Source organism: Sphingobium sp. LB126, from assembly GCF_002795205.1.
GTDB lineage: Bacteria > Pseudomonadota > Alphaproteobacteria > Sphingomonadales > Sphingomonadaceae > Sphingobium > Sphingobium chungbukense.
Genome location: NZ_NETV01000001.1, coordinates 397954 through 453564 on the forward strand (window position 1 = coordinate 397954; position 55611 = coordinate 453564).

57 protein-coding genes and 1 pseudogene are annotated in these 55611 nt (G+C 63.4%); 30 read left to right on the forward strand and 28 right to left on the reverse strand.

Features of this window, described 5'->3' with window-relative positions; genetic code table 11:
* Positions 1 to 87 precede the first annotated feature (87 nt).
* The gene (locus CAF53_RS01845; protein ID WP_197707331.1) at positions 88 to 1476 is read right to left on the reverse strand and encodes a pyridoxal-dependent decarboxylase; all 1389 of its coding nucleotides are present in this window, start codon (positions 1474 to 1476) and stop codon (positions 88 to 90) included.
* A gap of 214 nt (positions 1477 to 1690) precedes the next feature.
* On the opposite strand from CAF53_RS01845, the gene CAF53_RS01850 reads away from it, so the two are divergent.
* On the forward strand, positions 1691 to 1915 hold the full coding sequence (locus tag CAF53_RS01850; protein WP_157801171.1) for a hypothetical protein: 225 nt from the start codon (positions 1691 to 1693) through the stop codon (positions 1913 to 1915).
* A gap of 22 nt (positions 1916 to 1937) precedes the next feature.
* On the opposite strand, the gene CAF53_RS01855 is transcribed toward CAF53_RS01850, so the two are convergent.
* Positions 1938 to 2870, reverse strand: coding sequence for a LysR family transcriptional regulator (locus CAF53_RS01855; protein WP_100237116.1), 933 nt, complete (start codon positions 2868 to 2870; stop codon positions 1938 to 1940).
* 231 nt (positions 2871 to 3101) lie between these two features.
* Here CAF53_RS01855 and CAF53_RS01860 point away from each other — a divergent pair, with 231 nt between their 5' ends.
* The 3 genes from CAF53_RS01860 to CAF53_RS01870 all read left to right on the forward strand — a co-directional run bounded on the left by CAF53_RS01860 (position 3102) and on the right by CAF53_RS01870 (position 5400).
* On the forward strand, positions 3102 to 4115 hold the full coding sequence (locus CAF53_RS01860) for a nitrilase-related carbon-nitrogen hydrolase (RefSeq protein ID WP_100237117.1): 1014 nt from the start codon (positions 3102 to 3104) through the stop codon (positions 4113 to 4115).
* A 112-nt stretch (positions 4116 to 4227) separates the two neighbouring features.
* A complete protein-coding gene (locus CAF53_RS01865; RefSeq protein ID WP_100237118.1) occupies positions 4228 to 5019 on the forward strand; it encodes an alpha/beta hydrolase in 792 nt (263 codons plus the stop codon).
* Positions 5020 to 5052: 33 nt separating this feature from the next.
* Positions 5053 to 5400 (forward strand): RidA family protein, encoded by a 348-nt coding sequence (locus tag CAF53_RS01870; protein ID WP_100237119.1) that lies wholly within the window; start codon positions 5053 to 5055, stop codon positions 5398 to 5400.
* A 24-nt stretch (positions 5401 to 5424) separates the two neighbouring features.
* Here CAF53_RS01870 and CAF53_RS01875 read toward each other — a convergent pair whose 3' ends face one another.
* Positions 5425 to 6438, reverse strand: a complete 1014-nt coding sequence (locus CAF53_RS01875) for a hypothetical protein (RefSeq protein ID WP_100237120.1) — start codon at positions 6436 to 6438, stop codon at positions 5425 to 5427.
* Between the two features lie 130 nt (positions 6439 to 6568).
* Between CAF53_RS01875 and CAF53_RS01880 the strand changes: the two genes are divergently transcribed.
* The 4 genes from CAF53_RS01880 to CAF53_RS01895 all read left to right on the forward strand — a co-directional run bounded on the left by CAF53_RS01880 (position 6569) and on the right by CAF53_RS01895 (position 10453).
* On the forward strand, positions 6569 to 7846 hold the full coding sequence (locus tag CAF53_RS01880; RefSeq protein WP_100237121.1) for an FAD/NAD(P)-binding protein: 1278 nt from the start codon (positions 6569 to 6571) through the stop codon (positions 7844 to 7846).
* A gap of 92 nt (positions 7847 to 7938) precedes the next feature.
* Complete coding sequence (locus tag CAF53_RS01885; RefSeq protein WP_100237122.1) at positions 7939 to 8271, forward strand: hypothetical protein; 333 nt, start codon at positions 7939 to 7941, stop codon at positions 8269 to 8271.
* Between the two features lie 23 nt (positions 8272 to 8294).
* On the forward strand, positions 8295 to 9269 hold the full coding sequence (locus CAF53_RS01890) for a hypothetical protein (RefSeq protein WP_157801172.1): 975 nt from the start codon (positions 8295 to 8297) through the stop codon (positions 9267 to 9269).
* An 8-nt stretch (positions 9270 to 9277) separates the two neighbouring features.
* Positions 9278 to 10453, forward strand: a complete 1176-nt coding sequence (locus CAF53_RS01895) for a benzoate/H(+) symporter BenE family transporter (RefSeq protein ID WP_100237124.1) — start codon at positions 9278 to 9280, stop codon at positions 10451 to 10453.
* Positions 10454 to 10484: 31 nt separating this feature from the next.
* Here the strand turns inward: CAF53_RS01895 and CAF53_RS01900 are convergent, their stop codons facing one another.
* On the reverse strand, positions 10485 to 10904 hold the full coding sequence (locus CAF53_RS01900) for a pyridoxal-dependent decarboxylase (RefSeq protein WP_100237125.1): 420 nt from the start codon (positions 10902 to 10904) through the stop codon (positions 10485 to 10487).
* 88 nt (positions 10905 to 10992) lie between these two features.
* Entirely contained in the window at positions 10993 to 11628 is a 636-nt protein-coding gene (locus CAF53_RS01905) for a TetR/AcrR family transcriptional regulator (RefSeq protein ID WP_157801173.1), read from the reverse strand.
* Between the two features lie 140 nt (positions 11629 to 11768).
* Here CAF53_RS01905 and CAF53_RS01910 point away from each other — a divergent pair, with 140 nt between their 5' ends.
* Positions 11769 to 13037 (forward strand): NADH:flavin oxidoreductase/NADH oxidase family protein, encoded by a 1269-nt coding sequence (locus CAF53_RS01910; RefSeq protein WP_100237127.1) that lies wholly within the window; start codon positions 11769 to 11771, stop codon positions 13035 to 13037.
* 55 nt (positions 13038 to 13092) lie between these two features.
* Here CAF53_RS01910 and CAF53_RS01915 read toward each other — a convergent pair whose 3' ends face one another.
* Positions 13093 to 13593 (reverse strand): SRPBCC domain-containing protein, encoded by a 501-nt coding sequence (locus tag CAF53_RS01915; RefSeq protein ID WP_242443360.1) that lies wholly within the window; start codon positions 13591 to 13593, stop codon positions 13093 to 13095.
* 110 nt (positions 13594 to 13703) lie between these two features.
* On the opposite strand from CAF53_RS01915, the gene CAF53_RS01920 reads away from it, so the two are divergent.
* The 5 genes from CAF53_RS01920 (at position 13704) to CAF53_RS01940 (ending at position 18250) form a co-directional block, all read left to right on the forward strand.
* The gene (locus tag CAF53_RS01920) at positions 13704 to 15032 is read left to right on the forward strand and encodes an FAD-dependent oxidoreductase (protein WP_100237129.1); all 1329 of its coding nucleotides are present in this window, start codon (positions 13704 to 13706) and stop codon (positions 15030 to 15032) included.
* A 2-nt stretch (positions 15033 to 15034) separates the two neighbouring features.
* Positions 15035 to 15334 (forward strand): hypothetical protein, encoded by a 300-nt coding sequence (locus CAF53_RS01925; RefSeq protein WP_100237130.1) that lies wholly within the window; start codon positions 15035 to 15037, stop codon positions 15332 to 15334.
* 56 nt (positions 15335 to 15390) lie between these two features.
* Entirely contained in the window at positions 15391 to 15879 is a 489-nt protein-coding gene (locus CAF53_RS01930; protein WP_100237131.1) for an MSMEG_0572/Sll0783 family nitrogen starvation response protein, read from the forward strand.
* Positions 15880 to 16015: 136 nt separating this feature from the next.
* Positions 16016 to 17431 (forward strand): DUF1116 domain-containing protein, encoded by a 1416-nt coding sequence (locus tag CAF53_RS01935; protein ID WP_100237132.1) that lies wholly within the window; start codon positions 16016 to 16018, stop codon positions 17429 to 17431.
* Complete coding sequence (locus tag CAF53_RS01940) at positions 17432 to 18250, forward strand: DUF2877 domain-containing protein (RefSeq protein ID WP_100237133.1); 819 nt, start codon at positions 17432 to 17434, stop codon at positions 18248 to 18250. It abuts the gene before it with no gap.
* Between the two features lie 35 nt (positions 18251 to 18285).
* On the opposite strand, the gene CAF53_RS01945 is transcribed toward CAF53_RS01940, so the two are convergent.
* Both CAF53_RS01945 and CAF53_RS01950 read right to left on the reverse strand, forming a co-directional pair.
* Positions 18286 to 19458, reverse strand: coding sequence for an MSMEG_0565 family glycosyltransferase (locus CAF53_RS01945; RefSeq protein WP_157801174.1), 1173 nt, complete (start codon positions 19456 to 19458; stop codon positions 18286 to 18288).
* Positions 19459 to 19519: 61 nt separating this feature from the next.
* Positions 19520 to 21067, reverse strand: coding sequence for a hypothetical protein (locus CAF53_RS01950; protein ID WP_197707333.1), 1548 nt, complete (start codon positions 21065 to 21067; stop codon positions 19520 to 19522).
* Positions 21068 to 21290: 223 nt separating this feature from the next.
* Here CAF53_RS01950 and CAF53_RS01955 point away from each other — a divergent pair, with 223 nt between their 5' ends.
* Both CAF53_RS01955 and CAF53_RS01960 read left to right on the forward strand, forming a co-directional pair.
* Entirely contained in the window at positions 21291 to 21941 is a 651-nt protein-coding gene (locus tag CAF53_RS01955) for a hypothetical protein (protein ID WP_197707334.1), read from the forward strand.
* 110 nt (positions 21942 to 22051) lie between these two features.
* Entirely contained in the window at positions 22052 to 22711 is a 660-nt protein-coding gene (locus CAF53_RS01960) for a cupin domain-containing protein (RefSeq protein WP_157801175.1), read from the forward strand.
* A gap of 61 nt (positions 22712 to 22772) precedes the next feature.
* Here CAF53_RS01960 and CAF53_RS01965 read toward each other — a convergent pair whose 3' ends face one another.
* From CAF53_RS01965 to CAF53_RS01995, 7 genes are all read right to left on the reverse strand, one after another.
* Complete coding sequence (locus tag CAF53_RS01965) at positions 22773 to 24293, reverse strand: lyase family protein (RefSeq protein WP_197707335.1); 1521 nt, start codon at positions 24291 to 24293, stop codon at positions 22773 to 22775.
* A complete protein-coding gene (locus CAF53_RS01970) occupies positions 24290 to 25306 on the reverse strand; it encodes a pyridoxal-phosphate dependent enzyme (RefSeq protein ID WP_100237137.1) in 1017 nt (338 codons plus the stop codon). The genes CAF53_RS01965 and CAF53_RS01970 overlap by 4 nt, the downstream gene beginning before the upstream one ends.
* A complete protein-coding gene (locus tag CAF53_RS01975; RefSeq protein WP_100237138.1) occupies positions 25303 to 26646 on the reverse strand; it encodes an adenylosuccinate lyase family protein in 1344 nt (447 codons plus the stop codon). The genes CAF53_RS01970 and CAF53_RS01975 overlap by 4 nt, the downstream gene beginning before the upstream one ends.
* Entirely contained in the window at positions 26631 to 27545 is a 915-nt protein-coding gene (locus tag CAF53_RS01980; RefSeq protein WP_157801176.1) for a hypothetical protein, read from the reverse strand. The genes CAF53_RS01975 and CAF53_RS01980 overlap by 16 nt, the downstream gene beginning before the upstream one ends.
* On the reverse strand, positions 27532 to 28338 hold the full coding sequence (locus CAF53_RS01985; protein WP_100237140.1) for a phosphosulfolactate synthase: 807 nt from the start codon (positions 28336 to 28338) through the stop codon (positions 27532 to 27534). Before CAF53_RS01985 ends, CAF53_RS01980 begins: the two co-directional genes overlap by 14 nt.
* A gap of 325 nt (positions 28339 to 28663) precedes the next feature.
* Positions 28664 to 29074 (reverse strand): OsmC family protein, encoded by a 411-nt coding sequence (locus CAF53_RS01990; protein ID WP_100237141.1) that lies wholly within the window; start codon positions 29072 to 29074, stop codon positions 28664 to 28666.
* A 71-nt stretch (positions 29075 to 29145) separates the two neighbouring features.
* The gene (locus CAF53_RS01995) at positions 29146 to 30543 is read right to left on the reverse strand and encodes a PLP-dependent aminotransferase family protein (RefSeq protein ID WP_100237142.1); all 1398 of its coding nucleotides are present in this window, start codon (positions 30541 to 30543) and stop codon (positions 29146 to 29148) included.
* 354 nt (positions 30544 to 30897) lie between these two features.
* On the opposite strand from CAF53_RS01995, the gene CAF53_RS02000 reads away from it, so the two are divergent.
* From CAF53_RS02000 to CAF53_RS02020, 5 genes are read left to right on the forward strand one after another with little or no spacing between them, the layout of a single operon-like run.
* Complete coding sequence (locus tag CAF53_RS02000) at positions 30898 to 31905, forward strand: Nit6803 family nitrilase (RefSeq protein ID WP_100237143.1); 1008 nt, start codon at positions 30898 to 30900, stop codon at positions 31903 to 31905.
* On the forward strand, positions 31895 to 32992 hold the full coding sequence (locus tag CAF53_RS02005; RefSeq protein ID WP_100237144.1) for an MSMEG_0568 family radical SAM protein: 1098 nt from the start codon (positions 31895 to 31897) through the stop codon (positions 32990 to 32992). The genes CAF53_RS02000 and CAF53_RS02005 overlap by 11 nt, the downstream gene beginning before the upstream one ends.
* Positions 32989 to 33537 (forward strand): MSMEG_0567/Sll0786 family nitrogen starvation N-acetyltransferase, encoded by a 549-nt coding sequence (locus CAF53_RS02010; RefSeq protein ID WP_100237145.1) that lies wholly within the window; start codon positions 32989 to 32991, stop codon positions 33535 to 33537. Before CAF53_RS02005 ends, CAF53_RS02010 begins: the two co-directional genes overlap by 4 nt.
* 5 nt (positions 33538 to 33542) lie before the next feature.
* Entirely contained in the window at positions 33543 to 34532 is a 990-nt protein-coding gene (locus tag CAF53_RS02015) for a sll0787 family AIR synthase-like protein (RefSeq protein ID WP_242443361.1), read from the forward strand.
* 5 nt (positions 34533 to 34537) lie between these two features.
* Positions 34538 to 35581 (forward strand): Pnap_2097 family protein, encoded by a 1044-nt coding sequence (locus tag CAF53_RS02020; protein ID WP_197707336.1) that lies wholly within the window; start codon positions 34538 to 34540, stop codon positions 35579 to 35581.
* Positions 35582 to 35784: 203 nt separating this feature from the next.
* Here the strand turns inward: CAF53_RS02020 and CAF53_RS02025 are convergent, their stop codons facing one another.
* The 5 genes and pseudogenes from CAF53_RS02025 to hemC all read right to left on the reverse strand — a co-directional run bounded on the left by CAF53_RS02025 (position 35785) and on the right by hemC (position 40130).
* Positions 35785 to 36279, reverse strand: a complete 495-nt coding sequence (locus CAF53_RS02025) for an ankyrin repeat domain-containing protein (protein ID WP_242443362.1) — start codon at positions 36277 to 36279, stop codon at positions 35785 to 35787.
* 145 nt (positions 36280 to 36424) lie between these two features.
* Positions 36425 to 37321 (reverse strand): catalase, encoded by an 897-nt coding sequence (locus CAF53_RS02030; RefSeq protein WP_277949193.1) that lies wholly within the window; start codon positions 37319 to 37321, stop codon positions 36425 to 36427.
* Positions 37296 to 38117 carry an IS5 family transposase gene (locus CAF53_RS02035; protein WP_100237067.1) on the reverse strand — a complete coding sequence of 274 codons (822 nt, stop codon included), beginning with the start codon at positions 38115 to 38117 and terminating at the stop codon, positions 37296 to 37298. Before CAF53_RS02035 ends, CAF53_RS02030 begins: the two co-directional genes overlap by 26 nt.
* Positions 38118 to 38218: 101 nt before the next feature.
* Positions 38219 to 38917: pseudogene (locus CAF53_RS02040) on the reverse strand (catalase); the annotation flags it as partial.
* Between the two features lie 259 nt (positions 38918 to 39176).
* Positions 39177 to 40130, reverse strand: coding sequence for a hydroxymethylbilane synthase (gene hemC / locus CAF53_RS02045; RefSeq protein WP_197707337.1), 954 nt, complete (start codon positions 40128 to 40130; stop codon positions 39177 to 39179).
* A gap of 161 nt (positions 40131 to 40291) precedes the next feature.
* Here hemC and hemA point away from each other — a divergent pair, with 161 nt between their 5' ends.
* Positions 40292 to 41512 (forward strand): 5-aminolevulinate synthase, encoded by a 1221-nt coding sequence (gene hemA / locus CAF53_RS02050; RefSeq protein WP_100237149.1) that lies wholly within the window; start codon positions 40292 to 40294, stop codon positions 41510 to 41512.
* Positions 41513 to 41544: 32 nt separating this feature from the next.
* Positions 41545 to 42405 carry an oxygen-dependent coproporphyrinogen oxidase gene (gene hemF, locus CAF53_RS02055; protein ID WP_100237150.1) on the forward strand — a complete coding sequence of 287 codons (861 nt, stop codon included), beginning with the start codon at positions 41545 to 41547 and terminating at the stop codon, positions 42403 to 42405.
* Between the two features lie 33 nt (positions 42406 to 42438).
* Here the strand turns inward: hemF and hemE are convergent, their stop codons facing one another.
* Complete coding sequence (gene hemE, locus CAF53_RS02060) at positions 42439 to 43479, reverse strand: uroporphyrinogen decarboxylase (protein WP_100237151.1); 1041 nt, start codon at positions 43477 to 43479, stop codon at positions 42439 to 42441.
* 393 nt (positions 43480 to 43872) lie between these two features.
* Between hemE and hemH the strand changes: the two genes are divergently transcribed.
* Positions 43873 to 44916 carry a ferrochelatase gene (gene hemH / locus CAF53_RS02065; protein ID WP_100237152.1) on the forward strand — a complete coding sequence of 348 codons (1044 nt, stop codon included), beginning with the start codon at positions 43873 to 43875 and terminating at the stop codon, positions 44914 to 44916.
* A 506-nt stretch (positions 44917 to 45422) separates the two neighbouring features.
* Here hemH and istB read toward each other — a convergent pair.
* The 4 genes from istB to CAF53_RS02090 all read right to left on the reverse strand — a co-directional run bounded on the left by istB (position 45423) and on the right by CAF53_RS02090 (position 48995).
* Complete coding sequence (gene istB / locus CAF53_RS02075; protein ID WP_007686496.1) at positions 45423 to 46232, reverse strand: IS21-like element helper ATPase IstB; 810 nt, start codon at positions 46230 to 46232, stop codon at positions 45423 to 45425.
* On the reverse strand, positions 46232 to 47695 hold the full coding sequence (istA, locus tag CAF53_RS02080; protein WP_167369509.1) for an IS21 family transposase: 1464 nt from the start codon (positions 47693 to 47695) through the stop codon (positions 46232 to 46234). Before istA ends, istB begins: the two co-directional genes overlap by 1 nt.
* Before the next feature lie 227 nt (positions 47696 to 47922).
* Positions 47923 to 48447 (reverse strand): SCO family protein, encoded by a 525-nt coding sequence (locus tag CAF53_RS02085; protein WP_100237153.1) that lies wholly within the window; start codon positions 48445 to 48447, stop codon positions 47923 to 47925.
* Positions 48444 to 48995 carry a copper chaperone PCu(A)C gene (locus CAF53_RS02090; protein ID WP_197707338.1) on the reverse strand — a complete coding sequence of 184 codons (552 nt, stop codon included), beginning with the start codon at positions 48993 to 48995 and terminating at the stop codon, positions 48444 to 48446. The genes CAF53_RS02085 and CAF53_RS02090 overlap by 4 nt, the downstream gene beginning before the upstream one ends.
* Positions 48996 to 49298: 303 nt before the next feature.
* On the opposite strand from CAF53_RS02090, the gene CAF53_RS26950 reads away from it, so the two are divergent.
* A complete protein-coding gene (locus CAF53_RS26950) occupies positions 49299 to 49439 on the forward strand; it encodes a hypothetical protein (protein ID WP_157801177.1) in 141 nt (46 codons plus the stop codon).
* A 140-nt stretch (positions 49440 to 49579) separates the two neighbouring features.
* Here CAF53_RS26950 and glyA read toward each other — a convergent pair whose 3' ends face one another.
* Positions 49580 to 50893 carry a serine hydroxymethyltransferase gene (glyA, locus tag CAF53_RS02100; RefSeq protein ID WP_100237156.1) on the reverse strand — a complete coding sequence of 438 codons (1314 nt, stop codon included), beginning with the start codon at positions 50891 to 50893 and terminating at the stop codon, positions 49580 to 49582.
* A gap of 370 nt (positions 50894 to 51263) precedes the next feature.
* Here glyA and CAF53_RS26955 point away from each other — a divergent pair, with 370 nt between their 5' ends.
* The 5 genes from CAF53_RS26955 (at position 51264) to CAF53_RS02120 (ending at position 54609) form a co-directional block, all read left to right on the forward strand.
* A complete protein-coding gene (locus CAF53_RS26955) occupies positions 51264 to 51416 on the forward strand; it encodes a hypothetical protein (protein WP_157801178.1) in 153 nt (50 codons plus the stop codon).
* Between the two features lie 32 nt (positions 51417 to 51448).
* Complete coding sequence (locus CAF53_RS02105; protein ID WP_100237157.1) at positions 51449 to 52144, forward strand: SURF1 family protein; 696 nt, start codon at positions 51449 to 51451, stop codon at positions 52142 to 52144.
* Positions 52145 to 52624: 480 nt separating this feature from the next.
* A complete protein-coding gene (locus tag CAF53_RS02110) occupies positions 52625 to 53194 on the forward strand; it encodes a sigma-70 family RNA polymerase sigma factor (protein ID WP_100237158.1) in 570 nt (189 codons plus the stop codon).
* A complete protein-coding gene (locus CAF53_RS02115) occupies positions 53187 to 54185 on the forward strand; it encodes a FecR domain-containing protein (protein ID WP_100237159.1) in 999 nt (332 codons plus the stop codon). The genes CAF53_RS02110 and CAF53_RS02115 overlap by 8 nt, the downstream gene beginning before the upstream one ends.
* Positions 54186 to 54225: 40 nt before the next feature.
* Positions 54226 to 54609 (forward strand): STN domain-containing protein, encoded by a 384-nt coding sequence (locus CAF53_RS02120; RefSeq protein ID WP_100237160.1) that lies wholly within the window; start codon positions 54226 to 54228, stop codon positions 54607 to 54609.
* An 8-nt stretch (positions 54610 to 54617) separates the two neighbouring features.
* On the opposite strand, the gene CAF53_RS02125 is transcribed toward CAF53_RS02120, so the two are convergent.
* Positions 54618 to 55064 (reverse strand): helix-turn-helix transcriptional regulator, encoded by a 447-nt coding sequence (locus CAF53_RS02125; protein WP_157801179.1) that lies wholly within the window; start codon positions 55062 to 55064, stop codon positions 54618 to 54620.
* Positions 55065 to 55195: 131 nt separating this feature from the next.
* The gene (locus CAF53_RS02130) at positions 55196 to 55591 is read right to left on the reverse strand and encodes a hypothetical protein (protein ID WP_100237161.1); all 396 of its coding nucleotides are present in this window, start codon (positions 55589 to 55591) and stop codon (positions 55196 to 55198) included.
* Positions 55592 to 55611 lie beyond the last annotated feature (20 nt).

Below are 55611 nucleotides of genomic sequence, written 5' to 3' on the forward strand. Positions count from 1 at the left end.
GCACGTACCCACCCACTCGAAACCGATCGGCATCTGCCTCGATCGAATCCGCGGCGGCCCAACCGCCGCGGACATCCGTATCGCGCTTCAGTTTTTCACGTCACGCAACAGTCCAACCAATAGCGCGACGAGCTTGTCGAGATTTTCCTGGTTCGTGCGCCAGCTTGAGAAACTCAGCCTGAACGCCGGGCGTCCTTCCCATCGGGTCATACCGAACCAAGCAACACCGGAAGCCTGAGCGGCCCGGCAAATGCGCTGGGTGCGCTCGTCGTCGTCCGCGCGCACCAGCACCTGGTTCAGCACCACATCATTCAGAATCTCATAGCCTTCGGCTCGGAGACGTTCAGCGACATGCTGCGCCTGCGAAATGTTGCGGTCCACGAGTTGACGAAGGCCATCTCGGCCTAGCGTCCGCAATGCCGCCCAGATCGGGATGCCGCGAGCGCGACGCGAGAACTCGAGTGTCAGGTTCTGCTGCGCGGAGGCGGAGGTCGGCGCGTATACCGCCTCGGAGGACATCGCGGTCGCCATGTCGTTCGCTTCCCGGCAAATAGCGAAGGCACCGTCATAGGGCGTGTTCAACCATTTGTGGCCGTCCGCCGTCCAACTGTCCGCCCACTCCACGCCATCGCACAGCGCCCGAGAGGACGAAGCGCGCGCCCAAAGGCCGAACGCCCCATCGACATGCACCCACGCCCCACGCGCCTGCGCCATGGGGATGAGCTTGGCGAAATCATCGAAGCTACCGGTGTTCACCTCGCCCGCCTGAAGGCATAGGATTGTCAGATCGTCCGCATCGGGTACTTGCTCGACGATCGCACGGCCCGATCCGTCGACCGGCAGTCGCACGAGATTGTCGAGACCGAAGCCCAGAATGCGAAGCGCCTTGATGACGGCCACATGCGCCGTCTCCGGCAGCATGACCCTCACCACCGGCGCGCCTTGTGCGCCGTGGCGGTCCCAATTCCAGCCAGCACGCGCGAGCAGCGCCCGGCGGGCTGCTGCGAGACAGGCGATGGTGCAGGCAGTGGCACTCGTGCCGAAGCCCACCCCGGCGGACCGGGGAAGGTCTAGGGCTTCCAAAATCCAGCGAGCCGCCTGTGTCTCGATCACGTCGGAGACCGGCGAGCTGTCGAACGTCGATGCGCGCTGGTCCCAAGCGAGCACTAGCCGCTCGGCGGCAGCGGCGGCCGGGAGAACGCCACCGATTACATAGCCGAAATAGTTGGGGCCCGTGCTCGCGGATGTCGCGGGAGAGCCGATATCGTCGAGAAGCCGCAGTGTGTCCGTAGCCGTCGTCCCGTGTTCGGGGAAATCCTCCTGAAACGCTGAGAGTGCTCCGAGGGCCTCGGGTGCCGGCCAGGCGCGGCGGTTGCCGATCGTAGCTGTGTAGGAACGCGCGCGTTCGTCAGCAGCTTGCAACAGGTTGATTTCGTCGCCATCAGCCGTACCTGCGACGCCATTCAATTGTTCCAACACATACTCCATGGGTGAGTGATTCCGGGTCGCCTGAGGCAACCCTTTCTGCGCGTCCCCTTCCATCGATTTAGAGAGAGGAGCGCCTGCGTCAATGTCCCATCGACCGTCTCAAAGCCGTCCAGAACATCGAAGTGATTCTTGCCCGGGATCTCCAGCGGAATACCTTATGCTTCCCCTCGCGGCCCATGCATCGAGGAAATCGTTGGATCGATTGCCGAAGGCCGTAGTCTCCGCGTCGCCCCAGGCGTCGATCAGCGGTGTGACGCATGCCCTCACGACGCGGATCGGGCTGATGTTGAGGATCTCGAAGCGCTGGCTGAAGCCAGCTATGGGCGAACTGCGCCATGTCGAACAACCCGAGATCGAATGGCGGATCTTCGAGATGTCGACAACGCTGCCCTCTGCCTCGCGTATCGTTGCCCTGCCAGCCTCGTGATGATGACTTCTATCGAGTCGCATTAAGTCACGGTTTCCGGTTCAAGCTCGTAGCGAACCAGTATCTCGAGTTTTGCGCGCAGCCCGTCGGTCAGATGATCGACCAAACCGCGGACGCGCGCGGAGATGCGATCTCCTTCGCGGTGGAGGATATGGACTGGCAAGGGTGGAGCTTCCCAGTCGGTGAGGATCGCCTTGAGCGAACCCGCGCGCAGTTGGTGGGCGATTTGATCTGAGCAGGCCTGGGTCAGTCCGAAACCAGCCTCAGCCGCAGTAATGCCGCTCTCGTGGGAGTTCACGAAGAACCTTGGACGGACCCTCTTGGTGAACGCCTCTCCCCCCCTTCCGAACTGCCAATTCAACCCAGCTCCGAGTGCCGTGATGCCGATGGTCTCGTGCGCGTCCAGATCTTCCGGCCGCTGCGGGATACCGTGAACCTCGAGATAGGAAGGCGCGCCGCAGACGATCCGCCGAACCGCGCCGACGCGGACCGCGCGAAGGCTGGAATCGGCGAGCGCTCCGACCCGGACCGCGATGTCCTGGTTCTCGTCCGAAAGCTGAACCACCCGATCGACATAGAGCGTCGCGATCTCCATGCCGGGATGGAGGCGGAGGAATTCGACAAGCAGATCCGACACGAAAAGACGCCCGAAGAGAATGGACGCGGTGACATTGACGCGACCGCGCAATTCCCCATGGATTCCGCGGGCGGCGTCGCCGGCGTCATCCACCGCCGAGAGAATGCGGCGCGCATCGTCGACATAGCGCTGTCCGGCCTCGGTAAGCCGGACGCTGCGGGTGGTCCGTGCGACGAGCTTCACATTGAGTTGGGTCTCGAGTTCGGTGACGATGCGGGTGATGGCCGGAGCCGAGAGGCCGAGTTGACGTCCGGCGGTCGCGAACCCGCCTTGCTCGGCGATGGCGACGATGACCTGCATGGCGCGCAATGTGTCCATTATTCACGATTCCGGAAAAATCATTTCAGCAAAGTCTATATTCCCTATTCTTCTGGAATTCACCAAAATCCAACACGAACCCGAGGTCATCGGTGTGGATCGTGCGGCTGAAGCTGCCCTGAGTGGGAAAATCGGAGCAATCTCCTCGCGCCGACACTCGCTGGTCCGATTGCCCGAAGGTTTGCGCGATCGGTCGATCTCGCATGCTCCGTTCGTAAGGAAAGGCCACCAATGACAGATTCCCGTACCGTCCGCGCTGCGGCCGTTCAGATCGCTCCGGCGCTGGATACACTGGCGAACACCGTCGATCGCGTACTCGCCGCGGTCTCGGAAGCGGCCTCGAAGGGCGCTGAGCTCGTCGTCTTCCCCGAGACGTTCCTCCCTTGGTATCCCTATTTCTCAATCGTGCACGGTCCGGCGCTGATCGGCGACGAGCACCTCCGCCTCTACAAGAATGGCGTCGTTGCGCCCGGCCCGGTCACGGAGGCACTGTCTGCTGCCGCGCGCCAGCACCACGTCGTTATCTCGATCGGCATCAACGAGCGCGATCACGGCACGCTTTACAATAGCCTGCTGATTTTCGACGCCGATGGCACGCTTCGCCTCAAGCATCGCAAGCTCTCGCCTGCCTATCACGAGCGCATGATCTGGGGCGTGGGCGACGGCTCGACGTTGAAGGTGATCGACACCGCGGTCGGCCGCGTGGGCGGTCTTATCTGCTGGGAGCATTACAATCCACTCGCTCGCTACGCGCTGATGGCGCAGCATGAAGACATCCACGTCTCGATGTTCCCTGGCGCGCTGTTCGGCCCTACCTTCGCGGACCAGACCGAAGTGCAGATCCGGAACCATGCGCTGGAGAGCGGCTGCTTCGTCGTCAACGCGACAGGGTGGCTCACCGAGGCGCAGATTGCGGAGATCTCAGGCGAGCACGGTGCGGCGGACATGATCCGCGGCGGCAGCATCACCGCGATCATCGATCCCGAAGGCCGACATGTCGTGCCGCCGCTGACCTCGGGCGAGGGTATCCTGATCGCCGACCTCAACATGGACCTGAACCTCGGCCGCAAGCGTCTGATGGACTCGGTCGGCCACTTCTCGCGCCCCGAGCTGCTGCGGCTGCTGATGACCAACCCGGCGACGTCCCCCGCCGTGACCGCCCAGGACCTGACGCCGGACCAGATATCCAAGGCGCTCAACGTGGCGGGCACCGACGCCGTCTCCCCCGCGCAGGCGGAAGCCTGACCTAGCGGGTTCGCGCGCACCATGCCATCCCCCTGGCATGGTGCGCGCGACTTGTCGTTGTCGCACCGCATAGGTCTATGCGACTATCGCACGCGGCCGGACAGTCTGGACCATGATCGAAAGCTTCTCACATCAGGGACACACGCTGTCCTGCACGATCGAAGGGAGGGGCCCGCTCCTTCTCTTTCTTCATGGCCTTGGCGGCAATGCCGAGAACTGGGTGCTCCAGCGAAAGGCGTTTGCGTCTTCGTACCGTGTCGTCGCGCTGGATCTGCCCGGCCATGGCCGGTCGGGCGGGCGCGACGTCCCATTCACGCGCTATTGGGAGGCGATCGAGGCGTTGTGCGCGCATCTCGGCGCCGACAGGATTGCGATATGCGGTCTGTCCAAGGGAGCCCGCGCTGGACTGATGTTCGCTGCACGGTTTCCGAGCTGCGTTGAGCGTATCGCGGTTGTCAATGCCTTCGTTCATCTGACTCCAGCAGACCGGCGGGCGCGGCTCGCGCTCTACGATCTGCTCCTCCAGCCGGATGGTGGTCGCGCTTGGGCCGAACAACTGCTCGCCGCCATGGGCGTGACCGGGCACCGGGCGATCGTCCGGGGGTTCCTGAAATCGCTCGACAGTATCGATCCGCGGCATATCCGCGCACGGTTCCAGGAACTGATTGATTTCGACCAGCGTCCGGAGCTCGCGGACGTCCGCTGCCCGGCGTTGCTCGTGCGTGGCGAGCGGGATGGTTTCGTGCCGCCCTATTGCGTGGAAGAGCTGCACGGGTTCCTCAAGGATTCCTCGATCGTCCGACTGCCCGATTGCGGGCACCTGCCCTATCTCGAGGATCCGACGGCCTTCAACGCGCTGCTCGCGGGCTTTCTTTCCGGAGCGGACATCGAAGCCAGCGCCTAGCTAGCCCCACCCGGAGCAAGAGGAGATTTTCCGATGGAGATTGAGCGTCTGAAGTCCGGCCGTCGCATGAGCCAAGCGGTCATCCATAAAGGCATCGTTTATCTCGCCGGTCAGGTTGGCGCTCCGGGCGAGGATGTGGCGACCCAGACACGTGCCGTCCTCGAGAAGATCGACGAGCTTCTTGGCGAAGCGGGCGCGGATCGATCGCGCCTTCTCCAGGCGACGATCTGGCTCGCCGACATTGCTGATTATGGCGCGATGAACCAGGCTTGGGAAGCTTGGCTCGATGGCGCTCCAGCACCTGCGCGCGCGACAGCACAGGCACAGCTTGCCCGTGCGGACTGGAAGGTCGAGATCATCGTCACCGCGGCGGTCCAGTAGGCCGGCGGCCAGCGCCGGGCGATCCTATGGATCGGCATCGGCGCCGGGCGTTGCCGCCGGCTCGCTGCTCCGGCGCACGGTCGACGCACCGGCGGGCGGATGGCCGAATGCGAGGCGGCGCGACGTCACGCCATCCGGCCGTGCAACGAGTTCGATCACCGCGTTATTTGGCGTGTCGACGAACAAGCGGTGAAACACCGGCACGAATTTGCGGTGGGTGAACATCATCTGCGGGAGCTTCATGTCGGCCAACGTCCCCGCGAGCAGATCGGGCAATCGGATGAACTCGGCATATTCGTTGATGCCGTCCATGCCGGGCGTACCAAAGGCGATCTCCGGTCGCCTTTGGTCGATTACTCCGCCTTTATGGCGACGCATCGCCTGGAAGAATATCCAGGCGAGATCGAAGGCGATACCGCCGTGCCGATCGAACATCGCGTCGCGATCGCTTATCCAACGCACTCCCAGGGGCGATTTCGCATCATTGACGATCCCGAGCACGACTGAGGCGAAGGCGGCGACGAGGAATATCTGGCGGAGCAGGTTGAGCGACGGCTGGCGGCGCGCGAGTTCGACCTCGAGCCGCCTGAGGCGGCCATCGAGCGCTTCATAGAAGGCCGCGTTGGGCGGCTCGGCTTCCCCCCACTCTCGTACCAGACCGCGCAGGGCGCCAGTCAGCCCATGCATCATGCTCTGGGTGACCAGGTTGCGCAGATAGACGCTGTCGCGCTCGACCACGAAATTGACGCTGAAGGCGACCGGGCAGCTCAGATAATCGAGCAGCCCTTCGGAGGGTGTGCGAGTCGATTTGATGTCGGACGGGGCAGCGGCCGCGACGTAGGATGCGATATTCGCATATGTGTCATGATTGAGCAGGACGACGAAGGAGAACGCATCGTTCTGCTTCGCGCCGTCGCCCACGCTGTAATCGGACAGGATGTTCCAAACCGCTGCCGCTGGAATGGCTTCGAACCAACGCTGAAAATCGGCATGAATTGTCGCGCCGGATCGTTCGACTAGTTGGATGAGGTCGAACATGGCTCTCCCCTATGCCGATGTTTTTGGGCGACGCAATTCGCCGACCTTGAACATTGGTCGTTCGCTGGTCAAACCTTCTTGTCCGATGCCATAGGGAAAGATAGCGCCTTGGGGGGGGGGGGGGGGAAGAATGCCGAAGAAGCTGGCGATCGTCGGAGGTGGTCCCAAAGCGGCCGCGATCGTTGCGCGCGCTGCGGTGCTGCGCGATCTGCTCGGCGATAACAAAGTCCCCGAAATCGATGTCTACGAGAAGAACGGCGTAGGCTCCGCCTGGAGTGGCGATGATGGTTTCTCCAGTGGCCATCTCACCCTTTGCTCGCCGGCCGAGAAGGATGTCGGCTTTCCCTATGCCGACGTGTTGCCTCGCCACGACGGCAAGGCTATCGCGCCGATACTCTACGGGCGCTTCTCCTGGTCGAGCTTCCTGGTGGCGGATGGGCAATATGCAGAGTGGGTTGATCGCGGGCGCGATTACCCTGCTCATCGGCTCTGGGCGGAGTATCTCGCCTGGGTCTTCCTTCAGGCCGGTCAAGGCGTGGTCGAGGCGCAGGTCCTCGACGTGGCGCCCCAAGCAAAAGGTGGCTGGCACATCCGGTATCGGGATGGACCCGCCACTCGCACAAGCTATGCCGATGCCGTCGTGCTGACGGGTACCGGTCAGGCGCGCCCACTCCGCTCGGCCGTGGGCATTCCGGATGGGCGGATCTTCGACGCTGAGACCTTCTGGGACGCGCGGGAAGACGTCTTGGAGTTCGGCGAGATCGCGGTCGTCGGCGCCGGTGGCGCGGCGGGGGCGATCATCGCGTGGTTGAGCCATGCGTTGAGCGAGCGCAGCGATGCCACGATCCGCAGCATCAGCCCGATGGGCACGCTATTTGCCCGTGGCGACGGCTATGCCGAGCGGCGATGGTTCTCCGATCCTACAGACTGGCGGGAGCTCAGCCTCGCGGATCGAAAGAAGCTTGCGGAGCGAACCGAAAACGGCGTGATATCCCAGCGAAACAAGTCGATCATCGACAACGCGCGGAACATCGCGTTCGTCCACGGCCATGCCACGAATATATCCTGGGACGGGTCGGAGCTGAAAGTCGATCTTGAGTATGATCGACGCCCTACCCACCCCGTGAAAGCGGACTGCGTGATCAATGCCATTGGCTTTGACTCGTGGTCGCTGCTGAATCTTGTCGACGAGCCCGCTCGAGCCGGGCTGCTCGCTCCCGCGCAGGCGGCGTTACGGGAGACAGCCGCGGAAAATATGCTTCCCAATCTTTCCTTTGGACCGGGTGCCAATCTCGGCGAAGGCCTGCATGTGCCGGTGCTCGCGAGCCTAGCACATGGGCCGGGGATGGGCACGCTCGGCTGCCTGGGCCTCGTCGCCAAGTCCGTGCTCGACGGTTATCTGGAATAAACACGCAAGACGGCTTGTGATAGCCACACCATCACATATATACGTATATACGCCACAATGGCGAGCGATGCTAACATGCGAGGAGATTGGCCATGGCCGAGGATCTGGTGATGCGGTCGGTATATGTCCGGGCCGGCGAGGATGCACAGCTTCGGCAGCTCGCGCATGAGCTCAACGTCACGAAGAGCGACTTGATCCGCTCGGCGATCAGCCGGAAGCTTGCGGAATGGATCGCCGATAATAGCGGCGAGAAGCTGCGCGCCGATATCGCCTCGGGGCTACGCGAGGTCAGCCTGCAACGCGAGGTCAGACGAGTGAAGCCAGTGCCGATCGGGCGCAAGAAGGTGGCTGCGGCCAAGCCCGCGACATCGAAGAAGGCGGCTGTGAAGGCCACGAAGAAAAAGGAATTGGCGCCGGCTGAGTAAGTCCGCGGCGCCGGAGGCGAATGATGGCGGTGCGGAAGAACGAAGCTGGCATCTGCGAAGCGGTGATCCGCCTCCTCGAAGAGGACACCGGCGGCATTCGGGACGATGTCCGGTTTCCCGAGGTCGATGGGATCGGGCCACCGGTGGAATGCCGCTTCGGGCTCGACGGTCGCCGCTTCGCGATGGAGCATACCCTGGTCGAGCCCTTCACCGACCAGATCCGCACCGGATCCGAGTTCCACGCCTTCGCCGCACCGATCGAGGCGGCTCTTAACGGCAGCATGCCCTCGCCCGGCACCTATACGTTGCAGTTCCCGGTCCATCCGACCGCCGGCCGTCATCGGCGGACCCACGCGGCGCTGCGCGAACGGATCATCGCCTGGGCACGCGAGATGGGAACGGAGCTCCACGGGGCGGCCCCCCACCGCGAGGATCGCACTCGTCATCCGCATGGCTATGAGGGCGAGCGATCGACCGAAATCGACGGCCTCGAGCTGACGCTGCGCCGGCGAGTCCATTGGTCGGAGACCGGCCGCCATGACAGCGCCTTGTTTCTCGTTCGCTCGGTCGGAACAGACCTTGAAGATTTGCGGCTGGAGCGCATCACGACCGCGCTCGATCGCAAGCTGCCGAAGCTATCGGCATGCCGCGCCGAGGGTGACAGGACGATTCTGGTCCTCGAATTTGCCGATATCGCGCTCACCAACCATGTCTTGATCGCTCAGGCGCTCGAAAAGGCGCTCCAGGGACGCGATTTCCCGGACTTCGTCGTCATCGTCGATGCTGTGTTCGAAGACCGTTGGAACGTCTTCTTCCCGGTCATGAATCGTGTATTCTCGATCGATATGGAGTGGATCGAGGTCGAGCCCCCTATCGCGAGGCCGCCGCAGCCTGAGATCGTGCTGCCGGTCCACGCTGATCCACTCCAGCGGCGGTTTTCACATCATGCGCCGCTTGAAATTGCAATGCGGGTGGTGAGGTGGCGCCCGCGACGTTAGGGGACCGGATGCCTCGGTTCCTTCCTCCGCTTCACGCTTGGTCTTCCGCCTTTATCGCCGCCCTCATTGGCTTTGGCGGGACCGTCGCGTTGGTGGTGCAAGCGATGCGGACGCTGGGCGCGTCCGTCGAGCAGACCGGCTCGGCCGTCACCGCGCTCTGCCTTGGCATCGCGATCGGGAGCGCTGCGCTTTCCATTCGATTGCGCATGCCCATCGTACTCGCATGGTCGACGCCAGGCGCGGCATTGCTCGCGGCTTCGACGCCCGGCCAGGCCTGGCCCGTTGCGATCGGGGCGTTCCTGGCCAGTGGCGCGATGATGGTCTGCCTCGGTGCCGTGCCGGCGCTCGGCCGGCTCGCCGAGCGGATTCCGGCGTCGGTGGCATCCGCCATGCTGGGCGGCGTCCTCCTCCCCTTCTGCCTGGGGCTATTCAAGATCGGCGGCACCGACCCGCTGCTGGTGACGGTCATCGTGGTCGTCTTTCTGGCCGCCCGCCAGCGGGTGCCGCTTTATGCGTTGCTGCTGGTGTTGGCGGCGGGCGCTCTCCTATCGGCCCTGAGAGGCGATATTGGGCCGCTGCCCGCTGGAGCCACGGTTGGGACCTTGTCGCTGACGGTGCCCCACTTCGATGTCCGGGCGATCATCAGCATCGCGCTTCCCCTCTTTCTCGTGACGCTTGTCTCGCAGAACCTGCCAGGTCTGGTCGTGCTCCGAACGGCGGACTACCGTCCGAAGCCAGGGGTGCTGCTGGCCGGGACGGGCCTCGCCTCCCTCGCGGCGGCACCTTTCGGCGCTCATGCCGTCAATCTCGCGGCGATCACGGCGGCGATCTGCACCAGCGAGGAAGCGCATCCCGATCAGGCACGGCGGTGGACGGTCGGTGTCCTATATGCCGGCTGCTATCTCGTCCTGGCGCTGTTAGCGCCGCTGCTCGTCCGCTTCTTCCTCGCTCTCCCGCATGACGTGATCGCGGCCCTGACCGGAATTGCCCTGATTCCGGCGCTGGTTGGCGTGCTTGAGACTGCCGTTGCCGCGAAGGACGAGCGCGACGCGGCGATCGTCACCTTCCTCGCGACAGGATCCGGCATCGCGCTTTTTGGGCTCGGAGCGGCGTTCTGGGGACTGCTTTCCGGTTTTGCGGCCCTTGGCGCGCGGGCACTGTTGCGGCGCAGGGCAGTGGCTTGACCCTGCCCGGCGCCGTAATCCCGGGAGCCGCTTAGTCCCTCGCGTCCCGAAGCAGGCCGGCAAGAAGCTCAACGAGCCGGTCGAGATTCTCCTGGCCGGTGCGCCAGCTCGAAAGGCGCCAGCGGGTGAGGCCGAACCAGACGACGCCGGACGCGTGGGCGGCGCTGCAAATCTGCTGGGTACGCTCGTCGTCGCCGGCTCGCACTAGCACTTGGTTCAGCACCACGGCGTTCAATATCTCGTAGCCTTCGGCCTCGAGGCGCGCCGCGACATGCTGGGCTTGGGCAATGTTGCGGTCGACCAGTTCGCGAAGGCCATCGCGACCGAGTGCGCGCAGCGCCGCCCAGATAGAAATCCCACGCGCGCGGCGCGAGAATTCAAGGGTGATATCCTGCTGGGCGGACGCGGATGCCGGCGCATAGACGACCTCGGACGATATCGCGGACGCCATGTCGGACGGTTCGTCGCCCGCGAGGCGGGCGTGGTCGGTCCTCCTCAGCGCGTTCCTTCGTCACCGCGCATGCAAGGACGAGAAGAAGCTACAGGCGACCCGCCTCGAAGAGCAGGAACATGACGAAGGAGGAATGGCGCGCGCGTTCCACGATCTCTTCGTCCAGCGGCGCGCGAAGACCCAGCATCACGTCATCGAAACCAGCTTTCAGCAATTGGATGAAGGTTTGGGCCGCAAGCCGCTGATCCCGGATGAACCAGGAATGCCGGTCCTTCCACCGATCAAGATAACCAGAGAGGCGCGCCTCGGCGAAGCCGATTGTCTGCTCGTGATAGCGCCGCCCAATCTCGGGAAAGCGGTGCGCGTCGCGTACGACGACACGGAAGAGCGCGAGTTGCGCCGGCGATAACGCGTGGCGCAAATAGAGTTCGCCCGAGACCGGGAGCGCGGTCTCCGGCGGCTCGCTATACCAGGCCGGTTCAGCGGGCGCATCCTGCGGATCGCCGCACGCGGCTTCCATGACCGCGGTGAACAGTTCGGCCTTGCTTTCGAAATGGCGATAGAGCGTCTTGATCGACACCCCGGCGGCGTCCGCGATGTGATTGACCGACGCCTCGGCGTAGCCGGATTCCAGGAACGCCTTGAGCGCGGCATCGACGATCTGCGTCCGCTTGCGCTCCATCAGCCGTGCTTTCGGATTGTCGTCCGACCAGGTCTTGACCATCCACGTCCCAACTTCTTGACAACCCATACGACAGCGTTCACTGTCGTATTAACGACAGCAGGTGCTGTCGTTAATAACTAGGGCTGGCGTGAGGTTCCCGCAAGGGCGTCTTCGTCGGCTGAACGGAGAACAGTGTGTCGATGCTCGAACCACTTACCCGCCCGCTTTCGCTTCCTTGTGGGGCGACCATCGAGAACCGCATAGCCAAGACGGCGATGAGCGAAGGCATGGCCGATCTCGATCATCATTCGACACCGCGTTTGGAGGCCCTCTATCAACGCTGGGCGCAATCCGGCGCGGGCCTGTTGTTCAGTGGGAATATCCAGGTCGATCGCGACCATCTTGAGCGCCCGCTCAATATCGTGATCGAGGACGACGGCGGAAGCGAGCAGCTCGCACGGCTGGCGGCAGCGGGGAAATCCGGCGGCGCGCATTTCTGGGCGCAGCTCAGCCATCCGGGCAGGCAGGTCGATGCCGCCATCAATCCCGCTCCGCTCGCGCCCTCTGCTGTCGAGGTCGACGTGATCCGCGGCGCCGGCTTCAACTTCGCCCCTCCGCGCGCGATGGACGAGGCCGAAATCGGCCGGACGATCGAGCAATTCGCCTATGCCGCCGCGCAGGTTCGCGATGCAGGCTTCACCGGCGTCACGTTGCATGCCGCGCATGGATATCTGATCTCCCAGTTCCTCAGTCCGCTCAGCAACCGTCGCGAAGATCGTTGGGGCGGCTCGCTGGAGAACCGTTCGCGCTTTCTTATCGAGGCGATCCGGGCGGTGCGCGAGGCGGTCGGATCGGATTTCCCGATCGGCATCAAGCTCAATTCGTCCGACTTTCAGAAGGGCGGTTTCACGAGCGCCGAATGCGTCGCCCTGGTCAAGGTGCTGAACGGCACAAGCTTGGACCTGCTCGAAGTGTCGGGAGGTTCGCTGGAGCAGCCCAAGGTGATGGGGATCACCCTCAAGGAGGAGGGCGAGGACGGCCCCCGTCAGAGCACGATCGCGCGCGAGGCATATTTCGTGAACTTCACGAAGGAGATTCGGGATGTCGCCACGATGCCGGTGATGGTCGATGGCGGCTTCCGCTCTGCCGCCGCGATGATCGAGTCCCTCGAAAAGGAGGAACTTGATCTCATCGGTATCGGCCGGCCGATGATCGCCGACCCACAGGGTCCGAAGCGCTTGCTATCGGGAGAGATCGACCGTCTACCGAGCTACGAGACGCGATTTCAGATCTTTCATTTCCTGCCCTGGAACAACATGCAGCTCGAGCGGATGGGCGACGGTCTCGCCCCCGACCTCTCTCTTGACGGCGAGGCGGCATTCAATGCCTTCGTGGAGCTAGAGGCTAATAATCTCGCGGCGCTCCTCATGCACCGCGGGATGGCCGGCAGTGCCGGTTCGCGGAAATAGCTTGATCCGAGGCGAACACGTTATTGGACCTCGGCAGCCCTGAGCGGCGAAAAGCCTATTCGAGCAGGTTGGCAAGGTTGCGAAGCGTCGAGTCCATGCCCTTGAGGTGATCCGCCTCGGCGATTCCAACGGGCACGTTCTCGGCAAGGAAGGTCACCTTAGTGCCGCCCGTCACCGGTCGCATGGTGGTGGTCAGCGTCATCGTGCCCGAAAATGCCGGATCCTTCGTCTCGAACGAAATCGACTCGACGATTCGTTCCTCAGGATAGATCTCGATGAAGCGCGAGAGGACGACATCGCGCTCGGCGGCCGACTTTCCGGTGCCGATGCTCGCATCCTCATAGGTCAGCGTCATGCGATATCCGCCGCCTGGCCGAGGATCGAATCCATGGATTTCGGCGGTCATGCCCGATGGTGGTCGCCAGTTCACGATCACTTCGGGATCGAGAAAAGCCCGGAAAATCGCGCGTTGGGTCGCGAGGATAATTCGAGAGGTGGTGTGCGTCGAGAAGTTCATGGTCGCTGTGCTCCTAACCTGCACGGCGTCGCACGCCAACGACGTTCCGATGCCCGCATTCCTCTTGACGGAATTTGACCCTATATCTACTTTCGGAAAAAATCATTCCCTATACGATACAAGGGCAAGCGCGAGGCGAGGATCGCATTATGAAGATTGTTGTAATTGGTGGTGGTGCTGCTGGTCTAGGTGCTGCGGGTGCGGCACTGGGTACCGATCCTTCTGCCGAGATGGTTGTCTACACGCAGTTCGAAGACGTCGCCTACAGCCCCTGCGGCATTCCCTTCGTCCATGGCAAGGAGATCGAGTCGTTCGATCGTCTGTTCCTCGCGACGAAGCAGCAATATCAGGAGCAGGGCATCGATGTGCATTACGAGACCACGGTCGAGAGCATCGATACCAAGCGCCGCACCATCAAGGTGCAGGGCGAAGGCGAGGTTCGCTACGACAAGCTGGTCCTAGCCACCGGCTGGAACTATCGCGATCCCGAGCTGCCCGGCGGGGAGCTCAAGGGCATCTACCGGGTCAAGAACATCCAGCGCGCCAGGGAGTGGGATTCCTTCCTTGATACGGTGAAGTCCGCCGTGGTGGTCGAGTGCGGCCTGATCGCGGTCGAGATGGTGACTGCCCTGGTTCACCGCGGCATCAAGGTAACGGTGGTCGATCCCGGCCCCTGGCCGATGGCCGAAGTGGTGGATCCCGATATCGTCGATCCGGTCCGCGCCGGCTGGGCGGAAGCGGGCGTGACCACGCTCTGGGGCGAGCAGGTGACCGCGTTCGGTGGTGACGGCACCCTTTCCTACGTCGAGACCACCGCCGGTCGCGTCGAGGCGCAACTGGCGATCATCGGCACCCGCAAGGTTCCCAATAGCGATCTGGCGCGCGCCGCCGGGATCGAGCTGGGCGGCACCGGCGGCATCATCGTCGATGCCCGCATGCAGACTTCGGCTCCGGACGTTTACGCGGCGGGCGACTGCACTGAGATTCCGCATGGGGTTTCCGGCGTGCCGCTGCAGGGCCTCTCGGGAAGCCACGCTTACGCGCAGGGCAAGACCGCTGGCATCAACGCCGGCGGCGGCGTTCGCGAATATCAGCCGGTCTATGTGCCTTGGGCGATGCTCGCCGGCGAATGGATGATCGGTGGCGTGTCGTTCGGCGAAACGACGGCCAGCGCGGTCGGCATGAACTTCGTCAGTGGTGTCGCCAAGGGGATCACCCGCGCGCGTTACTATCCGGGCGTCAAGCCGATCACGGTGAAGCTTCTGGCGGACCCGGGCACGCGCTGCCTGATCGGCGCGCAGATCGTCGGCGGCGAAGGCGTGAAGGAGCGCGCCGACTTCCTGGCGGTCGCTGTTCGCGCCGGCATCACGATCGACGATCTCGCGACGATGGAGAATGTCTACTCGCCCGCGATCGGCGCGCTCAACGAGCCGATCCAGATGGCCGCGTTGGCCGTCCAGCAGAATATGGGGAAGTGAGCATGTCGTTCTCGCAATGGCTGCGCACCAACTCGCAGCAATATCTCCTTGCCGACGCGCAGCAGCGCATCGGCCGGAAGAACGGCATTACGGTCTACGGCAAGCCGCGCTCCATCAAGGATCGGTTCTGGCGCTACATTTTCGTGCCGACCTACAAGGTGCTGCCCGACGGGCTGCGTCAGTATCTGATCCACGCCATGCCGGGTAGCCATCGCCGGACCTGGCCAAAGCCGAGCCCCCGTCCCCGTCCGCCCCACCCGTTCGTGCGGATCAACGGGGTCGACCGCCCGCCCACGAAATGAACCGCTGAACCACCACCCTCGGGCGACGCCCGAACGATTTTCGTAAGGAGAGAACTATGCCGAAGACAGTGACAATCCCTGCTGCGAAGGAAGGCGATATCCTCTTCAATGTGGAAGAGAAGGTCTTCCCGGATCTCAAGGCCAATGAAGGCGACAAGGCCTTGATCCTCATGCACACCGTCCCGTTCGAGGGTTCGGTGGGCTTCGTGAACATGCTGACTGCGACGCGACTGCAGCGCAAGGGCTTCGAGCTGTCGTTCGTGCTCTATGGTCCGGGCGTCCTGATGGCTGCGGCGACGCGCGGCTATCCGGCGGTGGGCCAGGAAGCCTTCGCCGGCAATCTCCAGTATAATCGTCAGCTCAAGACTCTGATGGACGAGGGCGCCAAGATCTATGCCTGCCGCTTCGCCATGGGCGCGCTGTACGGCATGCGCGAGGACGATCTGATCCCCGGTGTCATCCCGATCAACCCGCTCGACGTGCTCGATATCAATATCCAGGCATGGCGCGACCGCGCCCTGATCTTCTCGACCTGGACCGTCTGAGCCCGGTCTCCAATCCATGGAAAGCAGCAAGCCGGGTCAGGCTTGCTGCTTTTTCTTTGTCGATCGTACGTTATCCTCCGCCGAAGATCTCGAGATTTCGCATCGGTTTCCTCACAGTGCACAAGACGCCCGAACGATGAAACGAGCCGAACAGCCCCCTGCGCCTCGCTTGCCCCGCGAGGTACGCGTTATCAATGTTGGGCTGCCGCTCTTCGCGGACGCGCTGCGGGATCAGGGCGCTTCGGTCGTGGGTGTCGACTGGCGCGTTCCCGCCGGTGGCGACAGCCGATTGGTGGCTGCGCTCGAGCGGCTGCTCGGTCCCAAGGCGGCCAGGATCGACGCGGCGAACGCGCAGGCGCTCGCCCATCTGCGCGCCAGCCCGATCGTGCGGTCGGTCGAGCGCGCGGGCTCGGTGATCGAGGGTCTTGGCGAGCGGACCCTGTTGCACTGTGGCCCGCCGATCAGTTGGGACGACATGATCGATCCACTGCGCCGGTCGGCGACCGCAGCGATCGTGGCCGAAGGCTGGGCCGACGATATTGCTGCGGCTATGGCGCTCGTACGGGCCGGCGAGATCGAGTTCCAGCCCGCGAACGATCACCGGGCCGTCGTACCGATGGCCACCGTGATCGGCCCCTCCGCGCCGGTCTATGTCGTGGAGAACGCGCACGGCGGCACCACGGCCTTTTCCAGCATCAATCAGGGCGCCGGCGACGCTCCATGGTTCGGGGTCAACAGCGACGCGGCGATTGAGCGGCTGAAGCTGGTGCGCGATGTGGTCGGGCCGGTCCTGGCGGAGGCGTTGAAGCGCCACGGCGGTATCGAGATCCTGGATCTCGCCGCGCAGGGAATCGCCATGGCCGATGACGTGCATATGCGCATCCAGGCCACGACCAACCTGTTGCTGCGCGACCTGCTGCCCGCATTGGTCCGATCGAGCCATCCGCTGGTGGCGGTGGCGGCCGATTTCCTCTCGGGCAATCCCCTGACAACGCTCAACATGGCTATGGCGGCGGCGAAGTCGCTGGTCGATGCGGCCGCCGGGGTCGATGGCGCCAGTCTCGTGACGACCATGGCGCGCAACGGCGCCTCCTTCGGGGTCCGGCTGGGCAATCGTCCCTGGATCGTGACGGAGGCCCCGCCGGTCAGGAGCGCATTGTTCCGGCCAGGATTCGGTCCTGAAAACGCGGCGCCTGACATCGGCGACAGTGCGGTTCTGGAACTCATCGGGCTCGGGGCATCGATTGCCGGCAACACGCCAGCAGCCGCGACCTTCCTCGGCGGCCAGGCGGAGGCGCTCGCACTCACCCAGGCCATGGAGACGATCAGCGCGGGCGAGAGCGATCGGTTCAGGATGCCCTATCTATCGAACAAGGGCTCGCCCCTGGGCCTTGATGTCCGCAGGATGGCCGAATTGTCGATCACCCCGGGGATCAGCACAGGCATCGTTCATGCGACAGATGGCCTGGGCCAGATCGGTGCCGGGATTGCTCGCGCGCCGCTTGCCTGCTTCGTGCAAGCCGCGCTCGAGCTCGACGAGAGGATCGCCTGAGTGGCGTCTCCGGTGCGCGCGATCCATCAAGGAGAAGCGATCACCGAACTATGCGCTGAAGCCGGCCAGAGCGGCCCGTTGCCGGGCAAGATTCTGGGATGCTTCACCGGCGGTTTCTACGTCCGAGTGGAAGACAGCATCTTCGCCGTCGCCGGGCCGAGGGTCTCGCCGGGGCCGATCCACCTGATTCTGGATCACGATCCCCCGGCTGTCGCGGGCGGTACCAAGGTCCAGCTGGAACCGGCTCGCCTGACGTTTCCGGGAGGAAACATCGATCTCACTTCGGCGGAGGCCTATGCGCCGCGCAGGCCATCGGTCACGGAGCTCGCGAACCTGGCCCCGTGGATGGCGTTCTGGGCGTCGCCCGAGCAGCATCCCGATGATCTTGCCTCGATCTGGGGCAGCGTGTGCGCCGCGGTTGCGGAAGGAGATCTCGAGACTGCCGCCGCGGTGCTTGAAGGCCGAGGCACTGGGCTCACGCCATCGGGCGACGACGCGCTGTCGGGGCTCCTGCTATTTTGCAACTGGTCGGGGACACCGCTCACGCGGCTGGTCGCGATCGCCTCACGGGCTCGGACCACGGATTTGAGCTGGAATTTCCTACGCTGGGCCGCGCGTGGACAGAGTATCGAACCAGTCCATATTCTGTTTTCCGGCAGCGGCGACTCCCTCTGCCCGTCCTCGCAAGCGCGCCGCGCCGCGTTTGAACAGACGGCCGATATTGTGCGCGGGATTGGCCACCGGTCCGGGACGGCCCTGCTCGCTGGCCTGGGTCTTGCTGCCGCGGTTTGGAAAGGCCGGAACGGCGCCCCGCTCTGAACGTGGATCGCCGCCCCGGCCGGTACGCCGGGCCGTCAGGCGGGAAGGCTGACCGGGTTGGACGCGTTCATATCGCGCCAGACGCGCTCATATTCCGCGATATGCTGGCGCGCGGTTCGATCCCAACCATAGTCTGCGACCAGCGCGGTCCCCGCTGCGGCCAATCGCCTGCGCGTGTCCGGCTCGTCCATGAGCCGTGCCATCCCCAGCGCGAGCGATGCGCTGTCGCCGGCGCCGGTCAGGATGGCGTTCTTGTCATCGTCGAGGAACTCGCGGAAGACATCGATATCCGACGCCACGACCGGCAATCCGGCGCTGGCTGCTTCCATGACGACGAGCCCCCACCCCTCATTGATCGAGGGGAACACAAAGCCGTCGGCGACCGCGAGCCATTCGACAAGCTCGGATTGAGCGACCGTCCGCAAGAGCACGACATCGCGTTCCAGTTCCAACCCGAGCCCGGGCAAGGAGGCGAGCACCTCCTCGCTATAGGCGGAATAATCCTGGAAGCTATGGCCGCCGATGATGGCCAGGACTGGCGCGATGGCGCGGTCCGCCTTGAGCTGCGAGAGGGCTTCGACTAGGAATCGGCTCCCCTTTCGAGGCTCGATCCCGCCGATCGTCAGATAGAGGAAGCGATCCTCGGCGCCGACCCTGCGACGCAGTTCCTTGCGACGGGAATCTTCGAGGCTGCAGCGGAAATTCTCCGGCCAGACTCCATTCGTGACGATCCCGGCCTCCACGCCATATTCGGCGCGCAGACGGTCCTGCCAGACCTTGCTCACCACCAGGACGTCATCCGGCTCGAGGATCGCCTGGCGCTGGCATTCGATCAGCGCTTCGGTCGTGAAGTCGTCGACATGATGCACGGTTCGCACGAGCCGGAAGGGAGCGCCGGCGTCACGAATCCGGGCGGCCGCGCGCGCCGAGATGCAGTCCTGGCTGTGCACGATGTCGAAGCGGTCGCGCAACGGCTCCAGCCCCTTGATCAGGGTGTCGATCCAACTGAACACGCGGGCCTCGAGCGTATCCTTGACCTCAGGCGGCTGGATATATTCGACCGGCACGCTGACCTCGCGGAAGAGCGATCCCCGCTCCCCCATCGCTACCACCGTGACGTCGATCCCCTGCGCCTGCAGCGCTTCGGCCAACTCCAGCGTGTGGACGACCCCGCCGCGCGGCTTGGTTGAATAAGTGGTGAGGGCCACGCGCGGGCCACGCGAGGGGGGAGAGGCAAGAGACGACATTACGTGTTGGTCCGTTCGCATATCAGGGTCGAGAAGGTCGGATTTCGGTCGCGTTCGCGATCGCAGGTTGGCGAATCGCGATCGCGACCGCGGCATAGGCCGCGCGCGCCGTGGTCGGAGCGAGGATGCAGCCCGCACGCTCGAACTGCTCGCGCTGCCGCCGGAGATCTTGCGGGTCCGCCGGGGCGCCAACCACGCAGACCAGCACGACAGCACCGGCGTCGACGACCTTGGCCGCGGCCGGTGCCAGCACGCTGGCCGGATCAGGATGGGATCCCTCGCCGATCACGAGGTCGAGCAGAACGACGGCGACCGTGGGATCCGAGGCCTGCGCGAGCAACTGCTCGCACCGCGCGGCGGCATCGATCATCGGATGGGGTTTGCCCCGTGTGTGGTCCTCGTCACCAAGGTCGAGAAGGAGGTGCGCGGCCTCCCCGGCCGGTTCGGACGGATGCGGCGCGGTGCGTTCGATCGGCGCGACATACCGTGCCGCGATCGCCGCGGCCTCTTCGCAGAGCGTGCCTCCGCTGAACAAGCCGACCAGGCGGGTTCGCTCCGGCGGCAATTGTGCGGCTGCCGCCGCGACCTGCGCCTCAAGCTTTTGATCCGCCTCCAGCGGCGAATATCCCAGCAATCGTGCCGCCGCGAATGTTCCCTGTTCCAGGGTCGAATAGACCTCCTCTCGACCAAGCACACGGTCGTCGCTCGTACCGAGCAGAACGGCAACGATCGGCTTGGTCGCACGATCAAGCAGATCGGCCGCAACGATGGCGTCAGCCTGCTTCGAGACGAGGATGATAATCCTGACCCCTTCATCCGCCTCGAAGGCTTCCAACGCCATCCGCGCGGATAGTCCGCCGATGTCGGCTGTGAGGTCATGGGCGCCGACGCCGATCGCATGCGCTGTGCCTATCCCGAGGTGATCGAGCAAGCACATGACCGCCTGTGCGCCTGTTCCCGACGCCGCGATGAGGCCGACCGGACCGGACCGGACGCGATTGGCAAATCCGAAGCCGGTCCCGCTGATCCATGATGTGCCGGCACCAGGCCCCATGACGAACCGGCCGAGCGTCCGCGCACGCTGCTTGAGTGCAAGCTCATCGGCCAGTTCGACGGCATCGCTGAACAGCATGACATGAAGCCCTTCGGACAACGCCTTCTGGGCTTCGAGCGTGGCATAGGGTCCGGGTACCGAAATCATGGCGATATTGGCGGCGCGATCTTCGCGCAGTGCCGCCCGCAGATCGACGGGCAGCGCTTCCTGGGCGCCACTCGACTGCGCTCCGGTGGTGAACAAGCTGGCTTCGGCTCGCGCCAATGCATGCTGCGCCGAAGCGGCATCTTCGGCACGAACGGCCAGGACAAGGTCATTGGCCTGGGCGTCGACCTCGGTGTTCGCGAACCCCTCGGCGTGGAGTTGCTGAAGGTTGGCAGGGGTTGCCATGAAGGCGCCTGCCCACTCGACCCCGCCCGCCTCCAGCATCGCGCGCGTCGCGGCCATCTGGCGGACGCTGTCCTTGTAGGCGCCGCGATGCACGGTGAGGAGAAGCGTCATGGCTGGCGTCGTCATGACCGCCTGACCGAGATTTTGCGGGTATTCACGGAAAACAAGCGCCTCGCCTTTCGTCCAACCGGGAATCTCGTCGCGTCGGCGCTTCTCTTCCTGCGCTGCGCGCTCCGAAGACCCGGAGCGTATCTTATAGTGATTTCATTTTTCCTATGCGATATTAGAATGCCGTGTCAAACGCGGTTGCGGTCACGCGTGATGGCCGAACCACCAGGAAATCCAGTTCATGCAAGGTACTTCGCCGACAATGTCCAGTCCGGTTCAAGACGAATGGATGGAATGCGAACGCGAATTGCATGCGACCGCGATGCCCGATGTGGAACGCTATGAAAATGATCTGAGAACGCTGCGCGCGCAGGTCGACGGTTTGAAGGATCTGGAGACGCTCGAACAGTTGGTCGAGGCCTGGAGAGGTCCGGCGGCGGCCGATTCCGATCGACGATCGAGGTTGGCGCGCGGCGCGGCGTTCGCGCTTCGCGCCCGCGAAATCGACGCCCTGGCGCGTGGCAGGTTGATCGAAGAACGCATCGTCCATGCGCGCGCCGCAGGCGAGCAATGGGTCGTGCTCCAACAGACCGGCGACGGCGAGGCCGCTGTCGCGACGCCGTTCAACATCGCTACCATGCACCTCGACAGTGGTCTCGCGACGCTGGCGATGGCGCAATATGGAGCTATGACGAATAGCCTCGTCTATTCCCTGACGGTGATTCGTCTCCACAGCGAGTCTGGCGTGCTGATCGATGCGACGCCCGGGCTCGAGGATTGGATGGAGACAAAGGACCGTGGCGAGCTAGACGCCGCGGTCGCGTTGTGGCGCCAGCGGATCGAGACTGGAAATATTGCGATCCCTGGAGTTGGCGCGGACGGCTGCCGTTAGGCGTCTTCGTCATAGGCTGTTGGCGTTTCAGGTACCGCCTCTTGCTTCACCGCGTTGCATGACGCACGTCTGCAACGTTCACCGATCGTTGGATTGCCTTGGAGAATATATTGGCGACGCGCGCAAAGAAGGAAGGCGGCACAAAGCCGCGAGCCAAAGCTCCTGAAAAGGTGCCGGCGCCCGCGACCAGCGAGGATGTCGACGTCATCGTCAGCAAGGTTGGCGAGAAGATCGCGGCGCTGCGCCGGCAGAAGCGACTCTCGCTCCAGGGCCTCGCCGATGTCAGCGATGTGGCGCCCGCGACGATCCACAAGATCGAGCGCAGCGGGATGGTACCCACGATCACGACGTTGCTGAAGCTCGCGACCGCGCTTGGCGTCACCGTCGGCTATTTCGTCGAAGAGGACGAGAATGCGTCGGCCCCCTTCCAGTTCACGCCGGCCGATCATCGTCAGCCTGTCTACACGCCCCACAAGGGATTGAGCCTTGGCAACATTTCCGGATCCTATCGCCAGTTCGTGACCGCCGCCGCGGTCGCTACCATGGCGCCGGGCGCGTCAAGCGGTGACCGGATCCTGCATCACACCGGCGAGGAACTGATCTTCGTGCTGTCCGGCGAGGTCGTGTTCCGGATGGACGAGGAAGATTATGTCCTGAAAGCCGGTGACTCGCTCCATTTTCAGGGCGGCGTTCCGCATCATTGGGAGAACCGGAGCAAGGAGCCGGCCCAGCTCATCTGGTATGTCTTCCGCAACCGCGAGAATGCCTGAGCTTCAAGGCAATGCCGCCGATCGTTCGCCGAGGTGCGAACGGCCGGCGGCTTGATGCCTTCTACCCGTTGACGAGGGCTTCGACGCGCTGGAGCAACTGCTCTTCGATTTCATCGAAATGCGCGAGCTGCGCGCTCGCTTCTCGTCCCAGTTCGAAGGCGCTCCGCGCAAATCGTGCAGCCATGTCGGCAACGACCGCAGGAGCCGCGCCGCCTTGGGCGGAGCGGCTTGCGACAATCTGGCGGGGGTCTAGCGCCGCGGCGAGTTTGGCGGCGTCAAGCGAGATATCCAGCCCAGCCACTTGCCGGGCGGCCTCTCGGAGCCCCTCGACATCGATATCGACGCCGCGCTTCCCGCTCGCGCTTGCGGCGCGAACTGCCTGGCCAACGATCTTGTAGGCGCTGCGGTAATCGATGCCGCACTCGACCATCACATATTCAGCAAGATCGGTCGCCTGGCTGAAACCCGCCTCGAGGGCTTTCCACAGCCGGTCCTCGTTGACCGTCAGGGTTTCGACGACGCCGCGACTGAGGTTGCTAATCTTGACCGCATAATCGAGTGCGCGGGGCAGCTCACCATAGGCGAAGATCAGATTGTCGCTGCGCGCCGACGGGGTTTTTACGACCGCAAGGAATCCCGAAAGGCGACCGATCAGCATGCCGCTACCCCCGCGGATGATGGTGAGCGCATAGGGGTTGCGCTTTTGCGGCATCAGCACCGACGAACGGGTATAGGGACCGGCCAGGTCCACATAATTGAATTCCTGGCTCGACCAGATCTCAAGATCTTCGGCGAGCTTGGACTGGTTCGACAGCAGGCTGACCCCGGTCGACAGGATGTCGATGAAGGTGTCGACCTGCCACATGGCGTCGCGGGTGTGCTCGATGACAGCCTCGAAGCCCAGCAACGACGCGAGATAACCCCGATCGGCGAGCAGATGGCTGCCATTGACGCAGCCGGCGCCGCCCGGGCTGCGATTGACCGCGTGAAGGGCCGACAGCAACCGCTCGCCGTCGCGAAGCGCCGGCGGGACGAAGCCGAGCAGATAATGTCCGAAGGTCGACGGCTGGGCCTGCTGGAGATAGGTTTGGTCCGCCATGAAGCTTTCCCGATGGCGGTCCGCCACCAGGCAGGCAGCTTCGGCAAAGGCGGCGCCCGACTTCAGCAATTCGGCCGTCAACCGGCGCAGAACGAGGCGAAAGGCGACGCGCGCCGCCTCTCTGCGCGGCCGGCCCGCATGAAGCCAGCCCGCGCAGTCGCCGATCCGTTCGGCAAAGAAGCGCTCGCGGGAATTATAGGCCTCGCCGAAATGCGGATCGTAGGGGAAATTCGCCGGATCCGTGCGATGCGCCTCAAGCAGAACCGACAGGAGCTTGCGTGCGACATCGTCGGAGATGATCGCGCGGTGATGCAAGTCCAGGACATGGGCGAAATCGGCGATGTTCAGACCATGATGCAGGACGCCGGCATCGGCGATTTCCCATCCGAAACCGGCCTCGATCAGCTCGGGCGCCGGCCCAGCGGAAGAAGGGCCTTCAACGCGGGGAGCAACCCGTTCTTCTCCGGCGGCGAGCATGGTCATTTGGTCTCCTGATGATGAGGCGAAGCGTGGTCTGAGGTCGCCAACCGATCGGCGACCGCGAGCGCACCGCCGGTATGCCAATAGAGGATCGGCCGGTCGGTCTGCGGCAGCATATCGCGAAGCCAGCGCAGCGCCTTGCCGTTATAGGTCATGTCGATGAGCAGGCCCGACTGGCGCATCATCTGATCGACGAACGCGGCATCCTCCGCATCATATCGATTGAAGCCCACGCCGCGTCCGTCCACAAGCTGCCAGGCGCAGCGCACATTCCCGAGACGCGAACGCCCCTCTCCGCACGCGCGCGCCTTCGCGTCGATTTCGTCGCGCAACGCTTCGGGCGGACGAGAGACGCTGACGCCGATCAAGTCGAGGTCGAGCGGTCCTTCTTTGCCGTCTCCTTCGAAATCGAACAGGAAACCGGCGAGCAAGCCAGCAATGCTCCCTCCCGATCCCACCGGGATGACAAGCGTAAGGGCCTGGATGCCTGCCTGTCGCAGCTGACGGCGGACTTCACCTGCCGCCTGGGCATATCCGAGCGCGCCGATGACCGTCGCCCCGCCGCGCGGCACGGGATAGGGACGTCGGCCCTGCGCGCGCAGGACATCCGCTATCGCATCTGCCGCGTCCTCCATGGTCGAGCGATCGAGGGATCCTGTATAGCGAACCGTCGCACCTGCCCCCTCGCCGGCAGCAAGCGCCGCCGGCTTCGGGCTTGGTTCGGTGCCGTAGCTGACCTGAACGGTATCCAGGCCGTGCGCCGCGCATGCGGCCGCCATCAGCGCCGCGAAATTCGATGTCGGGCCACCGCAGAGCACGATGATGTCGCAGCCCTGTGCCTTGGCATCGCCGAGCAGATATTCGATCGTGCGGACCTTGTTCCCACCCCAGGAATAACCGGTGAGATCGTCCCGCTTGACCCAGAGCGCGTTGCGCCCCAGCGCCCTCCCGAGATCGGGGCGATGCTGGATCGGGGTCGGCAGGGCCGCGAGCGACAGACGTGGCGGCTCGATCATCGCCAATGTTCCGGTTCGCTCTCGCGGCGCTGCCGGGAGGCAGCGACCACCCGATCGACCATTTCCGGTCCCGCGCCCAGATCTACATCGGCGATTGCCGCGAGTTCCGTGGGCGTAGCCACGCCGTCCAGCGCGTCCGCAAGCGAGAGCCGTTCAGCACGAGCGCGCCGATAGGCTTGTTGCAGCGTATGCTGCGCGGCGTGCTTGCCCAGGCGGATCGCCATAAGGCTGAGCAGATGCTCCGATGGCGACACGAGCGCGAGATTGCGCGCCATGGCCTGCGCATCGACCTCAAGCCCATCGAGCAACGCGCGCGTAAGCGAGCAGGCCGCCAGAACCGAATGGGCGAGCGTGGGAAAGACCGACCATTCGAGCTTCCAGACGCGACCGTCGCGCTCATGCTCATGCACCATGGCATCCGCGAGAAGCGCGCTCTGTGCCCTGGCGAGTTGGGCAAGCGTGACGATCTGCTCACTGTTCTCCGGATTGCGCTTATGCGGCATGGTGATACTGCCGACCGTGCCGGCGGCCGGGCGCTCACCGAGTTCGCCTATTTCGCGGCGTTGGAGGCCGTAGACCTCGTTTGCGATCCGCGCGAGCGTGTTGGCCGCCATCGCTGACACGTTCGCGAACTCGACGAAGCGGTCCCTGGCCGACAGCCACGAAATGGAAGGCTCGGCGAGCGCTACATGCCGGCAAAAGGCCGCGCGCAACGCCAGCCCCTCGGGTTGGAAGAAGCCGATCGTCCCGACCGCACCCGCGAACTGACCTGTCAGCCATCGGTCGCGGCCGTCCCGCAGCCGTGACAGGTCCCGACCGATCTGGTCGGCCCAGCTTGCGATCTTGAAGCCGAGTGGAATGGGCGAGCCGAGCTGGCCGTGGGTGCGGCCAGCCATCGGGGTGTTCTGGTGTGTCACGGCGAGGTCGAGAAGCCTGTCCTCGATGGCCCGAAGGTCTCGCCAGAGCAACAGCCCAGTCTCGGCGAGCTCAAGCACTTGCGACGTGTCGGTGATGTCCTGAACGGTGGCGCCGTAATAGACGAACGGCGCCGCGGACGCTGGCAGCAGCTCCTGCAGGACCTGGATCATCCCCAGGGTCGAGTGGCCTGTCGCGCGCGTGGCCTCGGCGATGCGGTCGATCGGGAGGCCACAATCCTGCAGCGCGGATATATCACGCGCGGCAGCGGCCGGAATCAGGCCCAGTTCGGCTTGTGCCTGGGCCAAGGCGATGATGACGCCGAGCCAGCGGCGTACCCTGGCCGGTTCGTCAAAGATGGCGTGGCTTTCCGACGTCGACCAGAGATGGCCGAAAATCTGGGAGTCGATCAGGTGCGCGTCCACGGCACGTCCACCTTGGAGAGGATCTGGACGAGCGCCTTGCGCACCTCATCCAGGGACGAACCCCAAGGGACATAGGTCGCGAGGTCTCTGGCCTCGACGCCCTCCTGAATGAGGCAGCAACGGGTGATGGTTCGCACCGGATCGAGATGCTTGCCGAGGAACTTGGTCGGGCAGATATCGACCACCGGCGCGTTCTCGCCGTAGAACCAGCGATGGATCTGCTGGGAACGGTCGCAGCCGAGCAGTATCCAGTCCACCTTGCGCGGACGCTCGTCGAGATAGACGACCTTCGTCTCTGCGAAGTCGAGCCCCGAACCCCGGCAGGGCACCAGTACATCGGCGGGCAACGGGTTGACGTGCGCCGCGAGTTCCTCGCGGCTGTCGACCAGCACCGGCACCGGCACGATCGGCGGCAGGTCCTCGGCAACCGCCAGAACCCGTTCGACCTGGTCCAGCAGCTTCGAGGGAAAGGGGGGCACGATGTCGAAAACATTGAGCAGCAGGGGCGCGGCATTGAGGATGAAGCTCACATGGCCGTACTCGCCCTCCACGATCACGCACGGCACGTCCGGGTTCTTGACCGCCACAAGCGCCAGCTGGGAGGGAATGGCCGTGTCGATCTCGGGTTCGTAGAAATATTTGCAGCTGGCCGCGGGGGCGACGACCCTGACCGCTTCGATCACCGAGAACAGTGCCTTGCTCTCGGGTCGGTCCACTTCGATCAACGCGCACTCCTCGCCGAGCCTGGCGACGATGAAGCGTGTTCGCATATAGGCCTCGAGCCCGAGGAAATGCTGTTCGAGCCATGCAGGATCGAGACTCTCGACATCGCTGCTGATCGCCACCTGCCGGTAGCGTGTCGGCATGATGTTCTGGGCTGAGGGATCAAGCGTGAACAAGGCGAGCCCCTACCCCGTCAGCGTCGGTCAGCAATTGGAGCGTGTCGGCGCGCAGCCCAAGCCGGAGGGTCTCAAGACTGATCACATCGCCTAGAAGGATGTTCCCAAGATTGACCTCGGGGCCGAACTCCCGGATCAGAAAGGCCTGCTGCGCGCGCTGCGGCGCCTCGAAGATCAGCTTGTTGGCGAACCTGCTGCGCGTGATCGCGTGGAGGATGTCGTTCCGGATCTTGCCATATTCATCATAGAGCCCGACCGTCCCGCTCTCGCGGCCCTCGATCACGATCCATCGCGCCCCGGCCTGGGCATCCGTCTCGAGCTGGCTGACCCATTCGGCGGAGCTCAGCCGCTTGGTCGGATCCTTGCTCCCGATCTCGGAGAGAACCTCGAAGCCCAGGGCATTCGCGCGCTCTATGAGCGCGAGCTTGTCGTGGAAGGGAATATCGGTCGCCCCATCGGACACCTCGACACAGTCGAAGCCCCGCTCAGCCGCGAACTCGAAAAAGCCGTCAACACGCCCGCGCAGCCACGCGATTTCGAGCAACGTGCCCCCGGTACAGGTCTTGATGCCAGCGGCCTTCAGCAGCGCGATCTTCGCTGGCACCGCCGGATCGACATAGGAGGTGCCAAAGCCGAATTTCCAGATGTCGATATAGCGCGCGGCTGACGTCAGGATTGCCCGGATATCGGCCGTGGTGCTGCCTTTATCGAGGATATGGGTGATACCGGTCGTGCGCGGTTGCGTCGATCTTGCCGGGAGGTCGAGGAAGGTGGGAAGCTGGTCGGCGGACATGAGCGCCGCTCTCCTTACACGATATTTGATACTATAGTGAATGAGATAATTCTCATACGACATATCGTCAATGGCGGGACTCGGTGCCGCCCACCAAAACTCCGTCTCGCGGCAGCGCGCCGATTAGCTGCCGCTCCCATCAAGCCATTGCTGTTTCCGCGGATTCCCAAGTCCGACGCGCGCCAAGGCGCACGCATTCGTCAGACGAACATCACTATAGGAAAAATACGATGACTGTCATCGGAGCGATTGTACGCGCCGGAATCCCACACGCTTGCCGCCGGAGCGATACCCGTGGCCACGACTTGCGCCGCTTTGACTGGGCTCAAGCCGTGATCAGTTGCGGCGCGATTATCAGGTCGAGATCGGATTTCAGCGTATTGGTGATATAGCAGACGCGCTCGGCCTGCCGGATAAGACCATCGAGCGCGGCAGGGTCGCACGCGACCCGCGCATCGATCCGCACGGCACGGAAACGAGGTCCATCATAGACGCCGGTGGCCGTCACTTTGATCGCGTCCACCGTGATCGACCGATTGCGGGCACTAAAGGCCAGTGCCAGCGTGAAGCAGGAAGCAATCGAGGACAGGAATAATTCTGTCGGCTGAGGCCCCAGGTCCGTGCCGCCGACGCTTTCAGGCTCGTCGACCAACAGGGTGAAACGTCCGGCCTGGACTTCGCACGACAGGCCGCCTCGCCATTCGCTGACAACCGACCGCTCATGGTTCGCGGACATATTCTCTCCTGTTTCTGATTTTCAGTGGGACACAGAGCACTCGGCTCATGCCTGCTCATCGGCTCCGCGCGTCATAAGAAGGACGTCACCGTGGCCGGCATCGCCTCCAGCGCATGCGCAGCGCATTCGAGGGCTCGTTCCACTGTGGCCCGAGGTGCCGGCCCGCCCAGACAGATGCGCACCGCTTCCGGCGGGGTGCCGGAGACGGTGAAGGCATCGCTCGGGACTATCCCTACCCCCGTCGAGCGCATGTGGCCGACAAAGGCCGAGCGAGTCCAGCCGGCGGGAAGCGACAGCCAGATGTTGAAGCTGTCCGGATCGCCTTCGAGGCGCTGGTCGGCAAGGATCCTATGCGCGAGCTTCTGCCGCTCCTCGGTCTCAACGCGGACGGCGCGCAAGATGGCGTCGGCGGTTCCGTCCTCGATCCATTGCGTCGCGAGTGCCAGGGTGATGGGCGAGGCAATGACAGCAGCGGAGCGCACGGCCGAGGCGAACCCCCAGGCCGATCGCTTTTCGGGAACCACGACATAGGCGGTACGCAGGCCCGCCCCAATGCATTTCGCGAGCGAGGCGACATACCAGGTGAGGTCGGGTGCGAGCGAGGCGATGGTTGGCGGCGTCCCCTGCGCGATGAAGCCATAGGCATCATCTTCGATGATTGCGACGTCGAAACGCCGCGCTATCTCGACGATCTGCCGCCGGCGCTCGAACGAGATCGTAAGGTTGGTCGGGTTCTGCAGCGTCGGATTCAGATAAAGCGCCTTTGGCGCGAGGCGCTCGCAGGCCTCGGCGAATGCCTCGGGATCGATGCCTTCATGGTCCATGGGAAGACCATGGAGATCGACCCCCACCAGCGCGGCAACCGCCCTGATGCCCGGATAGGTCAGGTTCTCGCTGAGCAGGACGTCACCAGGTTTGGTCAGCGCGCTCAATATCCCCAGCAAGGCGGCATGCGCGCCAGGGGTGACGTAAATCCGCTCGATCGCTGGCGCGAGATCGCGGCGCGCCAGCCAATGAAGCGCCGCCTCCTTGTCGCGCGCGCCGCCGCCGAACGACTGGTATCGTAGCATCGGTAGAATATCGCGACCGACCGCGTCCCAGCCTGCGCGCATCCGCTCGATCAGCTCAGGCGTGTGAGGCTCCGGCGGCAGGTTCATCGAAAGATCGGTATCGTCGGCATGCGTGCGCGTTGGCGCGACCACATCGGCGCGCGTGGCGGTGCGCTGAGTCGGCAGGACGAAAGTCCCTTGCCCTTGCCTTGCCTCGACCAGGCCACGCTTCTGCGCCTCGCCATAGCCCCGGGCTACCGTGGTGAAGTCGATTCCAAGGCGCTCCGCGAGCAAGCGCTGTGCCGGCAAGCGATCGCCGGCGACCAGTCGCCCCGCCTGCATGTCGAATGCGATGCGATCAGCGAGAGCGAGATAGCGCGGCTTGGCTGAGGTGGAAAGATCGGGCGTCCAGTCGTGCATGTGCTCAGTATTTCGAAACCTAAGATGGATTGACCGTACAATGTTGCACGCGTGGAGGCCAGCCCGATGACTGCCCTCAATGCCAGATTATTGCCTGCTCCGTGAAGGGATTGTGCAGCGCGGAATGATAAGAAACGCAGGGAGTTGTGTTGACGCCTTTCCGCAAGGGGTTTACGCCCATTGATTGGAGAATGAACGGACGTAAAGACGGCGTTATGAGTCGACGACACAGCCTCTATGATGCGTTGATTGACTGCATCATATCCAATCAATTTCCAGTCGCCGGATCGCGGGCTGGTCGCGCCGGCCCCTGCCAAAAGAGCGAAATTGTCCCCGAAACATGAGAGGAAAGTCATGTCTGAAAAACGTGTGATCCGCGCCGCAGCGGTACAGATTGCCCCCGATCTCGAGACGCCGTTGGGCACGCTCGACCGAGTCCTCGCAGCGATCTCGGATGCCGCTGACAAGGGCGTCCAGTTCATCGTCTTCCCCGAGACCTTCGTCCCCTATTATCCCTATTTCTCGTTCGTCCGCCCTCCGATGACCAGCGGCGGCGATCATATGCGCTTCTACGAGAATGCGGTCGTGGTGCCCGGTCCGGTTACCGAGGCCGTCAGCCAGGCGGCTCGGCGTCACAAGATGGTGATTGTGCTCGGCGTCAACGAGCTGGACTATGGCACGATCTACAATGCTCAGCTGATCTTCAACACCGACGGCGAACTCCTGCTGAAGCGCCGCAAGCTCACCGCGACCTTCCATGAGCGGATGATCTGGGGCGGTGGCGACGGTGCCGGTCTCAAGGTCGTCGACACCACGGTCGGCCGCGTCGGCGCGCTCGCCTGCTGGGAGCACTACAACCCGCTGGCCCGCTATGCGCTGATGGCGCAGCACGAAGAAATCCACGCCGGGCAGTTCCCGGGCTCGCTGGTGGGCGACATCTTCGGCGATCAGACCGAAGTCACCATCCGGCATCATGCGCTCGAGAGCGGCTGCTTCGTCGTCAATTCGACGGGCTGGCTGACCGAGGAGCAGATTGCGTCGATCACGACGGACGAAGGGCTGCAGCGCGGCCTGCGCGGCGGCTGCATGACCGCGATCGTCTCGCCGGAGGGCAAGCATCTCGTCGAGCCGATGCGGTCGGGCGAAGGCCTGCTGATCGCCGATCTGGACATGAGCCTCATCACCAAGCGCAAGCGGATGATGGACTCGGTCGGCCACTATGCCCGTCCGGAGCTTCTCTCGCTCCTCATCAACGACCAGCCGGCCGTCCCGATGCGCCGGGCAGATTCCATCCGCACTGTCCCCCATACGACCCACACGGAGGCAAGCGAAGACCGGGAGGCGATCGAGAATGTCGACTGAGGCCTTGATCAACGAGCTGCAATCTTTCGGGATTCGGCTCGTCGATCCCAAGAGCTCGGGGGTTAGCCGGCGCGGTGGCGCCGGCCCTTCCGACCATATGCCGGTGACGATCGACGGCACCACCGTCATGGTGCCGGTCCACAATGCGCCAGCGTTCGAGAGCCCTTATCAGGCAGCGAGCCCCGATGCGGCGGGCTTGAGCCGATTGAGCCGGGACGGCGTGGAACTCGCTGCGATTTCCTTCCCCACGAAGCCGAAATTCTACGAGCTTTCGACAGCGGATGGGATTCCCTATTCGCATATCGCGACCCTGCACGGCCGCGACGTCCTGGCCACGACGATCCTGCAGACCTGCATCCGCTATCAGAGCCGGACCAAAGCCTGTCAGTTCTGCGCGATCGGCCAATCGCTCGCGGCGGGCCGCACCATCGAACGCAAGACGCCCGCGCAGTTGGCGGAGGTCGCCAAGGCTGCCGTCGAACTGGACGGCGTGCGCCACATGGTCATGACCACGGGCACGCCGCCCGGGTCCGATCGCGGCGCCGCGATCCTCGCGGAAAGCGCAGCGGGCGTGAAAACGGCGGTCGACATTCCGATCCAGGCACAGTGCGAGCCGCCGGATGACGACCTCTGGTTCACACGTCTGAAGGACGCTGGAGTCGACTCGCTGGGCATGCATCTCGAGGTGGTGACGCCGGAAGTTCGCAAGCGCATCATGCCCGGCAAGGCTCAGGTGTCGCTCGAACGCTATTTCGACGCCTTCGAGGCGGCGATCGAGGTGTTCGGAAAAGGGCAGGTTTCGACCTTCATCCTGGCGGGTCTCGGCGATAGCCGTGAGGAATTGCTCTCTGTCTGCGAGCGGCTCGTCGCGATTGGCGTCTACCCCTTCGTGGTGCCCTTCGTTCCGATCGCGGGAACCCCGCTCGAGAGCCATCCGTCGCCGAAGCCGACTTTCATGCACAGCGTTCTCCAGCCGCTCGGAGCGATGCTGCGCGAAGCCGGAATGCAGTCGAGCGACATCAAGGCCGGCTGTGGCCGATGCGGCGCATGCTCGGCCCTCTCGACCTATGAGCGGCGCGCATCATGAATGCCGTGGCCGAACAGGCTGCGCTGGCACCGTCCCTGCGCATAAAATGGGCGACCGCGGAGTGGGAGCGTTCCGCGGCGTTCGCGCTGCGGCGTGAGATCTTTTGCGAGGAGCAAGGTGTCTTCGAGGCGGATGACCGCGACGACATCGACAGGTTCGCCATCGCGCTGGTCGCGGTCATGCAGGACGGGGACGGAGCATGCCGGGTCGTCGGCACGGTGCGGATTCATGAGGATCCGGGCGCGCCCAAGACCTGGTGGGGATCGCGTCTGGCCGTCGATCAGGCCTATCGCGGTCGCGCTGGCGGCCGGATTGGATCAGACCTGATCCGCTTGGCCGTCTCCTCGGCGCATGCCCATGGATGCACGCGCTTCCTGGCCAATGTGCAGAGCCAGAACGCCCTTCTCTTTCAACGGCTGCATTGGCGCTCGCTGGAGGAGTTCGACCTGTTCGGCAGACCACACCACCGGATGGAAGCCGATCTGGAATATTACCCCCCCTTCGACACGCCTCAGGTGGGTTTCCTGTCGCGTGGGCGTGGATGAGCGGCGTGGGTATCGATCTGGCCTCGCTCGCCCGATCGCTGCGTGAGAGCCGCAGCTTCGCCGCAAAGGCCGATATCGCCGACGTGGTGAAGGCCTTGGGCATCGACCAAAGCGCGATCGTGGTCGGTGACGATTGCGCCGCCATCCCTGACGGGGACGGCTATTTGCTGTTCGCCATCGAAGGCTTCATCAACGAGTTCGTCGCCAGCGATCCCTGGTTCGCGGGCTGGTGCGGCGTGATGGTCAACGTTTCGGACATCGCCGCGATGGGCGGTCGGCCTTTGGCGACGGTGAACGCCCTTTGGTCGGACGGACACGACGGCGCCGTGCCGATGCTCGAAGGCCTGCGAGATGCGTCACGCGCCTTCGAGGTGCCCATGGTTGGCGGGCACAGCAATCTACGGACGCAAAACAGCCAGCTTGCACTCGCGATCCTGGGACGCGCCAAGAAACTGCTGACCAGTTTCGATGCGGCGCCAGGCGATCATCTTGTAGCTGTCATCGACCTGCGCGGCCGGTATCGCGATCCTTATCCGAACTGGGATGCGGCCACCTCCGCTCCACCCATGCGTCTGCGCGGCGACCTTGAGCTGTTGCCTGAGATCGCCGAAGCGGGGCTTGCAAGAGCGGGTAAGGACATCAGCCAGGGTGGCATCATCGGCACCGCGACGATGCTCGCGGAATGCTCAGGCGTCGGCGCGATCATCGACATCGATGCGATACCAATTCCGCCGGATATCGCTATCGAGCGCTGGCTCCAGACATTCCCGAGCTTCGGCTATCTGCTCGCGGTTGGTACGGCCGAACTGGACGACGTCCTGGCACGGTTTCATGCGAGGGACATCGCGGCGGCGGCGATCGGCACGATCACCGGGGATCAGCGCGTCCGGATTGAAAGCGAGGGACGACGGGAAACCGTCTGGGATTTGTCGGATCGACCACTGATCGGATGCGCGCCAGCGATGGCTGCAATCCACGGTGAGGTTCACGCATGAGCGGCGTGGCTCTGACCGCCGCCAAGGCGCATCATGATACCTTGCGTGAGCCGTGCCCGGCGTGCGGGCAGAAGTGGTTGCTGAGCGCCTTTGGTCGGCTGCAGGATCGCTGCGAGCATTGCGGCTATGATCCGGTGGCGACGCCCGCCACGTCGCCCGCGCCTGTCGCGGATGCGTCAGCGCGTGTCTCGCCATGGTTGCGCAACCGAAGCGAGACGATCCTCATGGGTATGCCCCAGCTGAGCTTGCATGGTCTTTCGGAGACCTGGCTGCTGAAACAGCTCGGGCATCAACATTGGATGATGCTCGCGAGCCTTGCCGGCCAGAAGGTACCGAACTTCATCGATGAACGCGGGAGCCCGGTCTATGCGGCCTTCTCCTCGATTTCGATTCAGGACGGGGACTTCGCTTCTGTCCGCGAGAATGATGAGCTGGTGGTGCGGTCGCGGCTGCGGCGGGTGACGCAGACGCAGATGCTGAGCCGCCACCGCCTGGTGGTGGGCGGGCGCTACATCGGACAGGTGGAGATGGTATCCGTCTTCGTGCGCCGCGGTCAGGATGGTGGCAATCGCAGCGTTTCACGCTTCGTCGTGCCTGGTCTGCCGAAACCGGAGCCGTTCCGAAGCCGCGAAGATCTCCCGGGCCGGGCGGCCGCTGTGCGGGCCGGGCGCGCGAGCGAACATATGGGTTTCGCGCTGCACCAGGCGGTGACGGGACCGGTTGTCACCATCGACCCCTGTCCTGCCCAGGACTTCAATGGCGCGGGCTTCCTCTATTTCAGCAGCTTCGTCTCGTTCGTGGATCGTGCTGAGTGGCAGTTCGACCGCGATCTCGCTCGAACGGCAACGACGTTACGACGGGACATCTTCTTCGCGGGCAATCTAGATCCGGGCGAAACGCTGTCGGTTGGCTTGGTCGACCGGAAGGATTGGCAAACGCCCAATGAGCCCCCGTCTGGAACCCGGATGCTATCGCATCACTGTCGGCTCGTGCGAACCGGCGACAATGAGCCGATCGCAGAGGTTTTCACGGTCCGGCACATCCACTAATTCTTGGAGGAGCCCAACCGAGGGGGTCTTCCACGATGAGTTTTCAGGACGATCCATTTGAGGCATCCGGACCGGGCAAGGTCGAGATAGCGATTGTCTCGGCCTTGGTCCTTTGGGGGTTCGTTTCGGCGATCTGGTCCTTGTTCGGATTGATATTCTGACAGTGATGAAAGTGCGCGGCCGGTACTGGACGCGCACCACCGTCATGGCTGGCCAGAATTGCGGACGTGGTCGGCCATGGCGTCGTTGCCCTGATCTCGAGCAACCGAGGATGCCGTCCTTCCGGAGGTATCGGCAAGATCTCGGCGAGCGCCGGCCGCGATCAGCATGTCGACCTGCGCTTTGCGATCGAACATTGACGCCATCATGAGCGCTGTCTGGCCCTGCCTGTTGCGCGCGTTGACGTCGCAGCCGGCCTGCAGCAGGCGCGCTGCGATCTGGTCTTCGCCCTTGAACGCGACTCCCATTTGCGCGGTATTGCCTTGGCTTACATCGGGTTTGCACGCGTTCGCCTTGTGATCGAGCAGCGCGTTGACCGTATCGAGATGTCCGTCATAGGCAGCCAGGATCAGCGGCGTGAAACCGCGTTCATCGTAGGCATCGATGTCCGCGCCGGCCGCGAGCAGCGGTGCGACCATATCGGTACGCCCCATCGCGGCAGCGTCGAACAGCATCTGCTGCACATGGGTCTTGGTCATCGGAGCGGCATCCTGACCCGCAGCGAGCGTAGCAGCGGGAGACGCCAGGAGGCAGAGCGCGGCCAATACGGCCATGCGGTGGGACATGCTATTCTTCCTTGATAAAAGTCCCCGGCGCCAGGGGCGTGGCGCCGGGGATGAGGGGTCAGCTCGCGGGGAACTGCTCGGGGTGAGCGGCGATAGCCTGCTGCACCTGCGCCATCGTGACGTTCACGGCTTTGGCCATGCGCGCGCCATAGTCCTTATCCGCCGCGTAGAAGTGGGCGACCATCAACGACCGGATATCCACGCTCTTCACCTGACCGAGGTCGGAGGCGAGGTTCTTGATCAGATGGTCCCGATCGACCGGGCTGAGCGAACGATAGAGCGCGCCCGCCTGCCGGAAATCGTCGGGCTTGCTGATCTTTCGCTGCTGTGTCGTCCCGCCGACGGGATATTCGCTATATTTCGCGTCGGCCTGCTCCTTCGGGCCATCCGCGTTGGTCGGCTCGAAGTTGATGCTGCCCTTGTGACCGGCCCTCTGCATCGCGCCGTCCCAATTATTGTTGTTCACCGGCACGAGCGGCCGGTTAATGGGTAGCTGCTGGTAGTTGACGCCCAGACGATAACGCTGGGTATCGGCATAGGCGAACAAGCGCCCCTGCAGCATCTTGTCGGGCGAAGCCTCGATGCCCGGAACCATCGCGCTCGGCGCGAACGCCGATTCCTCGGTCGCCTCGAAATAGTTGTCGGGCACCTTGTTCAACGTCATCGTGCCGACCTTCACCTCGGGAACGCTATCCCAGATCTTGGTGTCGTCAAAGGCATCATAGTCGAGAGCGGCGGCCTGTTCGGGGGGCAGGAACTGGACCATCAGATCCCACTTGGGGAAGTTTCCGGCGCGGATCTGGTCGTAGAGATCCTGGGTCGCATAGTTCGTGTCCGCGGCATGCTGCTCTTCCAGCGTCATGCCATGGACGCCCTGCACGGATTTCCAGTGGAACTTAGAGTCTGATTCAAAATTATCCTTTGCGAATTCATAGCCTTGCGATGCGGCGGGCAAAGAGCTGGATCGAGGCGATGAACAGCCATGCGGTTGCTGACGCGATGGTTTGCTCGAAGTCCTTGGCCAGTCGGCGGTTTCGATTCAGCCATGCCAGCGTCCGCTCTACGACCCAACGGCGTGGAAGGACCACGAAACCCTTGGCGGTATCGGACCGTTTGACGATCTCGAGGGTCCATTTGCCGATCCGGCGCAGCGCCTGTCGGAGTTTGTCGCCAGCATAGCCGCCATCGGCAAACACATAGCGCAGCCACGGGAAGCGCTTGATGATCTCGGCCAGCACCAGCGGTGCACCGTCTCGGTCCTGGATGTCAGCGGTGTGGATCACGGCGTGGACCAGATTGCCCTCGGTGTCAGTCAAAATGTGGCGCTTGCGACCCTTGATCTTTTTGCCCGCATCATAGCCGCGAGGACCGCCGGATTCGGTGGTCTTGACGCTCTGGCTGTCGATGACCCCGGCACTGGGCGAGGCATCGCGCCCGGTCGCCTCGCGCCCGATCAGCAATAGGGCATGATTGAGCGATAACCAGAGCCGGTTGTCCCGCCACAGGTAGAACCAGCGCCGCACTGTCGAGACCGGCGGAAAGCACGGTGGCAGCATCCGCCACGGCAGACCGCCGCGCAACAGATACAGGATCGCCTCGACAATCCGCCTGAGCGGCCACTTGCGCGGACGGCCCACATGCGACGGCGGCGGAAAAAACGGCTCAAGCAGCGCCCATTCGGCGTCGGTCAAATCACTTGGCAAAGCCAAGTCCGCGCGGGCATACTGCGCCCGAGTGGTGTCGGTCCACATCGTTGATCTCCGGTAGTCTTCGCAAAACCACCTGAATCAACGACTTGGGCTGGCGTCAAGCTAACCCGCTGATACCACTCAACTTAGTTTCGGATCAGGCTCTTAGCGAAAACGGTCTTGCCGTCCTTGTTAACCAGTCGGAAGGCATGGACACCGAACCCGTCCATCGTGCGGTAGCTCTTCGGCATGCCGATAGTGTCGGTATAGAGCATGGTGAGCTCATGGGTCGATTCCGGCACGCGGCTGAAGAAATCGAACGCGTTGTTGGCGTCCTGGATGTTCGTCACCGGGTCCGGCTTGTTGGCATGGACGAAATCCGGGAACTTGATGGCGTCGCGGATGAAGAAGATCGGCTCGTTGATGCCGACGAGATCCCAGTTGCCTTGGTCCGTGTAGAATTTGGTCGCGAAGCCGCGCGGGTCGCGTGCCGCCTCCGGCGAGCCACGATAGTTCATCACGGTCGAGAAGCGGACGAAAACCGGTGTCTCCTTGCCGGCGGTGCCGAACAGAGAAGCCTTGGTGTAAGGGGACAGGTCGGTGCTGGCGACGAATATGCCGGCGGCGCCGGTGCCGCGAGCGTGGACGACGCGCTCGGGGATGCGCTCACGATCGAAATGCGCCAGCTTTTCGATGAGATTGAAGTCTTCGAGGAGAACCGGACCGTCGGGCCCGGCCGTCTTGGAGTTCTGGTTGTCACCGACGGGCGCGCCGGTGTCCCGCGTCATCACGGTCTGTGCGTGGACGGCGGACGTCGAGATAAGGAATGCGGCAACCGCTCCCAGGCTCTTGGAATATTTCATGGAGTTCCTCTTTTCGGGATCGAGGCCCGAGGAGCTAACGGAGGGTCCGGACGGATCGAAACGCATTGGAGCAATCACTGAAACCGGGATTTTCGATAAGGCCGCGCAACGAAGACGCTGGCGTTCGGGCGTACCGGGGCCGGAGGTGCTTTCTCAGAGCGAAAGCTCCGTAGCGCGTCGGCGATTGGAAATTTCGTTCACTGAGACCGGAAGAAGCCGTTGGCTGTCGATGCGGAAGGCTGTCACCGCTTCACATTTTTCAGGTAGCAGGCCCTTCGACCGGCCCATTGAAGAGATGTCGAATGCTGACGGAGGCATCCGCCAGCATGGTATCGACAAGTGATGTGATGATGCCGCTGGCTTCATCTCCTGCCGCGACGGTGGCCGTACCGCGCCGCCACTCCCGTCCATCGGCGCTGAAGATTTCGACGTCCAGTCGCGCGCTCCCCTCATGGATCGTTGCGTATCCTGCGACCGGCGAGTGGCATCCGCCGCCCAGGCGCCGGAGAAACAGTCTCTCGAGCGAGACACAGCGGTGCGTCTCCTTGTGATCGATGCGAGCAAGCAGTGGCCAGAGATCCGTGCGAGCGGTGCAGCTCTCGACGCCGATCGCCCCCTGCTGGAGCGCCGGGAGCATGGCATCGAGCGGGATGATGGCACCGAGATCCTCATAGCCGAGCCGGATCAGGCCGGCGGCCGCCAACAGCGTCGCATCGATCTCATTGGCTTCGACTTTCGCGAGGCGTGTCGCGACGTTCCCGCGAACGGGCATGATCGTCAGGTCGGGACGCGCACGGAGCAGTTGCGCCGCGCGTCGTGGAGATGACGTCCCTACGCGCGCGCCGAGCGGCAGCCCCACGAGGCTCGAAGCGCCGATCAGACATTCTCGAATATCTTCGCGGGGCAACATTGCCGCTATGCCGATTTCCGGCGGGCGGATTGCCTCGACATCCTTCATGGAATGGACGGCGAGATCGATCTCTCCAGAGAGGAGCGCGTGATCGAGCTCCATTGTCCACAAGGCCTTTCCGCCGATCTCCGCGAGAGCACGGTTCCGGACGATGTCGCCCGTCGTTCGGATCTCCACGATTTCAACCATCGTCCCGGGCCAGCCGTGCGCAGCGCACAATGCCGCAGCGACGGCACGAGCCTGATAGAGGGCGAGCGGCGATCCCCTGGTGCCAAGGCGCAGCGGAGAGGAGTGTTCGATCATAAGGCGCTTTCGAATTGCGCGACCGAAGGGTCGCCAGCCCCCTCTCCTAGCCTGCATGCCGTTTCGGTGCCGCAGCGTTCATCCGATCACTGTGATCGGCACCACTCGTTGGCTCCATCCGCGTCTGGCGCGCTACCGCTCGCCGCAAGACGGAGGAATCAATGGATTATCAGCGTATTTTCGCACAGGCGATCGAACGGCTGCACAGCGAAGGCCGGTATCGGGTCTTCATCGACATATTGCGCAACAAGGGCATGTATCCCGAAGCTCGATGCTTCGCCGGGCACAACGGCCCGAAGCCGATCACGGTCTGGTGCTCCAACGACTATCTCTCCATGGGCCAGCATTCAAAGGTGATCGCGGCGATGGAGGAGGCGCTGCACGATGTCGGCGCCGGCTCCGGTGGCACGCGTAACATCGGCGGCAACACCCACTACCATGTCGATCTCGAGGCCGAACTGGCGGACCTGCACGGCAAGGAGGGCGCGTTGCTCTTCACGTCCGGGTATGTGTCCAACGAGGCGACGCTAGCAACGCTCGGCAAGGTGCTGCCAGGCTGCATCATCTATTCGGACGCGCTGAACCACGCCTCGATGATCGCCGGCATCCGCAACTCGGGCTGCGAGAAGCGCCTGTGGCGCCACAACGACCTGGCGCATCTGGAGGAATTGCTGGCGGCCGACGACTCCGCCGTGCCCAAACTGATCGCGTTCGAGAGCATCTATTCTATGGACGGCGACATCGCGCCGATCGCTGCGATCTGCGACCTTGCCGACAGGTATAATGCCCTCACCTATCTCGATGAGGTCCACGCGGTCGGCATGTACGGTCAGCGCGGTGGCGGCATTTCGGATCGGGACGCCGTCGCTCACCGGATCGACATCATCGAAGGCACCCTGGCCAAAGCCTTCGGCGTGATGGGCGGCTATATCGCGGCCGACAGGCGGATCATCGACGTGATCCGGTCCTATGCTCCCGGTTTCATCTTCACGACCTCCCTCGCGCCTGTGCTGGCTGCGGGCGTTCTCGCCAGCGTTCGACATCTGAAGGAAAGCGAAGTGGAACGCGACGCGCAGCAAACGGCCGCGGCATCCCTGAAGAGGATGATGGCGGATGTGGGGCTACCGGTGATGCCAACCGTCACACACATCGTACCTTTGATGGTCGGCGATCCGGTCAAGACCAAGAAGATCAGCGACATCCTGCTCGCTGAATATGGCGCCTATGTGCAGCCGATCAACTATCCGACCGTGCCGCGCGGAAGCGAGCGGCTGCGCTTCACCCCGGGTCCCTCGCATACCGAGGAGATGATGCGTGAGCTCGTCGACGCGCTCGTCGAGATCTGGGATCGCCTCGATGTCGACCTCAAGATCGCTGCCTGAGACGCTTCATCGTGAACATGCGACCCGCGGAGATGTCCTTGCCCGGCCTAGACGACGCGCAACAGCGCGCGCGCGATTGGTTCGTGTCGCTGCGTGACCGGATCTGTCTGGCCTTCGAGGCTATCGAGCGCGAAGCCGACTCGGACGCAAGATTCTGTTTTTCTTCTTGGGAACGGGAGGATGCTACCGGGGCCGCAGGCGGTGGCGGCGTGCGTGGTCTGATGAAGGGCAAGGTGTTCGAAAAGGTGGGCGTGAACGTGTCGACCGTATCCGGCACCTTCTCGCCCGAGTTCGCCAGGACCATTCATGGCGCAACCGAGGAACCCGCCTTCTTCGCGACTGGAATCAGCCTGGTCGCGCATATGGCGAACCCCCATGTGCCAGCCGTTCATATGAACACCCGTTACCTGGTCACCACCAGGCGCTGGTTCGGCGGCTGCGCGGATCTGAACCCGCCGATCCCCTGTTCCGAGGACAGCGTCGACTTCCATACCACAATGAAGGCAGCGTGCGAGGCACATGCCTCGATCGCTGATTATCCGCGCTTTGCGCGATGGGCGCAGGACTATTTCTTCATTCCGCACCGCCAGGTGGAGCGCGGCGCCGGGGGGATTTTCTACGATCACCTCGAGGCTGCTGACGAAGCATTCGAGTCCGCTTTCGCGTTCACGCGAGCGGTCGGAGAGGCTTTCTTGGCAGTTTATCCCCGGATCGTGCGACATCGGATGGGGAACACCTTCACCTCGGACGAAGAGCACCAGATGCTCGCATGGCGGGGACGCTATGCGGAATTCAATCTCGTCTATGATCGCGGAACATTGTTCGGCCTCAAGACCGGCGGGAATCCCGATGCGATCCTGATGAGCCTTCCGCCACGGGCGATCTGGGAATAACCCGGTCGGAAGCTCCGACCGGGCCTTGTCTCGTCAGGCCCGGATCTCGGCGAGGAGCTGCTCGACATGCTCGATCGGGACTTGCGGCACGATCCCATGCCCGAGGTTGAAGATGTGCGGGCGGTCGCGGAACGTGAAGAGGATCCGTGCGGCCTCACGCTTCAGGGCGCCTCCTCCGGCCAGCAGCGCGAGCGGATCAAGATTGCCCTGGACCGGAAACTCGGGCGGAAGCAGGCGATCCGCCCATTCCGGGGGGATCGTCTCGTCAAGCCCGATCGCATCGACGCCGGTCTCGAGGACGTACGCCGGAAGGCGCGTGCCTGCACCCTTCGGAAATCCGATGATCGGAATGTCGGGATGAAGGGCCGAGAGGCTCCCGATGATCTGCGCGGTGGGGGCGATGACCCAGCGCTCGAACTCGACCGGGGAAAGGCTTCCGGCCCAGCTGTCGAAGAGCTGCACCGCCTCCGCGCCTGCTGCGATTTGCCCGCTGAGATAGGTCACGGTAACATCGACGATGCGGTCGATGAGACCCTGGAGCCGGTCCGGATCCCGAAAGGCCATGGTGCGCGCCGCTGCCTGGTCCCGGCTGCCGCGACCGGCGATCATATAGGTGGCCACGGTCCAGGGCGCTCCGGCGAAACCAATCAGCGCCGTCGCTTTCGGAAGCGCGGCGGCGACCAGCGCAACCGTGCGATAGACGGGCTCGAGCCTGTCCAATCTCGGATCGAGCGCGTCGAGATCCGTCGCATCCAGCGTTGGTGCCAGGATTGGCCCCTCCCCTTCCGCGAAATGGAGGTCTTGCCCCATGGCATGGGGCACCACGAGGATATCCGAGAACAGGATTGCCGCATCCATCGCGAAGCGGGCGATCGGCTGCAAGGTCGCTTCGGCCGCCGCCTCCGGATCATAGCACAGATCGAGGAAGCTTCCCTTGCGTGCACGCAGGTCGCGATATTCCGGCAGATACCGCCCCGCCTGACGCATGAACCAGACCGGCGGACGGTCAACGCGCTCGCCCGAAAGGACACGAAGCAGGGGTTTTGTGCTTGGGCAGGATCTCGAAAAAGTCATGCAGACACCGATTTGAACCTTGGATAATGTCCATTGTCACAGGAGGACGCTTCGCCCTCATCGATTATTCCGAACGCAGTGATCGCCGCTGACGGCGGGACACCGCTTCCTCATGCCGGCAGGCATCACGATACCTGTAATCGCCAAGGAAGCAGTCCAAGACGCACCGTTTCATCGCCTAACTCTATTAGTCTTAGAAAAATGATGCATTTCACCGATCACGAACGTCGTGGCAAAGAACGGATGTCACCGCCGGTCCGCAGGCCTTCCGCGCCCCCCTCGGAACGCGCTGCTCCGCTCCCGGCGGTGACAACCCTCGCGCCGCCGCATTGCCCAGCGCGGTCGTGCTCCCCTGTCGCGCGGCCGGTGGTGCGTCCGTGCAGGAGAATTTCGATGGCTTTCACCGCGAACGTGCCCACTCAAAAAGTCGGAGTGCTGCTCATTAATCTCGGGACGCCAGCCGCCCCCGAACCGCGCGCGGTCAAGCGGTACCTCGCCCAATTCCTGTCCGATCGACGGGTCGTCGAGCTACCGTCTGTTCTCTGGCAGCCAATCCTCCGCGGTCTGGTGCTGCGAAGCCGTCCTGCGAAGAGTGCCGAGGCTTATGCGTCTATCTGGAGCGCGGAGGGATCTCCCCTCGCCGCTTATACGGCCAGACAGGCGCGTGCGTTGTCCGGCCAGCTACTCGATAGCATCATCGAATATGGCATGCGCTATGGCGAGCCGTCGATTGAGCGAGGCTTGGACGCATTGATTGGGCAAGGTTGCGACAGGATTCTCCTGGCTCCGCTCTATCCGCAATATTCGGCCGCTACGACGGCAACGGCGCTCGATTGCGCTTACAAGGCATTGTCTCGCCGGCGCGCGGAGCCTGCCATCCGGACCCTGCCACCTTATTTTGCGGATCCGGCCTATATCGATGCGCTGGCCGTGTCGGCCGGGAAATCACTTGCCGAGTTGGCCTTCGAGCCGCAGCGCATCATCGCGAGCTTTCATGGGATGCCCGAACGGACGCAACGGCTCGGCGACCCTTATCGCGGCCAATGCATCGCGACGGTCAATCGTCTCTCGGCGGCGCTGGGCCGCGAGGTTCAGGTAGGCTTCCAGTCGCGTTTCGGCTCGGCTCGGTGGTTCGAGCCCGCGACCGACACCTTGATCGAGGCTCTGCCGGGACAAGGTATATCCCGCATCGCGGTGATCATGCCGGGGTTCTCGGTCGACTGCGTCGAGACATTAGAGGAAATCGGAATCCGTGGACGCGCATCCTTCCTAGCCGCGGGCGGAAGCGACTTCGCCCTTTTACCTTGCCTCAACCACAGCGAGCCGGGCATGATGATGCTTGAGCGTCTCATCCGCCGAGAACTGGCGGGTTGGCTTCCAGCGGATCGAGCGAGCGCTGCGCAGCCAGGTCGGGCGGTCATGCAGGTCGCGGCCTAGAATTTCTCAGGACCGGGCAGGCAGATCAGCCTCGACATTCGAGGGCATGAGATGCCAAGCGGCATGCCCAATCCGAAATTCCGGGTGGAGCATGCCGCTCGAGCGGGACGTCATGACGCTATCAGTTTCCGCAACTGAGAGAGATTGGCGTCCAATGAGTCGGTAGCAACAAGCGGTTCGACGAAGCGGCCGTTCCGATCCATTAGATATACGGCGGCAGTGTGGTCGATCGTATAGTCGCCGTTCTTGTAGCGCGACGATTACGGTGTCCGGTCGGCGTCAATTTTGATGGCCGATAGGTGGCCGCGCCGGTTGGTGAATTCTGGCTACCATTTGCTGTTGCGAGGAGCAACCGTCGAGCGACAATTACGACGCTGGGTAATTGTCGCTGGCGCTGGCCGGAAGCGAGGGTTTGAAGCGCATGGGATGGTTGGCATGTAATTGCCGCTGGCGACAATTACCCGTTGCCTCAGCAAGGGTGCTCCCGAGCGCGAAGCCAGCGACAATTATGATGGCCGGTCCGGGGCGCCATTGGGCGGGTCGTAATCGCCGGCGTTGATGCGGGCGACGGCGGAACGCTTGCGGTAGCTTTCGCCGTTCATCTCGATGATGGTCGAGTGGTGCACGAGGCGGTCGATCGCGGCGACAGTCATGGCGGGATCAGGGAAGACGTTGTCCCATGCCGAAAATGGCTGGTTGGCGGTAATGGCGAGCGAGTGGCGTTCGTAGCGGTGGGCGATGAGCTCGAACAAGGCGCTGGTTTCGACCTGGTCCTTGCGGACGTAGGACAGATCGTCGAGCACGATGAGATCGAACTTGTCGAGCTTGTCGAGCATGGCGGGCAGGCTGAGGTCGCGGCGCGCGGACTGGAGCTTCTGGACCATGTCGGTGGTGGAGCAGAACAGGACGCGCCGCCCCGTGTCGATGAGGGCATGGCCAATGGCGGCAACTGCGTGCGTCTTGCCGGTCCCGCTCTGGCCGAACAGCAGCAGGTTGCCGCCGTTCTCGATCCAGTCGTCACCGGCGGCGAGGGACAAGAGGTGCGGTTTGCGGATGCCGGGGGCGGCGTCGAAATCGAAGGTGGCGAAGGTCTTGCCTGCGGGCAAGCCGGACTGGTCGCGATGGCGCTGGATGCGCCGGGAGGAGCGATCAGCCATCTCGATCTCGAGAAGCGAGGCCAGCAGGTTGGCGGCCGGCCAGCCATCGCGATCGGCGGTGTCGGTGAGGCGCTTCCAGTTGCGGTTGATGCTCGGCAGGCGCAAGGCCTTCAGCAGGGTAGGCAGTACGGCGGCGGCCTGATCCTTGGTGCGGGTCATCAGTGCACCTCCCCGCTGGCGATCAGGCTGTTGTAGCTGTGCAGATCGGGTGGCGGGATAGCGACATCGCGCTGCGATCTTGCGGTTGGCAGGAACTCGTCCCTGAGCGCATCGACATCGGGCAAGCGCCCGCTGTCGAGAGCCTCATCGATCCGCCGGGCCAGCACGTCGACACAGTCGCCCCTGGCGGCGATATCGAGCAGCGCGACGGCATCGCGGCAGGCCTGCCGTCCATCGAGTTGGGCATCGAAGGCTTGCCAGGCCCGCCGGTAGGCGTGATCGGGGAAGAGGGCTTCGCGGTAGACGAGGTTGCGCAGTGCACCGGGCTTGCGGCGCAGGTTACCGATCATGTGCCGGAAATCGATGCTATGCCCCCGGTGGGGATGACTGATCCGCACACGCGGCGTGGACATTACCCTGTCCGGACCGAGGAAGAGCTCGATGCGATCGTCAAAGAGATGCGCGTTGAGGCGCCGTCCGACGAGGCGGGAAGGCACCGAATAGGTAACCCGATCGATGGCGACGGTGCCGTTGCGGGTGACATCGACGGTGACCATGGCGAAATCGGTGGTTCGCCTTGCGGGCAGCGCCTTGAGTACCCTGCGTTCTGCATCGATGCGCGCAGCATGTCGCCGGTTCTGTCTGGCGACCTGCGCCTCAACGAACTCGCGCCAGGCCTCGATGCTGACGAAATCGCGGCTGCCCCGCCGGCGTAAGGCCTGATCGAGCCGTCGCTTGAGATGGGCATGGGGACCTTCGATCGATCCGTTCTCGTGCGCCTCGCCGCGGTTGTTGCGGGTAGCAAGCATGCCGTAATGACGACACAGCTCGTCATAGCTTCGGGTGAAATCCCGCTGCGCATCGGCGTCGAGGTTTTTGTAGGCGGCTGACAGGGAATCGCTGCGGTGTTCGGCCGGCGCACCGCCCAGCTTCCACAACGCATCCTGCAGGTGCTCCGAAAGGGCGGCAAAGCTCTCCCCGCCCAGCACGACAGCCGCATGCTCCCAGCCACTCGCCGCCAAGCGGAAGTGGTAGAGGCGATAGGCCAGGGTCTCGCCGGCAACGGTGACCTTGAGACTGTCGCATACCGTGAAATCCGACAGGCCCTGCCGACCGGGCTCATGATGCTGCGGGAAGAAGATCTCCTTCTCGCCGCCGTGCAGTGCCCGCCAGCGGGCGATCCGGCGTTCCAGTGTTCGTCGTATCGCATCGGGAACAGCATCCTCGCCGAACTCGTCCTGGAGCGTCTCGAAGACCGTGACGGCAATGATACCGTCGATCTGGAGCAACTCCTCTATACGTGGCCAGAATGGCTCGAGCGGATCGGCGCGGGTGCGCCAGTGGCGCTCCTTCTTCTTCTGGGACGGAAGCTGCGGATCGTTCTCGATCCGGCGTGCGCTGCGTTCGCTGATACCGGCCTTGGCAGCCGCGACGGCCTGGGTGTGTTGGCGACGATGGGTCATGAAGAGAAATACCTGCTGATCGGAAATGTGGTGGCCCGGCATCGCAAACCCATCGCTCGTTGTTCGATGAGTGTTCCGATACCACCGCCCGCCACAGCCCCGATCTGCCCCCCGAAAGAAGGGGAAAAAGATCGCCACCGGTTGTCTGGTCCGCTCTCCGGTCGGGGCTGCGCCCCTCCCTACGATCAGACCAGACAACCGATCCTACCGGCCATCATAGTCGCCGCTCAACCGGCCATCGTAGTTGTCGCCGCGCAGTTCTCCAGCGGCACCCGGGCGACATAGACTTTGAAGGCGGCCTCGATCTGCTTGAGCTGTTCCTCGGTGCCGGTAAGTCCCACCACTGGCGTGTCGAACAATGAGAGGAAGCTCGCGATATCCGCAGGTTTATCGTGTTCCGGATCAACGGACACGAAGACGATCGAGAGCTTGTCCGCTTCAGCGCCAAGCCGCTTGTGCAGCATGGTCATCCGATTCATCGTCGTCGGGCATACGTCGGGACACCGCGTAAACCCGAAGAAGATCGCATAGGGTTTGCCCCGCAGCGTTGCGTCTGTGACCGTCTTGCCATGGGTGTCCGTCAGCTGGAACAAGCCACCTGGTTCCGACGCAGAGGGAGCGGTCGCCGCGGCTGTCGTGTTTGCACCACGGTCGCTCCGACATGCGGTCCACACCAACGCCCCCGCAACAAGAAGGACGATCACGGCGACCAGGACCAGGCCGCGCCGCAAGCCTCTTTGCTGCGCGGTCATCGACGATCCTCCACCGGTCCCGTTGCCCCGGCCGGTGCGACCTTGAGCGAAACCGTGACTATTCCAGCCCGTTCGAAGCGGAGCGTCAGCGGGATGGATTCGCCGACCTTTAGTGGCGCGCGAAGACCAATCAGCATGATATGCTCGCCGCCAGGTGCAAGTCGACCTTCCGCACCAGGCGCGATAGAAACGCCGTGCGGAAGCGGGCGCATTCGCATGATGCCGTCGACGATCTTCATGGTGTGGAACTCGACCTTCGCCGCGCGGGGCGAGCTTCCAGATATGAGACGATCCGGCTGGCGGCCGATGTTGCGTAGAATCAGATAGCCAGCGCCAGTATCCGCGCGAGGACTCGTGGCGCGCGACCAAGGCTGGCGCACGACCAATGTGCCTTTGCACGCATCTTGGGCGAACGATGGTGCCGCGCTCGCGGCAAGAGAAAGCAGTGCGGACGCGAGGCGTCCGCGAGAGATAATAGACATGAAAATTCCTGACTTGTCATGGATGTGCCGGCGCGGAGCGCGCGACGGTCCGTCCAGGTTGTGCACGATCTCATCGCCGGCTTGCTTTAACCACCGGCGTCAGGTGCCTCGCGCGCTACGGCGTTGGATCAGGCAAGCGCCGGCGGGCCTCGCAAAGGCGGACTCAGGTACTTCGCCTTCGCGACAGTTCGTGGGAGCGCGAGATGTTGGACAATCGACGTCGTGAAGAGGATCGCGCCAGCGAGCAACGATGGATCGGTTGCCATGAGCGCGGATGTAGACAAGCCGGAGAAGGCGCAAGGCATTTCCTTGGCCGCTCTGTGATCCGCTCCACCATGATCCGCGAGACGTCCTGGAAGCGAAATCTGCGTGGTGATCGGACCTGTGCCGGAGCAAAGCTGGACCGTGATGGTATCGCTCGACATCACGGGCATAAAGCCCGCCGGGACGACCAGTCGCAATGCCAACACCACCAGGATCAATGCGAGGCTGATGGTGGGGTGGACATAGGCAAAGTGTCGGAGCCGAGTCATAGTTTGCCGGCTAGCCTTTTCGCCTCGATTTGTCAGCCTGGTCTGTCATCGGGCTTGGTTTATCGGGGTGGTCGCGGTCGAAAGAGGGGCAGACGACTGCCTGCCCCTCCAAGGTGCTTAGAGGCCCGGGTAGATCGGGAATCGCTCGCACAATGCCCGGACCTGCCCCCGGACGTTTCGCTCCACCTGAGCATCGCCCTGCTCACCCTGTTCGCGCAGCCCATCGAGCACGTCGGAGACCAGATTACCAATCTCGCGGAACTCCTCCGTGCCGAAGCCGCGCGTGGTGCCCGCCGGCGAACCGACACGGATACCGCTGGTCTTGACTGGCGGCAGCGGATCGTTGGGAATGCCGTTCTTGTTGCAGGTGATGCCAGCGCGCTCCAGCGCCTCGTCGGCGTCCTTGCCGGTCACGCCCAGCGGACGAAGATCCACAAGCGCGAGATGTGTGTCCGTGCCGCCGGCCACCAGATCCGCGCCGCGTGCCTTGAGCGTTTCGGCGAGGACCTTGGCGTTATCGACCACCGCACTGGCATAGGCCTTGAATTCGGGTTGCAGCGCCTCTCCGAACGCGACCGCCTTTGCGGCGACGACATGCATCAACGGGCCGCCCTGAAGTCCGGGGAACACGGCCGAATTGATCTTCTTGGCGATGGCCTCGTCATCGGTGAAGATCGCACCGCCGCGCGGTCCGCGGAGCGTCTTGTGGGTGGTGGTGGTGACGACGTGAGCATGGCCAAAGGGCGTCGGGTGGACCCCGCCCGCCACCAGGCCCGCGAAATGCGCCATGTCCACCATGAACAGAGCGCCTACCTCATCGGCGATCGCGCGGAACCGCGCGAAATCGAAGAACCGTGGGTAGGCCGAGCCGCCGGTGATGATCAGCTTCGGCCTGTGCTCCTTCGCCAGCCGCTCAAGCTGTTCGAAATCTACCAGGTGGTCGTCGGAGCGCACGCTGTAGGAGACCGCGTTAAACCACTTGCCGCTCATCGCGGCGCGGGCGCCGTGCGTCAGATGGCCGCCGGCATCTAGGCTGAGCCCCATGATCGTGTCGCCGGGCTGGGTCAGCGCCAACATCACCGCACCGTTCGCCTGCGCGCCCGAATGCGGCTGGACATTGGCGAACCGGCAGCCGAACAGTTGCTTGGCACGATCGATCGCGAGCTGTTCCACCTCGTCCGAGGGATGGCATCCCTGATAATAGCGCCTGCCGGGATAGCCTTCGGCATATTTGTTGGTGAAGACACTGCCCTGGGCTTCCAACACCGCCCTGGAAACGATGTTTTCGGACGCGATCAGCTCGATCTGGTGCTGCTCGCGGTCCAACTCATGGGCGACGCCGGCGAACACAGCTGGATCGGCTTCGGCGAGCGATTGACTGAAATAGTGCTCGAGATGGGCATGGGCGGCGATTATGGGATTAGTGCTCATCTATTCCTCCGTGTGGCGCGGGAGCGGATGATGCCGAGATCGGCACAGATGCCGCTCGCCGCTTGCAGTCGCGGGGTCGACGCCGGAATCTGTCCTGTTGGACATCCTCCGGGTCCCCGTCTTCGCCCTGCCGCCACGCTGGGATGGGTCACCTCGCCGCCGCTCAATCGCGGGTTGAAAGCACCTCGTCAAGTTAGATATAAAGACATGTTTATGTTGTTATAACTTGGACGCGATCCTCTCTCGCGATTGGTGCGATTCGGCAAGGTCAGCAACAGGGCCGACAGCCCTCGTCATCAACGCGCTGGCGGCACCTCGGATCGTCGTCCATATCTGCGGATGCCCCCCCCGCTCCAAAGGCGGATGCTCTATGATGGCGCTGATCCTCACGATCGTTCTGGTCGTGATCACACTGACGGAATCACTATGGTTGATGTACCATCTGAACGCCCACACGACGCCCATGTCGTCCGACATGAGCCGCAGGGTGCCGCGAACGCTGACGCTGGGCGTCGGCGGCTAGACCAACAAGAGGGGCCATCCCGCGTGGCGCGCATGGGCATGGTCCTGTTGCTGGTGGCCGCGTTCGCAGCGCTCATGTCGCTCGGTATCTGGCAGGTCCATCGCCTCGCCTGGAAGCGGGCACTGATCGCCGCCGTCGACAGCCGCATCCATGCCGCGCCCGTCGCGCCACCCACGCCAGCGAAATGGAGCCGGGTGAACGACACAAACGATGCCTATCGCCGGGTGCGCATCGCCGGCCGCTTCGATCATCGCCATGAAACGTTCGTCCGCGCCGTGACCGATCTCGGCGGCGGCTATTGGGTGATGACGCCGCTCCGCACCGACAGCGGCTATACCGTGCTGGTCAACCGCGGTTTCGTGACGCCCGAACTGCGCGATCCCGCGACCCGCAAGGCAGGCTTACTCGAAGGCGAGACGACCATCACCGGCCTGCTCCGCATCACCGAGCCCAAAGGCGGCTTCCTGCGCAACGACGATCCCGCCAGCGGCCGCTGGTATTCGCGCGACGTGGCGGCGATCGCACAGACGCAAGGGCTAGGCGCAGTCGCTCCCTATTTCATCGATGCGGATGACACGCCCAATCCCGGCGGCTTCCCTGTAGGGGGGCTGACCGTGGTCAGCTTTCCCAACAATCACCTATCCTATGCCGCCACCTGGTTCACCATGGCCGCCCTCGTTGCTGGCGCCGGGATCGTGATGGCATGGCGCGGACGACGAAGCCGTTGACGCTGGCTGGGACGATTCTCGCTGCTGCGGCCGACGAGCGCGTTTGATATTAGTGTCCAGATGCCACAGTTCGCCAGCGACCCAAACGCGAGAAGTGGTAGCGCCATCCGGCCTCGTTTCATCCGACATGGATTCGGCAAAATCTGAAGTTCGCTCTTGCCTCTATGCGTAGAACGCGCAACCTAGCCCTGCTTCCGAGCAAAGGTCGGGAGTGGGGCGTGGAAACCTCACCATATGTACTCGGTCACAGCCTGCTGCGGCCGGGTGGCATGCGCGCATGTCCAGCCGGCAACGGTAAAGGCGCATGCGCCTGACGTATGGCAGGTTTCCAACATCCGGCTTTGGCCGTTGCCCCGAGAGGACATAGGGGTAACGAATGAGCCGAAGACGAATAAGGCAGACTTGTCACCGATCAGCGCGCCGGGAACGCGATGCGCACACGGACACCAGGCCGCGAATACGGGGTGAATTGCCCCGCCGATGAGCATCAAACGCGCCGGTGCCGCCAAGACGCAACTGGAAAACCCCGCCGCCGACGACGACGCCGGGTTTCCTGGATTGGCCGAGGCTTACCGGCGGGAATTTCCGCGGCTGGTGCGATTCTTCCGGATGGCTATCCGCAACCGGGATGACGCGCACGATATGGCGCACGAGACGTTTGCCCGCTTCCTCGGCGCCGACCGCCCTGCGAACATTCTGTCTCCTGGAGGATACCTCACCAAGATTGCCTTCAACCTCTTGCGCGACCGGGACAAGCGCGGATCAACGAAACTCGCGAGGATATGCCTACCGATCGAACCAGGTCTGGTAGCGCGTGCCGATGACGACCAGCATCGGGAACTTGAAGCGCGTCAGCAAGCCGAGGTCTGGCGGAAGATTCTTGAGGAGCTGCCGCCGCTCACGCTGGACGTGTTCCTGCTCAACCGCATCGAAGGTTTGACATACGATGCGATTGCGAACCGCTTGGGCATTTCCAAGCCTCGTGTACAGAAGCATATTGTGAAAGCCTTGCGACATATCGACGCCAATATGGACCGCGCCGATGTCTGAGCTATCGGATGAAGAGCGCTACGAAGCGACGGAATGGTTGGCCAAGATGATGGACCAACCCGAAGTCTACCGCGCCGATCTGGAAGCGTGGCTGTCCGGCAATGAGACCAGGCGAACGCATTACAAGCGGCTGGTGACCGGGCTGCACGGTTCGACCGCCGGCGCCGAACTCACCGGCATGCGCCCGAGAAGCACGGAGCGGGCCGGTCCCTGGGCGGCCTTCTGGCCCGGCATAACGTGGCGCCCTGCACTCACCGTCTCCGCAATCGCAATCATTGTCGCGGCGACCGGCTACCAGTTCGCTCGCGACCGCAGCCCCATTGCGAGCGCCGATCAGCCGTCGACCACGATCCAAACGCGAATCGGAGAGGTGCGTCCCACGCGGCTTGCCGACGGAACGGTCGTGACCCTCGACACCGCGACGGAGATTGTCGTCAACCTCGCGAGCGACACCCGGAAGGTGGAGCTAAGGCGTGGGCGGGCGCGGTTCGCCATTGCGGATCGCGGAACGCCCTTCAAGGTCGTGGAGGGCACGAGCAGCGTTGTCGCCGCAGCAGGCACCTTTGATGTGAGCTATGGCAATTCGTTTACCGCTCAGGTGATCGAAGGAGCTGCCGAGGTGCGGCTGCAACCCGCAGCCTATTTTCCAGATCGCGATGCACCTATTCGCCTGACTTCCGGACAGAAGCTGGTCTTTACCAGTGGACAAAGCCACCCTCCGTCAGCCATCGACGCCCGACCCTCGGATCAGCAATGGATTGGCGGCGTGAAGAAGCTCAACGACGTTCCGATCAGGGAAGTGATCGCGGAGGCGAACACCTATAGCGAAACAAAGATCGTACTCGCTGACCCGAGACTCGGCGATAAGGTGATCTTCGGCGATCTCCACATACGGGATATTGACGCGGTCGCTCAGGCGATCGCCGACTATCTCAATCTGGAGATCGATCGATCGCGGCCCGGCAAACTATATATTTTGGCTCCGAACTAGCCGCTGACCGGCTCGAAAATCCGCCTGCATCGTCCTTATCATGGAGACCATTGAAAACGGCTCTTTGAGCGGGAGGCACAGCGGAATGAGAGTCAGCAGCCTGGCGGCCGTCATCGGCCCGGTGATTTCAGTGGTGATGGTTGTTCCGGGGATTGCTTCGGATGGGCAGCATCGCCGCCACTATGATCTCCCGGCGCAAGAACTCAAATACGCGACGCGCGCTGTTGCACGCCGCGCCGGTTATCAACTCGTCGCCGACGCCGACGCAATCCGTGGGAAGCGTTCCAAACCGTTAAGGGGGAATTTCACGGTCCAGGAGGCGATCGCCGTCCTTCTTGAGGACCAAGGATTGTCGTTCGAAATCAGGGACCGGACAATCTTCATTCGTGCAGTGATGGGAACGCCGGTCCTTACGGCCCTGTAATTCGACGTTTAGGTGCTTTCCGGTGGCTCCGACCGCCCCGAATGCCCAGCGCCCGGTGCCTCGTCTCGCGCGCGCTGCCGGTGGAGAAACGGCCGGACGTTGAACGATGCGATCAGCTCGATGCACAGCGACTCGAGTTCGTGCATGTCATCGTGCAGGAGTCCTCGCGGAAAGTGCAAATGGTGCTCGAGGAACAGCATCGGGATCAAGAGGTGTGCTGACGAGAGCCCCAATCCATGGGCGAGGCGAAAGTGATCATCGATCCGTGATTTCGGGTTGCCGGCTTCGATTTCGCGCAGCCATCGCACACCTATCCCAACCTCGGAGGCGAGTTGCTCCTGCGTCTTGCGCTGGAAGCGTCGTCGCTCCTCGATGCGACGGCCTGAAATGCGCTTCACCTCAGCGAGGATAGACGCGCGCTCGCCATCATCGACAACGCTCTGAGACGACATCATCAGGTTCTCCCTGAGTGTTTCTCAAAGCTCCCGTGCACGCTCCGACCCCGAAAAATTTGCGTATTCCACGCATAGGGTCAAACGAAACAGTTCCCATTCTGAAAGGATTTACGAGCGTTAGAGGCATGTGTTCAGATGTGGGGCGACGTGCCTTCGACATCCAGTTGCATGCGCTTGAATGCGCGGAGCACCTCCGCGTCTTCTGCCTGAGCCATGATCGTCAGGGACGCCAGATAGATTTCGCCAGGTCTCGGCCGCTTCCAGTAGCAGTCGCTCTCGTCGATCCGTTTGATGATCCGTGACACCAGGGTCATGAAGCAGATCGGCGTTCCCGCATAATGCCATGTCGGCCCACCCAGATTGTGCGTTCTTGGCCTGTCGAGCTCGTCGGCAATCGATTCAGTGTCGACCGCGTCAACAATCCGAACCGCCACATAGAGGGTTGTCCCGTAAGGCACGAACGACCGAGTCAGGGCAGCCAGCCGATTATGGCAGGCGAGGAACGCGTCGAACCCCTTCCCGGACAATCCAATCCTTTGCGTCCTTG

Coding starts and splice junctions, on each gene's coding strand:
- CAF53_RS01970 (WP_100237137.1), bottom strand. CDS start 25,306: ATGATCGAGCCGCCACGTCTGTCGCTCGCGGCCCTGCCGACCCCGATC.
- CAF53_RS01990 (WP_100237141.1), bottom strand. CDS start 29,074: ATGTCCGCGAACCATGAGCGGTCGGTTGTCAGCGAATGGCGAGGCGGC.
- CAF53_RS01860 (WP_100237117.1), top strand. CDS start 3,102: ATGACAGATTCCCGTACCGTCCGCGCTGCGGCCGTTCAGATCGCTCCG.
- CAF53_RS02025 (WP_242443362.1), bottom strand. CDS start 36,279: ATGACCAAGACCCATGTGCAGCAGATGCTGTTCGACGCTGCCGCGATG.
- hemE (WP_100237151.1), bottom strand. CDS start 43,479: ATGACTTTTTCGAGATCCTGCCCAAGCACAAAACCCCTGCTTCGTGTC.
- CAF53_RS26955 (WP_157801178.1), top strand. CDS start 51,264: ATGATGGCGCTGATCCTCACGATCGTTCTGGTCGTGATCACACTGACG.
- CAF53_RS01865 (WP_100237118.1), top strand. CDS start 4,228: ATGATCGAAAGCTTCTCACATCAGGGACACACGCTGTCCTGCACGATC.
- CAF53_RS02005 (WP_100237144.1), top strand. CDS start 31,895: ATGTCGACTGAGGCCTTGATCAACGAGCTGCAATCTTTCGGGATTCGG.
- CAF53_RS02120 (WP_100237160.1), top strand. CDS start 54,226: ATGGAGACCATTGAAAACGGCTCTTTGAGCGGGAGGCACAGCGGAATG.
- CAF53_RS01905 (WP_157801173.1), bottom strand. CDS start 11,628: ATGGTCAAGACCTGGTCGGACGACAATCCGAAAGCACGGCTGATGGAG.
- CAF53_RS01870 (WP_100237119.1), top strand. CDS start 5,053: ATGGAGATTGAGCGTCTGAAGTCCGGCCGTCGCATGAGCCAAGCGGTC.
- CAF53_RS01875 (WP_100237120.1), bottom strand. CDS start 6,438: ATGTTCGACCTCATCCAACTAGTCGAACGATCCGGCGCGACAATTCAT.
- CAF53_RS01925 (WP_100237130.1), top strand. CDS start 15,035: ATGTCGTTCTCGCAATGGCTGCGCACCAACTCGCAGCAATATCTCCTT.
- CAF53_RS02085 (WP_100237153.1), bottom strand. CDS start 48,447: ATGACCGCGCAGCAAAGAGGCTTGCGGCGCGGCCTGGTCCTGGTCGCC.
- CAF53_RS01930 (WP_100237131.1), top strand. CDS start 15,391: ATGCCGAAGACAGTGACAATCCCTGCTGCGAAGGAAGGCGATATCCTC.
- CAF53_RS02115 (WP_100237159.1), top strand. CDS start 53,187: ATGTCTGAGCTATCGGATGAAGAGCGCTACGAAGCGACGGAATGGTTG.
- CAF53_RS01935 (WP_100237132.1), top strand. CDS start 16,016: ATGAAACGAGCCGAACAGCCCCCTGCGCCTCGCTTGCCCCGCGAGGTA.
- CAF53_RS01880 (WP_100237121.1), top strand. CDS start 6,569: ATGCCGAAGAAGCTGGCGATCGTCGGAGGTGGTCCCAAAGCGGCCGCG.
- CAF53_RS02010 (WP_100237145.1), top strand. CDS start 32,989: ATGAATGCCGTGGCCGAACAGGCTGCGCTGGCACCGTCCCTGCGCATA.
- CAF53_RS01965 (WP_197707335.1), bottom strand. CDS start 24,293: ATGACCATGCTCGCCGCCGGAGAAGAACGGGTTGCTCCCCGCGTTGAA.
- glyA (WP_100237156.1), bottom strand. CDS start 50,893: ATGAGCACTAATCCCATAATCGCCGCCCATGCCCATCTCGAGCACTAT.
- CAF53_RS02035 (WP_100237067.1), bottom strand. CDS start 38,117: ATGTGGACCGACACCACTCGGGCGCAGTATGCCCGCGCGGACTTGGCT.
- CAF53_RS01895 (WP_100237124.1), top strand. CDS start 9,278: ATGCCTCGGTTCCTTCCTCCGCTTCACGCTTGGTCTTCCGCCTTTATC.
- hemC (WP_197707337.1), bottom strand. CDS start 40,130: ATGATCGAACACTCCTCTCCGCTGCGCCTTGGCACCAGGGGATCGCCG.
- CAF53_RS01985 (WP_100237140.1), bottom strand. CDS start 28,338: ATGTCCGCCGACCAGCTTCCCACCTTCCTCGACCTCCCGGCAAGATCG.
- CAF53_RS02110 (WP_100237158.1), top strand. CDS start 52,625: ATGAGCATCAAACGCGCCGGTGCCGCCAAGACGCAACTGGAAAACCCC.
- istB (WP_007686496.1), bottom strand. CDS start 46,232: ATGACCCGCACCAAGGATCAGGCCGCCGCCGTACTGCCTACCCTGCTG.
- CAF53_RS01855 (WP_100237116.1), bottom strand. CDS start 2,870: ATGGACACATTGCGCGCCATGCAGGTCATCGTCGCCATCGCCGAGCAA.
- hemF (WP_100237150.1), top strand. CDS start 41,545: ATGTCCTTGCCCGGCCTAGACGACGCGCAACAGCGCGCGCGCGATTGG.
- CAF53_RS01890 (WP_157801172.1), top strand. CDS start 8,295: ATGGCGGTGCGGAAGAACGAAGCTGGCATCTGCGAAGCGGTGATCCGC.
- CAF53_RS01910 (WP_100237127.1), top strand. CDS start 11,769: ATGCTCGAACCACTTACCCGCCCGCTTTCGCTTCCTTGTGGGGCGACC.
- istA (WP_167369509.1), bottom strand. CDS start 47,695: ATGACCCATCGTCGCCAACACACCCAGGCCGTCGCGGCTGCCAAGGCC.
- CAF53_RS01920 (WP_100237129.1), top strand. CDS start 13,704: ATGAAGATTGTTGTAATTGGTGGTGGTGCTGCTGGTCTAGGTGCTGCG.
- hemH (WP_100237152.1), top strand. CDS start 43,873: ATGGCTTTCACCGCGAACGTGCCCACTCAAAAAGTCGGAGTGCTGCTC.
- CAF53_RS02105 (WP_100237157.1), top strand. CDS start 51,449: ATGGGCATGGTCCTGTTGCTGGTGGCCGCGTTCGCAGCGCTCATGTCG.
- CAF53_RS01950 (WP_197707333.1), bottom strand. CDS start 21,067: ATGACGACGCCAGCCATGACGCTTCTCCTCACCGTGCATCGCGGCGCC.
- CAF53_RS01995 (WP_100237142.1), bottom strand. CDS start 30,543: ATGCACGACTGGACGCCCGATCTTTCCACCTCAGCCAAGCCGCGCTAT.
- CAF53_RS01885 (WP_100237122.1), top strand. CDS start 7,939: ATGGCCGAGGATCTGGTGATGCGGTCGGTATATGTCCGGGCCGGCGAG.
- CAF53_RS01900 (WP_100237125.1), bottom strand. CDS start 10,904: ATGGCGTCCGCGATATCGTCCGAGGTCGTCTATGCGCCGGCATCCGCG.
- CAF53_RS01955 (WP_197707334.1), top strand. CDS start 21,291: ATGCAAGGTACTTCGCCGACAATGTCCAGTCCGGTTCAAGACGAATGG.
- CAF53_RS02000 (WP_100237143.1), top strand. CDS start 30,898: ATGTCTGAAAAACGTGTGATCCGCGCCGCAGCGGTACAGATTGCCCCC.
- CAF53_RS02125 (WP_157801179.1), bottom strand. CDS start 55,064: ATGATGTCGTCTCAGAGCGTTGTCGATGATGGCGAGCGCGCGTCTATC.
- hemA (WP_100237149.1), top strand. CDS start 40,292: ATGGATTATCAGCGTATTTTCGCACAGGCGATCGAACGGCTGCACAGC.